This is a genomic window from Polaromonas sp. (assembly GCF_039932935.1).
GTDB lineage: Bacteria > Pseudomonadota > Gammaproteobacteria > Burkholderiales > Burkholderiaceae_C > Polaromonas.
The window spans coordinates 164897-216122 of record NZ_JBDTPB010000073.1; the positions used below are offsets into that span (position 1 = coordinate 164897).

The 51226-nt window shown below is 62.0% G+C and carries 58 protein-coding genes and 17 tRNA genes (1 of these 75 only partly in view); 50 read left to right on the top strand and 25 right to left on the bottom strand.

Features of this window, described 5'->3' with window-relative positions:
• The 3 genes in view from ABI546_RS13330 to ABI546_RS13340 are tightly spaced (at most 42 nt apart) and all read right to left on the bottom strand, a layout consistent with a single transcriptional unit that may run on beyond the window.
• Nucleotides 1–264, bottom strand: partial view of an efflux RND transporter permease subunit gene (locus tag ABI546_RS13330; protein WP_348047066.1) — the 5' end (the start) only. The gene continues 2982 nt to the left of window position 1, outside the view; the window shows 264 of its 3246 coding nt (coding positions 1–264); the start codon lies at nt 262–264; its stop codon lies beyond the left edge, outside the window.
• 42 nt (nt 265–306) lie between these two features.
• Nucleotides 307–1539, bottom strand: a complete 1233-nt coding sequence (locus tag ABI546_RS13335; RefSeq protein WP_348047067.1) for an efflux RND transporter periplasmic adaptor subunit — start codon at nt 1537–1539, stop codon at nt 307–309.
• Between the two features lie 41 nt (nt 1540–1580).
• Entirely contained in the window at nt 1581–2396 is an 816-nt protein-coding gene (locus tag ABI546_RS13340; protein WP_348047068.1) for an alpha/beta hydrolase, read from the bottom strand.
• Between the two features lie 515 nt (nt 2397–2911).
• On the opposite strand from ABI546_RS13340, the gene ABI546_RS13345 reads away from it, so the two are divergent.
• Complete coding sequence (locus ABI546_RS13345) at nt 2912–3838, top strand: LysR family transcriptional regulator (protein WP_348047069.1); 927 nt, start codon at nt 2912–2914, stop codon at nt 3836–3838.
• A 161-nt stretch (nt 3839–3999) separates the two neighbouring features.
• Nucleotides 4000–4203: a hypothetical protein gene (locus ABI546_RS13350; protein WP_348047070.1), complete on the top strand. Its 204-nt coding sequence runs from the start codon at nt 4000–4002 to the stop codon at nt 4201–4203.
• Between the two features lie 12 nt (nt 4204–4215).
• On the opposite strand, the gene ABI546_RS13355 is transcribed toward ABI546_RS13350, so the two are convergent.
• Together ABI546_RS13355 and ABI546_RS13360 are read right to left on the bottom strand one after the other, a co-directional pair.
• Entirely contained in the window at nt 4216–5169 is a 954-nt protein-coding gene (locus ABI546_RS13355; protein WP_348047071.1) for a DUF808 domain-containing protein, read from the bottom strand.
• Between the two features lie 196 nt (nt 5170–5365).
• Entirely contained in the window at nt 5366–5713 is a 348-nt protein-coding gene (locus ABI546_RS13360) for a hypothetical protein (protein WP_348047072.1), read from the bottom strand.
• Between the two features lie 294 nt (nt 5714–6007).
• Between ABI546_RS13360 and ABI546_RS13365 the strand changes: the two genes are divergently transcribed.
• A complete protein-coding gene (locus ABI546_RS13365) occupies nt 6008–6187 on the top strand; it encodes a hypothetical protein (protein WP_348047073.1) in 180 nt (59 codons plus the stop codon).
• A gap of 73 nt (nt 6188–6260) precedes the next feature.
• On the opposite strand, the gene ABI546_RS13370 is transcribed toward ABI546_RS13365, so the two are convergent.
• Entirely contained in the window at nt 6261–6782 is a 522-nt protein-coding gene (locus ABI546_RS13370) for a GNAT family N-acetyltransferase (RefSeq protein ID WP_348047074.1), read from the bottom strand.
• A 183-nt stretch (nt 6783–6965) separates the two neighbouring features.
• On the opposite strand from ABI546_RS13370, the gene ABI546_RS13375 reads away from it, so the two are divergent.
• Nucleotides 6966–7562 (top strand): hypothetical protein, encoded by a 597-nt coding sequence (locus ABI546_RS13375; RefSeq protein ID WP_348047075.1) that lies wholly within the window; start codon nt 6966–6968, stop codon nt 7560–7562.
• 43 nt (nt 7563–7605) lie between these two features.
• Nucleotides 7606–7920: a 2Fe-2S iron-sulfur cluster-binding protein gene (locus ABI546_RS13380; RefSeq protein ID WP_348047076.1), complete on the top strand. Its 315-nt coding sequence runs from the start codon at nt 7606–7608 to the stop codon at nt 7918–7920.
• Here the strand turns inward: ABI546_RS13380 and ABI546_RS13385 are convergent.
• Nucleotides 7905–8525, bottom strand: coding sequence for an N-acetyltransferase family protein (locus ABI546_RS13385; protein WP_348047077.1), 621 nt, complete (start codon nt 8523–8525; stop codon nt 7905–7907). The two genes, ABI546_RS13380 and ABI546_RS13385, sit on opposite strands and share 16 nt — an antisense overlap.
• 73 nt (nt 8526–8598) lie before the next feature.
• Between ABI546_RS13385 and ABI546_RS13390 the strand changes: the two genes are divergently transcribed.
• From ABI546_RS13390 to ABI546_RS13435, 10 genes are all read left to right on the top strand, one after another.
• A complete protein-coding gene (locus tag ABI546_RS13390; protein ID WP_348047078.1) occupies nt 8599–9495 on the top strand; it encodes a LysR family transcriptional regulator in 897 nt (298 codons plus the stop codon).
• Nucleotides 9496–9779: 284 nt separating this feature from the next.
• Complete coding sequence (locus tag ABI546_RS13395; RefSeq protein ID WP_348047079.1) at nt 9780–10877, top strand: M14 family zinc carboxypeptidase; 1098 nt, start codon at nt 9780–9782, stop codon at nt 10875–10877.
• Between the two features lies 1 nt (nt 10878).
• On the top strand, nt 10879–11637 hold the full coding sequence (locus tag ABI546_RS13400) for an alpha/beta hydrolase (RefSeq protein WP_348047080.1): 759 nt from the start codon (nt 10879–10881) through the stop codon (nt 11635–11637).
• Nucleotides 11638–11892: 255 nt separating this feature from the next.
• The gene (locus tag ABI546_RS13405; RefSeq protein WP_348047081.1) at nt 11893–12978 is read left to right on the top strand and encodes a hypothetical protein; all 1086 of its coding nucleotides are present in this window, start codon (nt 11893–11895) and stop codon (nt 12976–12978) included.
• A gap of 148 nt (nt 12979–13126) precedes the next feature.
• Complete coding sequence (locus tag ABI546_RS13410) at nt 13127–13546, top strand: hypothetical protein (RefSeq protein WP_348047082.1); 420 nt, start codon at nt 13127–13129, stop codon at nt 13544–13546.
• Between the two features lie 164 nt (nt 13547–13710).
• Nucleotides 13711–14508 carry a c-type cytochrome gene (locus ABI546_RS13415; RefSeq protein WP_348047083.1) on the top strand — a complete coding sequence of 266 codons (798 nt, stop codon included), beginning with the start codon at nt 13711–13713 and terminating at the stop codon, nt 14506–14508.
• Complete coding sequence (locus tag ABI546_RS13420; protein WP_348047084.1) at nt 14505–15791, top strand: cytochrome c; 1287 nt, start codon at nt 14505–14507, stop codon at nt 15789–15791. The genes ABI546_RS13415 and ABI546_RS13420 overlap by 4 nt, the downstream gene beginning before the upstream one ends.
• 324 nt (nt 15792–16115) lie before the next feature.
• Nucleotides 16116–16469: a DUF4275 family protein gene (locus ABI546_RS13425; RefSeq protein WP_348047085.1), complete on the top strand. Its 354-nt coding sequence runs from the start codon at nt 16116–16118 to the stop codon at nt 16467–16469.
• Between the two features lie 94 nt (nt 16470–16563).
• Entirely contained in the window at nt 16564–16995 is a 432-nt protein-coding gene (locus ABI546_RS13430; RefSeq protein ID WP_348047086.1) for a DUF4826 family protein, read from the top strand.
• A gap of 140 nt (nt 16996–17135) precedes the next feature.
• Nucleotides 17136–17519: a hypothetical protein gene (locus tag ABI546_RS13435; RefSeq protein ID WP_348047087.1), complete on the top strand. Its 384-nt coding sequence runs from the start codon at nt 17136–17138 to the stop codon at nt 17517–17519.
• 21 nt (nt 17520–17540) lie between these two features.
• Here ABI546_RS13435 and ABI546_RS13440 read toward each other — a convergent pair whose 3' ends face one another.
• Entirely contained in the window at nt 17541–18788 is a 1248-nt protein-coding gene (locus tag ABI546_RS13440) for an MFS transporter (protein WP_348047088.1), read from the bottom strand.
• A gap of 136 nt (nt 18789–18924) precedes the next feature.
• Between ABI546_RS13440 and ABI546_RS13445 the strand changes: the two genes are divergently transcribed.
• The 3 genes from ABI546_RS13445 to ABI546_RS13455 all read left to right on the top strand — a co-directional run bounded on the left by ABI546_RS13445 (nt 18925) and on the right by ABI546_RS13455 (nt 20887).
• Nucleotides 18925–20235: an NAD(P)/FAD-dependent oxidoreductase gene (locus ABI546_RS13445; protein WP_348047089.1), complete on the top strand. Its 1311-nt coding sequence runs from the start codon at nt 18925–18927 to the stop codon at nt 20233–20235.
• A 56-nt stretch (nt 20236–20291) separates the two neighbouring features.
• A complete protein-coding gene (locus ABI546_RS13450) occupies nt 20292–20435 on the top strand; it encodes a hypothetical protein (RefSeq protein WP_348047090.1) in 144 nt (47 codons plus the stop codon).
• Between the two features lie 167 nt (nt 20436–20602).
• Nucleotides 20603–20887, top strand: a complete 285-nt coding sequence (locus tag ABI546_RS13455) for a VF530 family protein (RefSeq protein WP_348047091.1) — start codon at nt 20603–20605, stop codon at nt 20885–20887.
• Here the strand turns inward: ABI546_RS13455 and atpE are convergent.
• Complete coding sequence (atpE, locus tag ABI546_RS13460; RefSeq protein WP_348047092.1) at nt 20884–21126, bottom strand: F0F1 ATP synthase subunit C; 243 nt, start codon at nt 21124–21126, stop codon at nt 20884–20886. The two genes, ABI546_RS13455 and atpE, sit on opposite strands and share 4 nt — an antisense overlap.
• Nucleotides 21127–21165: 39 nt before the next feature.
• Between atpE and ABI546_RS13465 the strand changes: the two genes are divergently transcribed.
• Both ABI546_RS13465 and ABI546_RS13470 read left to right on the top strand, forming a co-directional pair.
• Nucleotides 21166–21861, top strand: coding sequence for a pseudouridine synthase (locus tag ABI546_RS13465; RefSeq protein WP_348047093.1), 696 nt, complete (start codon nt 21166–21168; stop codon nt 21859–21861).
• Nucleotides 21862–21901: 40 nt separating this feature from the next.
• A complete protein-coding gene (locus tag ABI546_RS13470; RefSeq protein ID WP_348047094.1) occupies nt 21902–22666 on the top strand; it encodes an SDR family NAD(P)-dependent oxidoreductase in 765 nt (254 codons plus the stop codon).
• A 211-nt stretch (nt 22667–22877) separates the two neighbouring features.
• Here the strand turns inward: ABI546_RS13470 and ppk2 are convergent, their stop codons facing one another.
• The 8 genes from ppk2 to ABI546_RS13510 all read right to left on the bottom strand — a co-directional run bounded on the left by ppk2 (nt 22878) and on the right by ABI546_RS13510 (nt 29129).
• Entirely contained in the window at nt 22878–23783 is a 906-nt protein-coding gene (gene ppk2 / locus ABI546_RS13475; RefSeq protein ID WP_348047158.1) for a polyphosphate kinase 2, read from the bottom strand.
• A gap of 241 nt (nt 23784–24024) precedes the next feature.
• Nucleotides 24025–24264: a DUF465 domain-containing protein gene (locus ABI546_RS13480; protein ID WP_348047095.1), complete on the bottom strand. Its 240-nt coding sequence runs from the start codon at nt 24262–24264 to the stop codon at nt 24025–24027.
• A gap of 40 nt (nt 24265–24304) precedes the next feature.
• Nucleotides 24305–24742 (bottom strand): universal stress protein, encoded by a 438-nt coding sequence (locus ABI546_RS13485; RefSeq protein WP_348047096.1) that lies wholly within the window; start codon nt 24740–24742, stop codon nt 24305–24307.
• 185 nt (nt 24743–24927) lie between these two features.
• On the bottom strand, nt 24928–25209 hold the full coding sequence (locus ABI546_RS13490; RefSeq protein ID WP_348047097.1) for a DUF427 domain-containing protein: 282 nt from the start codon (nt 25207–25209) through the stop codon (nt 24928–24930).
• 334 nt (nt 25210–25543) lie between these two features.
• Nucleotides 25544–26224, bottom strand: coding sequence for a glycine zipper 2TM domain-containing protein (locus ABI546_RS13495; RefSeq protein ID WP_348047098.1), 681 nt, complete (start codon nt 26222–26224; stop codon nt 25544–25546).
• Nucleotides 26225–26392: 168 nt separating this feature from the next.
• Entirely contained in the window at nt 26393–26944 is a 552-nt protein-coding gene (locus tag ABI546_RS13500) for a cupin domain-containing protein (protein ID WP_348047099.1), read from the bottom strand.
• A gap of 95 nt (nt 26945–27039) precedes the next feature.
• Nucleotides 27040–28083: a methionine synthase gene (locus ABI546_RS13505; RefSeq protein ID WP_348047100.1), complete on the bottom strand. Its 1044-nt coding sequence runs from the start codon at nt 28081–28083 to the stop codon at nt 27040–27042.
• 47 nt (nt 28084–28130) lie between these two features.
• Nucleotides 28131–29129: an LLM class flavin-dependent oxidoreductase gene (locus tag ABI546_RS13510; protein WP_348047160.1), complete on the bottom strand. Its 999-nt coding sequence runs from the start codon at nt 29127–29129 to the stop codon at nt 28131–28133.
• Nucleotides 29130–29247: 118 nt separating this feature from the next.
• Here ABI546_RS13510 and ABI546_RS13515 point away from each other — a divergent pair, with 118 nt between their 5' ends.
• Nucleotides 29248–29805: a YaeQ family protein gene (locus ABI546_RS13515; RefSeq protein WP_348047101.1), complete on the top strand. Its 558-nt coding sequence runs from the start codon at nt 29248–29250 to the stop codon at nt 29803–29805.
• A 23-nt stretch (nt 29806–29828) separates the two neighbouring features.
• Here ABI546_RS13515 and ABI546_RS13520 read toward each other — a convergent pair whose 3' ends face one another.
• From ABI546_RS13520 to ABI546_RS13530, 3 genes are all read right to left on the bottom strand, one after another.
• Nucleotides 29829–30776, bottom strand: a complete 948-nt coding sequence (locus ABI546_RS13520) for an ion transporter (RefSeq protein ID WP_348047102.1) — start codon at nt 30774–30776, stop codon at nt 29829–29831.
• A 207-nt stretch (nt 30777–30983) separates the two neighbouring features.
• Nucleotides 30984–32096 carry a mandelate racemase/muconate lactonizing enzyme family protein gene (locus ABI546_RS13525; RefSeq protein ID WP_348047104.1) on the bottom strand — a complete coding sequence of 371 codons (1113 nt, stop codon included), beginning with the start codon at nt 32094–32096 and terminating at the stop codon, nt 30984–30986.
• 49 nt (nt 32097–32145) lie between these two features.
• A complete protein-coding gene (locus ABI546_RS13530) occupies nt 32146–33870 on the bottom strand; it encodes a long-chain fatty acid--CoA ligase (RefSeq protein WP_348047162.1) in 1725 nt (574 codons plus the stop codon).
• Between the two features lie 314 nt (nt 33871–34184).
• Between ABI546_RS13530 and ABI546_RS13535 the strand changes: the two genes are divergently transcribed.
• Both ABI546_RS13535 and ABI546_RS13540 read left to right on the top strand, forming a co-directional pair.
• Nucleotides 34185–35174: a tripartite tricarboxylate transporter substrate binding protein gene (locus tag ABI546_RS13535; protein ID WP_348047106.1), complete on the top strand. Its 990-nt coding sequence runs from the start codon at nt 34185–34187 to the stop codon at nt 35172–35174.
• A 356-nt stretch (nt 35175–35530) separates the two neighbouring features.
• Complete coding sequence (locus ABI546_RS13540; protein WP_348047108.1) at nt 35531–36322, top strand: transporter substrate-binding domain-containing protein; 792 nt, start codon at nt 35531–35533, stop codon at nt 36320–36322.
• A 122-nt stretch (nt 36323–36444) separates the two neighbouring features.
• Here ABI546_RS13540 and ABI546_RS13545 read toward each other — a convergent pair whose 3' ends face one another.
• Genes ABI546_RS13545 through ABI546_RS13560 form a run of 4 tightly spaced genes read right to left on the bottom strand, consistent with a single transcriptional unit; the run spans nt 36445 to nt 40397 of the window.
• Nucleotides 36445–37422: a tripartite tricarboxylate transporter substrate binding protein gene (locus ABI546_RS13545; RefSeq protein WP_348047110.1), complete on the bottom strand. Its 978-nt coding sequence runs from the start codon at nt 37420–37422 to the stop codon at nt 36445–36447.
• Nucleotides 37423–37462: 40 nt separating this feature from the next.
• Nucleotides 37463–37666, bottom strand: a complete 204-nt coding sequence (locus ABI546_RS13550) for a DUF2783 domain-containing protein (protein WP_348047112.1) — start codon at nt 37664–37666, stop codon at nt 37463–37465.
• A gap of 11 nt (nt 37667–37677) precedes the next feature.
• A complete protein-coding gene (locus ABI546_RS13555; RefSeq protein ID WP_348047114.1) occupies nt 37678–39408 on the bottom strand; it encodes an FAD-dependent oxidoreductase in 1731 nt (576 codons plus the stop codon).
• Nucleotides 39409–39437: 29 nt separating this feature from the next.
• Entirely contained in the window at nt 39438–40397 is a 960-nt protein-coding gene (locus ABI546_RS13560) for an MBL fold metallo-hydrolase (RefSeq protein ID WP_348047116.1), read from the bottom strand.
• Nucleotides 40398–40560: 163 nt separating this feature from the next.
• Here ABI546_RS13560 and ABI546_RS13565 point away from each other — a divergent pair, with 163 nt between their 5' ends.
• The gene (locus ABI546_RS13565; protein ID WP_348047118.1) at nt 40561–41403 is read left to right on the top strand and encodes an IclR family transcriptional regulator; all 843 of its coding nucleotides are present in this window, start codon (nt 40561–40563) and stop codon (nt 41401–41403) included.
• Between the two features lie 249 nt (nt 41404–41652).
• Here ABI546_RS13565 and ABI546_RS13570 read toward each other — a convergent pair whose 3' ends face one another.
• On the bottom strand, nt 41653–42039 hold the full coding sequence (locus ABI546_RS13570) for a hypothetical protein (protein ID WP_348047120.1): 387 nt from the start codon (nt 42037–42039) through the stop codon (nt 41653–41655).
• A gap of 474 nt (nt 42040–42513) precedes the next feature.
• On the opposite strand from ABI546_RS13570, the gene ABI546_RS13575 reads away from it, so the two are divergent.
• The 26 genes from ABI546_RS13575 to ABI546_RS13700 form a co-directional block, all read left to right on the top strand.
• A tRNA-Gly gene (locus tag ABI546_RS13575) sits at nt 42514–42589 on the top strand.
• Nucleotides 42590–42761: 172 nt separating this feature from the next.
• Nucleotides 42762–42838 (top strand) — tRNA-Thr (locus ABI546_RS13580).
• 8 nt (nt 42839–42846) lie between these two features.
• A tRNA-Glu gene (locus ABI546_RS13585) sits at nt 42847–42924 on the top strand.
• A gap of 130 nt (nt 42925–43054) precedes the next feature.
• Nucleotides 43055–43145 (top strand) — tRNA-Ser (locus tag ABI546_RS13590).
• 23 nt (nt 43146–43168) lie between these two features.
• A tRNA-Gln gene (locus tag ABI546_RS13595) sits at nt 43169–43247 on the top strand.
• 11 nt (nt 43248–43258) lie between these two features.
• Nucleotides 43259–43333 (top strand) — tRNA-Ile (locus ABI546_RS13600).
• Nucleotides 43334–43445: 112 nt separating this feature from the next.
• Nucleotides 43446–43525: transfer RNA gene (locus tag ABI546_RS13605), tRNA-Arg, on the top strand.
• Between the two features lie 17 nt (nt 43526–43542).
• Nucleotides 43543–43618: transfer RNA gene (locus tag ABI546_RS13610), tRNA-Pro, on the top strand.
• A 36-nt stretch (nt 43619–43654) separates the two neighbouring features.
• A tRNA-Asp gene (locus ABI546_RS13615) sits at nt 43655–43730 on the top strand.
• A gap of 77 nt (nt 43731–43807) precedes the next feature.
• Nucleotides 43808–43884: transfer RNA gene (locus tag ABI546_RS13620), tRNA-Trp, on the top strand.
• A gap of 9 nt (nt 43885–43893) precedes the next feature.
• Nucleotides 43894–43979 (top strand) — tRNA-Cys (locus ABI546_RS13625).
• A gap of 14 nt (nt 43980–43993) precedes the next feature.
• Nucleotides 43994–44069, top strand: a tRNA-OTHER gene (locus ABI546_RS13630).
• A 36-nt stretch (nt 44070–44105) separates the two neighbouring features.
• The gene (locus ABI546_RS13635) at nt 44106–44291 is read left to right on the top strand and encodes a hypothetical protein (RefSeq protein ID WP_348047122.1); all 186 of its coding nucleotides are present in this window, start codon (nt 44106–44108) and stop codon (nt 44289–44291) included.
• 18 nt (nt 44292–44309) lie between these two features.
• Nucleotides 44310–44385: transfer RNA gene (locus ABI546_RS13640), tRNA-Asn, on the top strand.
• Between the two features lie 10 nt (nt 44386–44395).
• Nucleotides 44396–44470, top strand: a tRNA-Ile gene (locus ABI546_RS13645).
• Nucleotides 44471–44487: 17 nt separating this feature from the next.
• A tRNA-His gene (locus ABI546_RS13650) sits at nt 44488–44563 on the top strand.
• 7 nt (nt 44564–44570) lie between these two features.
• Nucleotides 44571–44645 (top strand) — tRNA-Lys (locus tag ABI546_RS13655).
• A gap of 9 nt (nt 44646–44654) precedes the next feature.
• Nucleotides 44655–44730: transfer RNA gene (locus ABI546_RS13660), tRNA-Val, on the top strand.
• 31 nt (nt 44731–44761) lie between these two features.
• Nucleotides 44762–45322 (top strand): HNH endonuclease, encoded by a 561-nt coding sequence (locus ABI546_RS13665; RefSeq protein ID WP_348047124.1) that lies wholly within the window; start codon nt 44762–44764, stop codon nt 45320–45322.
• Nucleotides 45323–45579: 257 nt separating this feature from the next.
• Nucleotides 45580–46368, top strand: coding sequence for a GntR family transcriptional regulator (locus ABI546_RS13670; RefSeq protein ID WP_348047126.1), 789 nt, complete (start codon nt 45580–45582; stop codon nt 46366–46368).
• Entirely contained in the window at nt 46365–47153 is a 789-nt protein-coding gene (locus ABI546_RS13675) for a transporter substrate-binding domain-containing protein (protein WP_348047128.1), read from the top strand. Before ABI546_RS13670 ends, ABI546_RS13675 begins: the two co-directional genes overlap by 4 nt.
• 137 nt (nt 47154–47290) lie before the next feature.
• Nucleotides 47291–47953 carry an amino acid ABC transporter permease gene (locus ABI546_RS13680; protein WP_348047130.1) on the top strand — a complete coding sequence of 221 codons (663 nt, stop codon included), beginning with the start codon at nt 47291–47293 and terminating at the stop codon, nt 47951–47953.
• 240 nt (nt 47954–48193) lie between these two features.
• Nucleotides 48194–48874, top strand: coding sequence for an amino acid ABC transporter permease (locus ABI546_RS13685; RefSeq protein ID WP_348047132.1), 681 nt, complete (start codon nt 48194–48196; stop codon nt 48872–48874).
• Nucleotides 48864–49658, top strand: coding sequence for an amino acid ABC transporter ATP-binding protein (locus ABI546_RS13690; RefSeq protein ID WP_348047134.1), 795 nt, complete (start codon nt 48864–48866; stop codon nt 49656–49658). The genes ABI546_RS13685 and ABI546_RS13690 overlap by 11 nt, the downstream gene beginning before the upstream one ends.
• 7 nt (nt 49659–49665) lie before the next feature.
• Complete coding sequence (locus ABI546_RS13695; protein ID WP_348047136.1) at nt 49666–50334, top strand: urea carboxylase-associated family protein; 669 nt, start codon at nt 49666–49668, stop codon at nt 50332–50334.
• A gap of 206 nt (nt 50335–50540) precedes the next feature.
• Nucleotides 50541–51226 (top strand): MFS transporter (locus ABI546_RS13700; RefSeq protein ID WP_348047138.1); only part of this gene is annotated, 686 nt, incomplete at its 3' end.

The window sequence follows — 51226 nt, forward strand, 5'->3', positions numbered from 1 at the left end:
GCCGTCGGTGGTGGCCTGGCTGCTCATGTAGAGCATGCCGTCCACGCCGTTGATGGCTTCCTCAAGCGGTGTCGCCACCGTTTCAGCAATCACCTTCGGGTTGGCGCCGGGGTAATTGGCGCGCACCACCACGGTGGGCGGCACCACGTCAGGGTACTCGGCGATCGGCAGCGAGCGCAGTGCGATCAGGCCGCTGATGAACATCAGCAGTGACAGCACGCCGGCAAAGATGGGCCGGTCAATAAAAAACTTGGATAGATTCATGGCGATTCTTCTTGTTCAGGTGTCGGTGTCCGTTAAGGGGGCTCAGGACTTGGCCGCAACCTTCACGGCTTTTTCGGTGAGTTCGGCCTTGGCCGACATTTCCACGGATTGCGGCGCGACCAAAGCGCCCGGGCGGATGCGTTGCAGGCCGTTGACCACGATGCGCTCGTTCGCCTGCAGGCCGCTCTTCACAATGCGCAAGCCGTTGACGTTGGCGCCCAGCGTGACTTCGCGGTAGACCGCCTTGTTGTCGGCGCCCACCACCAGCACGAACTTTTTGCTTTGGTCGGTGCCGACGGCGCGCTCGTTGATCAGCAGCGCGCTGCCCTTGGTAGCCTGCCCCATGCGCACACGGGCAAACTGCCCGGGCATGAGCTGGCCATCCTTGTTGTCGAAGACGGCGCGGGCGCGCACGGTTCCGCTGCGGGCATCCACCTGGTTGTCAAGCAGCTGCAGCTTGCCTTCAAACGGCGTGTCAGTGCTGGCAGAGGTACCCATTTGCACGGGAATGCGGTCGAGATTGCGGCCAGCGTTGGCAGCGCCCGCGCCCTGCGCATCTTTCAGCGCCTTGGACACCACCTGCTCGTCGGCATCAAAGCTCGCGTAAATCGGGCTCACTGAGACGAGTGTGGTCAGCACCGGCGCGCCAGGGCCTGCGGCCACCAGATTGCCGACGGTGACTTCCAGCTTGCCGACACGGCCCGACACCGGCGCGCGCACCTGGGTGTAACCCAGGCTCAGCTGCGCCGTTTGCAGCGCCGCCTGCGCTGCGCGCAGGTTGGCATCGGCCTCGCCCTTGCCGTTGGTACGCTCGTCAAATTCGCGCTTGGAAATTGCCTGCTCGTTCCACAGGCGCTGCGAGCGCTCCTGCTCGCTGTGCGCTTGCGTCAGGCGTGCCTTGGCGGCGGCCACCTGGGCGTCGGCGCGCTCAACTTCGGCGGCATAAGGCGCCGGGTCGATCGTCAGCAGCAGGTCGCCCTTCTTGACCAGCGAGCCCTCGCGGAAATGCACGGCCTGGATGGTGCCCGCCACGCGCGAACGAATGTCCACGCGCTCAACCGCTTCAAGCCGGCCCGAGAACTCGTCCCACGCCGACACATCGCTCTGCACGACGGTGGCCACCGAAACCGGTGTAGCTTGCGGAGCGGGCGCTCCTGATTGGGCTCGCGTGCCCGACACGCCGAAGATCGCGGCGGTAACGCCTGTCAGCGCCAGCACGGCGACGACGGTTGCCAGCAGGCGGCGTTTGTTGTTTTGCAAATGAATCGATGCCATGGTGAACTCCCTCAAAAAAAAAGAAAAAAGAACTGTGAAAATCAGGAATGGGTGGCGTGCGTGGCGTAGGAGACCAGCGCCTCCGCAAAAAAGCGGGTGTACTGCTCGTGCAGGACGGGCGCCCAGGCAGCCTTGCCATTGCAGGGCTCCAGATAACTGCAGGGCCAACCCGTGGGCACCGGCAGCACGGTCTCGTGCGCTACCAGGCCCGCAGCGCGCAAGCGCGCCGCATACGCCAGGGTTTCGTCGCGCAACGGGTCATCCTGCGCGGTAATCAGCAACGTGGGCGCCAGCCCGGCCAGGCGAAATGCCGCACCAGGTGCCGCATAAGGGTGGCTCGCATCTTCGGCCCGGGGCAGGTATTTGTGCCAGCCATCAGCCCAGGTGCAACCCACCGGCCCGGCCTCAGCGTCGCGCAGCGAAGCGGTTGCCAGGCAAGGGTCCAGCATGGGCGACATCAAAATCTGCCCGGCCAGCGCAGGCTCATGCTGGTCGCGAGCCATCAGTGCCACCGCGGCGGCAATGTTGCCGCCCGCTTCTTCGCCGGCCACAAACACCGGTGCGCCGGCGCCCACCAGCTTGTGGCGCGCCTTGGCAGCCCACACCAATGCGGCGTAGCCCATTTCGACGGCGTTCGGAAAAGGATGCTCAGGCGCCAGCGGATAGTCGAGCGACATCACGACGGCGCCAGCCTGGGCCAGCAGCCCGGCAATGCAGGAGCCCCCTTGCAGGGAGCCACCGACAAATGCGCCGGCATGAAAATGCACCACTAGAGGGGACACGCCCGTACCACTGCGACGGCCGTAAAAACGCACATCCAGCGGCTTTTTCAGCGCCAGCTGGATCTGCTTTTCCACCCAAAGAGGAGTAGTTTTATCGGCTCCCGCGGGTTGGGACTGTAGGCTGTTCATCATGGCGAGCCGCGCACGGCTCCTGTTTGTTGCAATGCAGCAGAAGATACGCGTAACAGACCGCTTAATAAATAGCCGTTTTATTTATACTTTATTTCACCAGTGCAACAATGAGGGGTGGCAAACCTGCTTTCCCTCTGAAAATCACACCCCTTCATGAAATCTCCCATGTCCATACGAGCGCGGAGTTTCATCCTTGCCGGTGGGGCAAGGTCGACCCGGAGCGGGCATATCCCGGGGAATTTCAGGGTTATTTCACGCGGCACACCTGAAACGGCGGGGCTCGCCACAATCGCCGCTCGCTGTGGGTCAATGACGCCTTCGCTGGCAGAGGCCCTTTACCTTTACCCGGCAGCCGCCTTGATTGCCGCCCGGTTTTCCCTTCCCGATGTCGCCCGGCCGGCTACCCAGCCCACCGGACCGGGTACGCGTTGACAGCCCTCACCAGAACAGGATTTTTCATGGACAAATTTTCCGCAATGCAGGCCTTTGTACGGGTCGTGGAGGCCGGCACATTTACCAAGGCGGCAGACTCCATGGGCATGCCCAAACCCACGGTGACGCGATTGATCCAGACGCTGGAACAGTCGCTCGACACCAAGCTGCTCAACCGCACCACCCGAAAGGTCACCGTGACGGCCGACGGCGCTGCGTATTACGAACGCGCCGGCCGGCTGCTGGGCGAAATGGAAGAGCTGGAGTCGAGCATGTCCCGCGCCAAGGCCAGCCCGCGCGGCCGGCTCAAGGTCGATATTCCTTCGTCGCTCGGCCTGGCCGTCGTGATTCCCGCCCTGCCGGACTTTTACGCGCGCTATCCAGACATCCAGCTGGAACTTGGCGTGAGTGACCGGCCCATCGACATCCTTGCCGAAAATGTGGACTGCGTGATCCGCGGCGGCCAGATCACCGACCAGTCACTGGTGGCGCGCCGCATCGGCGAGTTCTATTTGATGTCGTGCGCTTCACCGGCCTATCTCAAGCGCCATGGCGTGCCGCAACATCCGCGTGAGCTCGAGGCCCACAAACTAATCCGCTATTTTTCGCCACGCGACGGCAAGCTCTACAACATCAACCTGATCAAGGATGGCGAAGTCGTGGAAATTGGCGGCTACCACCAGCTGTCGGTCAATGACTCCAATGCCGGTGTGGCGGCAGCACTCGCCGGCCTGGGTATTCTGCAGACGCTCACTTTTCTGGTTCAGCACCATATCAGCAGCGGCGCACTGGAACCTCTCTTCAACGGCTGGTGCTCCGAGGCCAAGCCCATTCATGTGGTGTACCCCCCGAATCGACACCTGAGCAACAAGGTCCGCGTGTTTGTCGACTGGATCGCCGATCTGTTCGCCAAGCACGACCTGATACAGCGCAAGAGCTCTCTGCCTGGGTAACACAGGGCAAAGCGGCACAGCGACCCGGCTTTCCTACAGGGTACGTCATCGCCAGCCTACATTGGATGGGGTTCGCAAAGACTAAGGTCTGTGTCTGGCGTTTCGCGCCGCATCCACCTCATTTGATGCACTGAGTCCCCTTCACTGCGAAAGACCCCCAAATGCCAAGACTTAAAGTTGCCGCACCCGATGCCGAAAACCGCAAGGCATTGCAGCAGCGCGCGCGCGAGGCAGCCATGCCTGCGCAACCGCGCGAAAAAGGCCGCTGGCCCTTCCCTGTTTCTGACGACCAACCTTCTGGTGAAGCGCAAAGCAGCGATCAAGACTCGGCAAAGCCACGCCGTCCCGAAAAGTCCGGCGACTGAACTGCTACCTTTTCAGGGCTTATGCGACGGGCGCGGCAAAACGCGCTTCATCAGCAAGACAACCAATAGCGCCAGTGCCCCGGCGACCAGGCCTGTGAGGGCATCCATCAACAATGGCATGCCCGCGGCTACAACAGCACCCGCCCCGCCGGCCTCCGCCACTTTTTGCGTGAGTGCTTCAATCGCATGATGCAGCGGCGCAAAGCCATGCGTCAGAATGCCGCCGCCCACCAGAAACATCGCGATGGTTCCCGCGACGGACAAGCCCTTCATGAGCCACGGCGCTGCCAGCAGAATGGCCCGCCCAAAAGCGCGCATCAAACGGTGGAGTGCGCCATCGCCGGTACGCTGACTGAGATACAGCCCGCCGTCGTCCAGCTTGACGATGCCTGCCACCAGCCCATAAACCCCCACGGTCATCAGAATAGCAATGCCCCCCAGAACCACCACCTGCGTCACGAAGGGACTGGCCTGTACGGTGCCCAGCGTGATGGCGATGATTTCCGCGGACAGAATGAAATCCGTACGCACAGCGCCCTTGATCTTGTCTTTTTCCAGCGCCACCACGTCGACCGCCGGGTTGGTCAGGGCGGCGGTCAGCGCCTCGTGTTCTGCCGCCTGCTCGTCTGCGCTGTGCATGAACTTGTGGGCGAGTTTTTCGAACCCTTCATAGCAAAGGAATGCACCGCCCACCATCAGGAGTGGCGTGACGGCCCAAGGGGCCAGGGCGCTGATCGCCAAAGCCGCCGGCACCAAAATGGCTTTGTTGATGAACGAACCCTTGGCCACGGCCCACACCACCGGCAATTCACGGTCAGCCTTGACGCCCGAGACCTGCTGGGCATTGAGTGCCAGGTCATCACCCAGCACCCCGGCGGTTTTTTTGGCCGCCACCTTGGACAGCAGCGCCACGTCGTCCAGGATGGTGGCGATATCGTCGATCAATGCAAGGAGGCTACTGGCCATACGCTGGAATTCCATGAGTCGGCGTTCGCCGAAAGGGTAAAAATACGCAAGGCCGCCCCAGGAGTGATGCGGTAGCCACACGTCAGAAAAGAAGTGCCGATGCGACACAAGGAAGGCCGAGGAAGCCTACTGTATCCAATTTGCACAGCAAAAAGCCGCCTCGGAGGCGGCCTTGGCCGATGGCGCGCGGCCGGGCTTAGCGCGCCGTCAGGCGTCCGAGGATAAAGCCCAGGGCCAATGCGGCACCAATGGCTTCAAGCGGCTTTTCCTGTACCCAGGACCTCGACCCTTCCAGGACGCGCTCAGTGGTTTCAGTCACCCGGCGGGTCTTGTCGGCAAAGCGGTCAGCGACATGGGTGGCGCCGCCAGCCAGCTTGTCAACACTGTCATGCGCGGCCGACGACGCACGGTCCACCGCGCTGCGGGCCGGATCGGCCACCTTATCGATGCCGCTGTGAAGCGCCGCTCCAGCCGACTCGACGCCGCGTTGAATAGGGTTGCTGGTACCGGAAGCGGTATCCGAGGAGGCTGTGGTTTTGTCCATGGTGCTTCTTTCAAAAATATTCCGCAAAATATCCCCGTCCGGGGCGTGCAATGACCTTAAGCGCGTGCGCGCATACGGGCTGTGCGCGCCCGGATACGCCGCATGTAGGACAAGAGAGTGTTGTATGAGCTACAGGGCTGTCGGCCCGCACTGACAGGAAAAGAGCCGCTTGGCTTGGCGGCCTCCGAAGCGAATGCGCCCATGATTCCTCTTCAAGCCACGCAATCAGTATCCAGGCTCCATCTTTTTTGCCGAATGCCCTTCACCGTTTTTTTGAACCCAAGGAGAAGCACGATGCCCATGACCGGACGACCCGCCCTCAAAACCGGCGCAGCCGACAACGGCCAACCGCGTAACGGTCCACCCGAGGAAGGTCTGGACGAAGATGATGCGCTGGAACTGCCGGTGGAGCCCGACGAAGGAATGCCGCTGATCCCGGATGACGATGAGCGCGTGGTGAACGTGCCGTCTTGAGTCGGCGGGGCGCCTCCGGCTTGAGGGCCTGTTAATGCTATTGATGCAGATGCATCAATAGCGTTAACAGGCCTTAGTCCACCGTCCGCTTGAGACGAATTTCTTCGAGCTTGGTGCTGCCAAACGCCACGGTCTTGAGCGAAGGCATTTCCCGCTTGAAGCCTGCGGCGTGCTCATAAAACCGCAGCGCCCGTTCGTTGCGCAACAGCACCCACAGCGTGACCTGCGTGCAGCCCTCTTCTTTGAGGCCTTCGCGCGCGCCGTCCCACAGGGCAACGCCTACGCCTTTGCCCCAATGCGCGGGCATGACGTACAAGGCCCAGATTTCTCCGACAGTGGACTTGGTGCCGGCGTCGCGCGAGCGGTCGAACCCGACAAAGCCGACGATCTCATCACCGTCAGTGGCGACCAGCAATTGCGGCTCGCTGAACTCAATCGCCTCGCGCCAGTACGGCAGCCGCTTTTCCACCGTGATCTTGCTGAGGTAATCCTCCGGCATCAAATCTTTGTAAGTGGCTTGCCAGGTGGCGACATGGATCTCCGCAATGGCTTTGGCATCACGGGAGGTGGCGGGGCGAACGGAATAGCTGGACATGAAAAATCGTGGTTTTATTCGGGAGGTCGGAAAAATCCGGCGGAGCGGAATTGTCGCCCAAATCGCAGTGCGGCAGGCAACCCGTCCGCCCCAGCGCCTGCCACCCGGCGGGCAGACGCCCGGCGGCGGCGCGGCTGTGGGGTACATTCTGCGCACCCTAACACCCAGAAGCGCCTGCACACCATGGCCCAACGCCTTCAGTTTCCCCTGCAAATTTCCTTCAAGCTCGTCGCTTTTGCGCCGCAGTTTCTCGTCAGCGACGCCCGCAATCAGCCGGTAGCCTATGTCAGGCAAAAACTTTTCAAACTCAAGGAGGCCGTCACGGTCTTCGCCAATGACAAGCAGGACCAGCCGCTCTACCAGATCAAGGCCGACCGCGTCATTGATTTTTCGCCGCTGTACCACTTCACTGACCCCCAGGGTACGGCGCTGGGAGGCATCAAGCGCCACGGCATGCGCTCCATGTGGAAGGCCGGCTTTGATATTCTGGACCATGGCGCCACCCAGTTCAGCATCAACGAAAAAAGCGTGATGACCCGTTTTCTGGATGGCCTTTTCAGCCAGATTCCGGTGTTGGGGATCTTGTCGGGTTACCTGTTTCATCCTGCCTACCAAGTCACCAGACCGGACGGCACGCTGGTGGCCGAACTCACCAAACAGCCCGCGCTGTTTGAGGGAAAATTCAGCGTCGAGCAGTTAGCCCCTCTCGGCGAACGCGAGGAGCAGCAACTGCTGCTGGGCCTGATGACCGTCGTCCTGCTGGAACGCCTGCGCGGCTAACGTAGGCACCCGCGCAGCAACAGCCCCAAACCCAGGACGGCAAATGGCGACGGACCCGACCCACCCCGACAGCCCCGCGGACGCGGTCCTGTTCAGCGTCCAGCTGGACCCGGAGGGGACGCGTTTCAGTGCCTCGCCGTCACTGCCGATCCTGCAGTCGGCCCTGTCGGCCGGGGTGATGCTGGCCAGCTCTTGTCGCAACGGCACCTGCCGCACCTGTATTTGCCAGCTTGTCAGCGGCCAGGTGAGTTACCGCATCGAATGGCCGGGGCTGAGCGCCGACGAAAAGCGCGAGGGATACATCCTGCCGTGCGTGGCGTACCCGGCCTCGGACCTGGTGATTCAGCCGGCCGAGTGAGCCGGCCCGGCCACAGGCGCCACTGCCGGCGTCGAATCCCCCTCGCCCAGCGCCCGCTGCATCAGCACCGTGTCGACCCACTGACCGAACTTGTGGCCGACAGAGGCCAGCGTGCCGACGCGCGAGAAACCCAGCGCCTCGTGCACGCGCAGCGAGCCGGTGTTGGCGCTGTTACCGACAACACCCACCATCTGCCGAAAGCCCCGCTGCGCGCATTGCGCGATCAATTCACGCAGCAAGGCGTTGCCTATGCCTGCCTGGCGATGACCGGGGGCGACGTAGATCGAGTCTTCCACCGTGTGGCGGTAAGCCGGCCGCGACCGGTAGGCGCTGCCGTAGGCATAACCCACCACCTCCCCGCCCAGGCGCGCCACCAGATAGGGATAACCGCCGCCCAGAATGTCGGCGCGGCGCGACAACATCTGCTGTGCGGTGGGCGGCTCCAGCTCAAAGGTCGCTAGGTTGGTCGCCACATAGTGGGCGTAGATGGCCTGGATCGCCTCGATGTCGCCCTCTGAACATGGATGAATCGAGACCGCGCCGACGGCGGAAATGCGAGGGGAATGAGAAGAATGAGAGGCAAAGAGGGTGTGTGAAGACTGCATACCCTCATCGTTGCTCAAGACTACCCATAAGTAAATATGTCAAATCTTATGGTTTTCATTAGAATTTCTTTGCATGCTCAACCTCAGCCTTAACCTCGACCACCTGCGTACCTACGCGCTCATCCTCGAAACCGGCAGCTTCTCGGGCGCAGCCGAGAGACTGGGCTTGTCACAACCTGCGGTAAGCCTGCAGATCCGCCAGCTGGAGCAGCGCCTCGGCGTCCGGCTGATCGAACGCATTGCGCGCCGTGCCGCGCCGACGCCGGCAGGCATCGACCTGCTCGAGCAGATCCGGCATGTGGATTCAGCGGTTGAAGGCGTGATGACGGCCATGGCCGCGCACTCTGCCAATGTCGCCGGCCGGGTCACACTGGGCACCGGCGCCACGGCGTGTCTGTATTTGCTGCCGCACATCCTGCGCTCCTTGCGGGTGCGCTTTCCCAACCTGAGCGTGCTGGTCAGCACCGGCAACACGGCCGACTTCGTCAAGGCGGTGGAAGGCAATACGCTGGACATGGCATTGGTGACCATGCCCGTTCAACGCCGCGCTTTGGTGACCACACCCATGCTCAACGACGAGTTTGTGGCGGTGATTCCCAAACGCGAAACGGGCTTGCCCGCCCGCATCACACCAGCCTTCCTGGCCAAACGCGAGCTTGTGCTGTTCGAGCCTGCGGCCAATACCCGCGTGATCATCGACCAGTGGTTTCGTGATGCGGGCCACGCGCCCAAGCCGGTGATGGAGTTGGGCAGCGTGGAAGCCATCAAGGAAATGGTGGCTGCCGGGCTGGGCTGCAGCATCTTGCCGGCCATGGCCGTCACCGGCCCCGGGCAACATCCCGAGCTGGCCGTGCACCCCGTTTATCCGCGGCTGCAAAGAACGCTGGCACTCATCATGCGCAGCGACAAACCGGTGAACAAGGCCATGCGCCAGGTAATTTCAGCGATGGAGCAGCGAACGGGGAACTGAACTTTCGCGTGGTCACCGGCGCCTCCATCGCGGTCGACGGTGGCGCGAATGCGTAGCGCCAGGCGCAAAGCCGCCCGCGGGGCCCAGTAGTGCAGATTCAAGGTGTTTTAAAGCCAAATCGCCCAGTAGCCCAATCGTGCCGTGCGCCAGAAGCTATATTTTTTATAGCAACTACCTGGACGGATAGCGCTTCCTCAGCCCGCCCGGCGCCTTCGCGAAACACAGGCGCCGGCTGCGGCCGGTCCTGTAGCACGCCTGTCAAACAAATATGCAAGGATGGGCGGATGCACGACCTGCCCCCGACCACCGCCGCGCAAAGCCCCCGCAGCCTGCACAGCCCCTACAGCCTCACCCCGGCGCGGGATGCGGCCGCAAGTTTTGCGGAGATGGAAGAGCTCAAAACCATTTTGCGGGCAGGCAACGCCCACTTTGACGTGGCCGTTGTAGCCGAGGCGCACACTGCCGCGCCCTCTTTTCCGCTTTACACAGCCAGCATCGGCTCGGCCGACCCGAAGGCCCCTGCTGTCGGCTTCTTCGGCGGCATCCATGGGCTGGAGCGCATCGGCACGCAGCTCATCCTGCACTACATGCGCGCCCTGCTGCATCGCCTGGAGTGGGACGAGTTGCTGCACCGCCAGCTTGAAAAAACACGCCTGGTGTTCATGCCCATCGTCAACCCCGGCGGCATGTGGGCGCACAAGCGCGCCAACCCCCAGGGCGTGGACCTGATGCGCAACGCGCCGCACAGGGCCGACGCCCGCGTGCCGTTTCTGGCCGGCGGGCAAACGGTAAGCCCGCAGCTTCCCTGGTACTGCGGACGGCCCGGCACGCCCATGGAAGTTGAAAGCGCGGCCGTTTTGCACGTGGTGCGGGAGCAACTGGCCAGCCGGCCTTTCAGCCTGGCACTGGACTGCCATTCGGGCTACGGCTTTGACGACAGCCTCTGGTTTCCGTATGCCCGCACGCGCCGCCTGATGCCGCACCTGCCGGAGATGTTTGCGCTCAGAACCATGCTGGAGCGGTCGCACCCGCACCATGCTTACAGCTTTGAGCCGCAAAGCAACCAGTACCTCTTGCACGGAGACCTTTGGGACCACGCATACGACCACGCGCCGGCGGAAAACATTTTTCTGCCGATGACGCTGGAGCTGGGCTCGTGGCTATGGATACGCAAGAACCCGCGGCAGCTGTTTTCGCGCCACGGCATTTTCAACCCCATCAAGGCTCACCGTACGCGGCGTGTGTTGCGCCGCCATGCGGACCTGCTGGACTTCCTGACACGTGCCGCATACTCAGCGCCGCGCTGGCTGCCTTTGGGCGACCAGCGTGTGCAGCTCGCGCGGCTTGCCGCGGCGCACTGGCGGCCGCGCAGGGTGCTGTGACATGACCTGGGTGTTGCTCAGAGGCCTGACTCGCGAGGCCCGGCACTGGGGAGATTTCCCGCTGCAGTTGCAGGAGGCCACAGGCCACAGCCCCGGCGAGGCCATCACGCTGGACCTGCCCGGTAATGGCAAATGGTGCGGGCAGCGCTCCCCACTTTCCGTGGAGGAAATGGTCGAGGCGGTGCGCCGGCAGCTGGCGGCGCAGTGCGTACGGCCGCCCTACGCAGTGCTTGCGATGTCCCTGGGCGGCATGGCGGCGGCCAGCTGGGCACAACGCTACCCGGAGGAAATTTCGCGGCTGGTGCTTGTCAACACCAGCATTCGGCCCCACGCACATTTTGCGCAGCGCCTGCGGCCCCGCAGTTGGCTACCACTGCTGGCGATGGCCGCGCACTGGCGGAACACTGATGCCGTGGAACAAAAAGTCCATGAACTCACCTGCAGGCGCCAGGAGCAACGGCAGCAGGATCTCACGCAGTGGCGCTTCATCCGCCAAAGCGCACCTGTGAGCGCAGCCAACGCAGCGCGGCAATTATGGGCAGCCACACGGTTCACCTGCGCACCTCTTGCGCCGCGTTGCCCGGTGCTGGTCCTGTCTTCAGCCGGCGATGCCCTTGTCAGCCCGGCCTGTTCCGCGCAGCTTGCCCGTGCCTGGCAAACATCGCACCGGGAGCACCCCTGGGCAGGGCATGACCTGCCGCACGACGACCCGCGCTGGGTGTGCCAGCACGTGGCGCTATGGGACGACGCCTGCACATGAATGGTTCCAGCCCTGCGGGCTGGGGGCCAGCGGGGTGGGACAAATAAAACCCGGCACGGGACAAAAACATCCCACCCCGTCAGGCAATGCGGCGGCTGGGCCGGGGAGATATTCCTCTTCGAACGCAAGGGACAAATTGGTCCCGCAGTTCCTGTTTTCTGCGCCAAATACCTTTTGGATTCATGCACTTGCACGCGCTGCTCACCTGGCACAGGGTTTGCGAACCTTTGGGGCAAAAGGAGCGCAGCCCACACCATGGCAGACCAAAGGATCAAACGGCACGTTTATCTTCCCGGCCTGGCGGCCTTCGACACCGGCCACCGCAAGGCAGCGGTGATGGAAATGGGACACACCGGTGCCAACAACGAGTTCAAACCAGGCACAGTTTTTGTAGACAACATGGAAGCCCAGCGCGCGGTGCGTGCGCACTACGAGGAACGCCATGCCAGCGTGATGGACAAGCTGCTTGCCGGAAACCTGACGATCCAGCAAAAACAGCACCTGCAGCGCGAATACCGCGGTTTGAGCTCAGCGATGCGCAACGTCAAGGTCGTGCGGCCTGATATGGCGCCGTACAACAACCGGGAAAACGGCCCAGCCGATGTTCTGTTCGTCAAGGGCCACGGCAGTCCGCGCAATCCCAACTCCATGACCACCGTGGCAACGCCCGTGGACGAAGACGAACACCATCCACCGGGCCTGTTCGAGCAGGCTACAAAGGTCAACATTAAGCGCGGCTACAAGATGTCGCACACGGCACAGGACATCGGAAGCGCCGTGCACCATATCGCCAATTCCGTGAACAGCCCGGGCCTGGATGTCCGGCTGACATCCTGTGGCAGCGCCGGTACGGTGTCGCGCGACCACGTGGCCATCGGGCCGCGCAATTTGGCCCAAACCTTTGCCGGGCAGGTTTCTGCCACGCTGGATGCCCAGCACGCCGATCCGCGTGTACGCGTCAGCGGGTTCCAGGGCGACAGCAACTCCACATTGCCGAGCCGGCAGGGCGCCGACGATGGCTTCGTCACGAAGATCAAGGAAAAACCCGAAAACCCCAACAATCTGCACCACTTTGTCGATGCCATGGAACGGCAGACAGCCAAGCTCGGGCCCTTGCATGAAGCGCTTGAACCCATCAAGCAACCCCTGCGTGAAGCGGCGGTGGCGACCAGGCTGAAAGCAAACCTGCCGATGCCCCCGATAGCGTCCCTTGGTGTCGCACCTGCAATGCATGCAAATATGCGGCCTTTCACCAAAATTGTGACCACCGACAACGTCAACACCCAGCGCGTGGCGACCGGAACCCGGACGGCCGCGCTGACACCGATTGACAGGCATTAGGGCAGCACCCACGTCCTGCGGGCCCTGCACCCTCTTGTAGCTCAAAGGTAGCCAGCAACTGAAGTTTGACAAGGCAGGGGGCTTTTATGCGCCACTGGATACCTTCATTACGGCCCTGGTGCAAAATCGGCTGTCTCCCGCCGACACCATGAACAAGCCCACCCCACCTGCTGCCAGCACAGAGCTACACGACACTGCGACGGCCGAGCCGCTTGCAGTTGCCACCACTCGCCGTAACCGGCGCATCTGGGCGTTGGCACTGGGCACCACCGCCGCCATCTGGCAACTGGACCCCGCGCTCACTGAAATGGCGGAAATGATCGGCCTGATTGCCTGTGCCAGCAACAAGACACTGGCCCGGGACGCCATCATGCAGATGCGGGCGAAAGCCGATGCGCTGCGCGCGCAGATTCCTCCCTTGCCGGGCAGCGCATTGACCAAGGTGGTCCGGCGCGCTGAAGCAGCCTGCGGTGCGGTGCTGGACAAAGGCGTGCGTGTGAAGGAAGTGCAAACCAGCTGGGACCATTTTCTGGCCTGCATCCGTGCGCTGCACGACACCCGCAAGTAGGGCCGCAAGCTCCCGGCGACGCCAGCAGAGCGGCCCGTAACAGGACGTTGCCACTAGACCGGCGCCCCCTGTGCCCCGGAATTCACCCGTTTTTTATTTGATGCGGTTTTTTTGGAAGGCAACTGATGCTGACACGAGCTACCCATGTGCGGCATGATGGTCCCATGGACCAAAGATTTTTTCCGCGCTTTTGCGGGCGCATTGTGGCTGCGCGGGTGTTGTGGGCGGGCCTGGCATTTGCCGTGGTGGGCCCGGCCCAAGCGGCCACGCCGCCATTTGAAGACACCATCGCACAACGCGCCATGGCCTGCACGGCCTGCCACGGACCCCAGGGCCGGGCGGCACCCGACGGCTACTACCCGCGCCTGGCGGGCAAACCGGCGGGCTATCTCTACAACCAGCTGCTTAACTTTCGCGACGGGCGCCGCCACTATGGCCTCATGACACAGCTGATCGAGCCGCTCAGCGATACCTACCTGATGGAAATCGCCCAATATTTCTCGCAGCTGGAAATCCCCTACCCAGCGCCCCTGCCCGCGGCCGCCCCGCCTGAGGTCCTGCGCCATGGCCGGCAACTCGTTCTGGAAGGCGACGCTGCACGCCGGCTGCCGGCCTGCGTGCAGTGCCACGGCCAGGCCATGACCGGCGTGGCCCCCGGCATCCCGGGCCTGCTGGGCCTGCCGCGCGACTACCTCAATGCACAGCTGGGCGCCTGGAAGGCCGCCCAGCGCCGCGCACATGCGCCGGACTGCATGAAAAATGTGGTGGAAAACCTCACCGTGGAAGACATCAACGCCGTGGCGAGCTGGCTGTCGGCGCAGCCACTGCCGACGAACACCAGGCCTGCCACCACACTGCCCGCACTCGTACCCGGCGCCGTGGCCATCACCTGCGGCAGCGCAATAAACCTGCCCGCCGTGCCGGCTGAGCCCGTTGTGCCAACCCGGAAAACGCAAAAATGAAGACCCTCCTCAAATGGGCGGTGGGCCTTGCCATCCTGGCGGCCATCGCAGTTGCGTTGGTATGGGCACTGAATGTGCGCGACGAAGTCGACGTGAAGGCGCCCGTGGCTACTGCGGCCCCCAGCGATAGCCTGATTGCCCGGGGTGCCTACCTGGCACGCGCCGGCAACTGCCAGACCTGCCACACCGCTCAGGGCGGTCAGGCGTATGCGGGCGGGCGCGGCATCGCCACTCCGTTTGGCACGGTGTTCACCTCCAACCTCACACCCGACGACAAAACCGGCATCGGCAGCTGGTCATCCGCCCATTTCTGGCGCGCCATGCACAACGGCCGCTCCAAAAATGGCCGCCTGCTCTACCCGGCCTTCCCCTACACCAGCTATACGCAGGTTACGCGTGAAGACTCTGATGCGCTGTTCGCCTACCTGCGCAGCCTGCCGCCCGTGGCGCAAGCCAACCAGCCGCATGCGCTGCGCTTTCCCTACCAGTCGCAGGCAGCGCTTGCGGTGTGGCGCGCCCTGTACTTCAGCCCCGGCGTGTACCAGCCGGACACCGCGCGCAGCGCCGACTGGAATCGCGGCGCCTACCTCGTCAAGGGCTTGGGACACTGCGCCGCCTGCCACACCGCGCGCAACGCGCTGGGTGCCAGCGACGCCGGGCTGGGCCTGGCGGGCGGACTGATTCCGATGCAAAACTGGTATGCCCCATCACTGACCTCGCCGCACGAGGCGGGCGTCAGCGACTGGGACAAACAGCACATCGTGAGTCTTTTGAAAAACGGCGTCTCACCGCGCGCCTCGGTGACCGGCCCCATGGCCGAGGTCGTGCAGCGCAGCACCCAGTATTTGAGCGATGCCGACCTGGGTGCAATGGCCCAGTTTTTAAAAGAGCTGCCGCCATCGCCTGCAGCACCCGCCGAGCCGGCCGTCATCAAAACGCAAGGCGAGTCGGTAGAGCGCGCCGCCAAGCTCTATGAACAGCACTGCGCACAATGCCACGGCGCCAAGGGTGAAGGCATTGCGAATGCTTACCCGGCGCTGGCAGGCAACCGCGCCGTCACCATGGGCCAGGCCGTGAACCTGGTGCAAATCGTGCTCAACGGCGGCTACGCCCCGGCCACCCAGGGCAACCCGCGCCCCTTCGGCATGCCGCCTTTTGCGTTGGTGCTGAACGATGCCGACATGGCGCTGGTACTGACGCATATTCGGCAGTCATGGGGCAACAAGGCCAGCGAAATCACGCCGATCGAGATAAACCGGATGCGGGCGAATTCTGGGCGGTAGGGGATACAACGGAGACAGTTGATTTACCATTGTTCGTTCTTTTTTGGGGGCAGACTGCCTTAAGTTGCGTGCGTACCGCATTCGCCTGCCGGCTCCTGGCTCCTGAAAGTTATGAACACCGCCATCCTCAAATCACTGTTCGGCAACGAAGCTTTTCGGGTGATGCCGCTGGTTTTTCGGCATCCATTCGGTTAGGTGGCTCAAGTGACAAGAAAGACCCTGCCACTGGTTCAGCCTGGGAGCGTTCTGCGGCACTACACGCTGGACGAAACGGCCTCTCTCGTAGCGCAGTGGCTCGAAGCGTTCGGCGCCAGGCGACACGGTGTGAATGCCAAGGACTATCTCTGGCACATTTTCAGCGGTGGCCGATATCCGAGCCTGTCGGGAGCCCAAGCCATGGCTGCGTATGAAAAGCAGGTTGCTGCCGAGTACGTCGTGCTGTCAAATGACCGGGAGACTGCCTTCGCCACCAATGCCTTGCCGCAAAGTTCTTCTCTGACCGACTACTGCGTGTTTCCGGTCAATCTCGCGTGGACGATGGCATTCACGCACGAGGATGGCTGGCTTGGCCCCTACTTTGCCCGCCACGGCAACTTCGCTGCATTGAATGAATTCAATCTCGGAAAGGTTCGCAAACTCCGTCAAGCTGAGGCGGCTCGCCTGAAGGGCTGGCGATGAGGCCATCACCTGACTCTTTCTTGAAATGAATCCGCCTGCTTCAAATGAATTCCCCTGCGGCGGTCCCGCTTGAATCAACCGTTAGAAATCATCCATGCCAGACTACGACGATCCTGAAATAGAAGCTCAATGGTTTTCCGAGCGCCGCGAAGAAATATCCGGGTACCTGAAACGTGAAGGCGTCATGCACGGCGACATTGAGGCAGAGCCTGCCTGGTATGTCGCACCCTATGTCTCCGTGTGGGCTGTTAAAGGTCTTGCCAGCCCCGCCTCGGTTGAATGGTGGGCCATCTCTGGCGATATGCCAAACGACTACGTGTCGGCAAGCAAGGCTCAGAGCCCGCGAGAGGCCGTGCAGCTCATTGCATCACTTTGGCAAGAAGCCGCCCGCTATATGTCACGCGGGGAGCGGCATCCGACATTTGTCATTGGTTCAGGAGACCGTAACGAAGAGCTGGGCCCGCTGCTCGCATCGCGGGCGGGCCTATTGCTTGACTGGGCCAACGATCCTGAGGCGTGGGAATAGGATGAGTTTCAGCGCTTCCTTGAAACGACACCGCCGCAGCTGAGGCGACTTCCGCCCATATCACTGCTTACCCTCATCGCCACCCTGCTCGCCATCACCATCCGGTTAGTAGTCCACGCCGCTCGTCTAAAACATTAACCATGTCCCTCCAGCGCAATGTCCAACAGCAGAATGCCGTTACCAAGGCTGAGATCGAACGCGCGGCCGCGCTCCAGCCTTCGTCGCTGGCATGGCTCGGCACGGTCCTGCTTTCGCACAAGCTCGAGCCTGCGTCTGGCATCTTGGTACGGCTCTGTGAAGTTCCCGAGCAGGAAGGTAATCTGATGTCAAGCGTCTGGCTGACGGATACGGTGGAGTTCTGGGAATTCGAAGCCATGATCTCTCGCACCAACGGAGCGTTGATCGGTGTCGAGGGATTCAAGAATGCCACTCCATCGTTTCCACTGGAGGCAGGCGTGCCTGGAACCGGTGCCTCCTTCGGCAATCTCGCTCGCCAGGTACTGCGTGAAACGCGTAACGCGTGAGCTTCCAGCATCGGGAAGTCCTCAGAAGCCTGAAGACGGCGTCACCATCCGGTCACGCCTTGAAAGCGAGGGAAACAGCCTGAACCACGCCGCAGCCACCAGCAGCGTGCCCACACCCCCCGCCACCACTGAGCCCACCGGCCCCATTAGCGCAGCCGTGGCGCCGGACTCGAATTCTCCAAGCTGGTTGGAAGCGCCTATGAACACCGAATTCACGGCGCTGACACGGCCGCGCATCTCGTTGGGCGTCTCGATCTGCACCAGGGTCTGGCGCACGACCACGCTCACCATGTCGGCCCCGCCAGACACGGCCAGCACCAGCAGCGACAGCACAAAGCTGGTGGAAAGACCAAACACCATCATGCACACGCCATACAGGGCAACGGCCGACAGCATGGTCGGGCCGACGCGGCGCTCCAGCGGCCAGCGGGTGAGCACCGCCGACATCAGCAAGGCACCTGCCGCAGGCGCGCCGCGCAGCAGGCCCAGACCCCAGGGCCCGACGTGCAGGATGTCTTTGGCGAACATGGGCAGCAGCGCCGTGGCACCGCCCAGCAACACGGCAAAAAGATCCAGCGACACAGCGCCCAGCAGGGCCTTGCGCTGCCACACGAATTCGACGCCGGCCAGCAGCGTGCGCAGCGTGACCGGCTCACGCGGCGGCGGCGCGTGGTCATAGCGCAGCACCGCAATCAGCAGGCAGCCGACGACAAAGAGGCAAGCGCAGGTGCCATACACCGCCGTGGCGCCGGCCACAAAAATCACACCGCCCAGCGCCGGGCCGCCTATGACCGCCGTCTGCATGCCGGCTGAGCTGAAAGCCATGGCGCGCGGCAGCATGGCGGGTGGCACCAGCACCGGGGTGAGCGCCTGCTGTGCAGGCATCTGGAAGGCGCGTGCCACGCCCAGCAAGACCGACACCGCAAGCAGCAATTCGCGCGAGGCCCAGCTGTGGTGAGCACCCCAGCCCTCTGTGGCGGAAACGAGAATCATCGCCACCGTGGCCTGCGTGACCAGGCAGCCGGCAATGATGCGGCCGCGATGTACGCGGTCAGCCACGTGCCCGGCCACCAGCGTGAGCAGCAGCGCCGGCGCGAACTGGTAGAGGCCGACCAGGCCCAGGTCCCAGGCGCTACCAGTCAACTCGTACATCTGCCAGCCGACGGCCACCATCAGCATCTGGTTGCCTGTGGTGCCGAAAATCCGGGCAAACCACATGCGCATGAATGCGCGCTGGCGAGTCAATTCCTTGAAAGTGTGTGTCGGCATGCGGGCGTGAAGCTTAACAGCGCCAGGTCAATGGGGCGCCCCCCGGGGGTATTGGCGTGGAGACGGACAGGGGCGAGAACCTCCGTTCGGCAGTTAACATATCGGCATAACTACAGCAACACCCCAAGAGGTTCTTATGCATCGCATCGTCATCGTTGGCGGAGGCGCCGGAGGGCTGGCTCTGGCCACACAACTGGGCAAACGCCTGGGGAAAAAAGGCCTGGCCGAGATCACCCTGGTGGACGCCGCCCGCACCCACGTCTGGAAGCCGCTGCTGCACCAGCTGGCCGCCGGCAGCTTTGACACGCACGCCGAGGAAATCGAATACCTCGCGCAGGCCCGCTGGAACCACTTCAAGTTCCGCCTGGGCAGCCTCACCGGCGTGGACCGCCAGAACAAAACCCTGCAACTGGCCGCCAGCCACGATGAAGCCGGCCGCGAGATTACGCCGGCGCAGCAACTGGCCTACGACACCCTAGTAATTGCCGTGGGCAGCCAGACCAATGACTTCGGCACGTCCGGCGCGGCCGAGCACACCATCAAGCTCGACAGCCCGCAGGCGGCCAAGCGTTTTAACGACCGACTGATCAACGCGTGCATACGCGCGCAGACCGTGCCGCGCGTGGCCGGCAGCGGGCGCCTGACCGTCGCCATCGTGGGCGGCGGCGCCACCGGCGTGGAGCTGGCCGCCGAGCTGCATGCCGCGGCGCGCGTGCTGGCCAACTACGGTTTTGACTACATTCACCCCGAAAAAGACTTGCAGATCGTGCTGGTAGAGGCATCGCCGCGCTTGCTGGCACAGTTGCCCGAGCGCCTCAGCGAATCGGCCATGCGCGAGCTGCGCAAGCTGGCGATTGAAGTGCATACCAATGAGAAAGTGGTTGAAGTCACCGCCGACAGCCTGAAGATGGCCAGCGGCAAGGTCATTTCGTCGAGCATCACGGTGTGGGCCGCCGGCGTGAAAGCTTCCGACTTCCTGCAGACCCTGGGCGATGGCAACCCGCTCGAAACCAACAGGCTTAACCAGCTGATGGTGAACGGAAACCTTCAGAGCACACGCGACGCAAGCATCTACGCCTTTGGCGACTGCGCGGCATGCCAGCAACCCGACGGCACCTGGGTGCCGCCGCGCGCCCAGGCCGCCTACCAGCAGGCGATGTATCTAACGCGCTCGCTCTCGGACCTGATCGCCGGCAAGACGGTCGCGCCCTTTGTCTTCAAGGACCAGGGTTCGCTGGTGTCGTTGTCGGAGTATTCGTCGGTCGGCAGCCTGATGGGCAGCCTCACCAAAGGCAGCTTTTTCATCGAAGGCCAACTGGCCAAGTTCATGTACTGGGGCCTGCACAAGCAGCACCAGCTGGCGCTGGGCGGTTTCAAGAAGACGGCGCTCATCACCCTGTCTGAAATGCTGGACCGCACCTATCGCCCGCGCATCAAGTTGCATTGATAATCACGGCAGCACCTTCTTTTCTTATCAACCTACTTAACCCAACGGAGAAAACCATGGCAAAAGGACAGCAAAACAACAACAAGATGGTCAAGAAGCCCAAGAAGGACACCTCGCCGCCCAAGACGGTGTCTCCTGACGCGGTGCGCCCGACCGTCGTTACGCAGGTTCCCCTGCGCGGCAAGCTCAAGAACAAGTAAAAGTGACAGCCTCTGTCCCGCCGCAATTTTCCGCCGGGCCGCCCCAAGGAAAATTAGCCCCCTCGGGGGGCAGCGAACCGCACGCAGTGGGCGAGCGTGGGGGCCATGCCTCCGCCGGGCCGCCCCAAGGAAAATCGGCCCCCTCGGGGGGCAGCGAGGACACGTCAGTGCCGAGCGTGGGGGCCATACAGCCGGCTAATCCACTGCATGGCGTCAAACTGGAGACCATTGTGACGGCGCTCTCCGACCACTACGGCTGGCAAGAGCTGGGGCAGCGCATCAACATCCGCTGCTTCACCAGCGAACCCAGCGTAGCGTCCAGCCTGAAGTTCTTGCGCAAGACGCCCTGGGCGCGCGAGAAGGTTGAAAGCCTTTACCTCTTCATGCTGCGCGAGGTGAAACGCAGCAGTCCGCCGGTTCATAACTTCCCGCCGCCCAAGCCCCGGGCCTAAGCCCTCAGCGGGTTGGCGAACATCAGCATCATGGCCACGCCCACCCCAATCAGGAAATTGGCATCAATGAGGCCGGCCAGCAGGAACATCTTGACCTGCAGCGGCTCCATCAACTCGGGCTGGCGCACGGCCCCCTCCAGGTAACGCCCGCCCATCACACCGATGCCCATGCAGGCACCAATGGCGCCCAGCCCGATCATCAGACCACATGCAATCGAAATGGCACCTGCATCACTCATGATTTTCTCCTTGGTTAAAAAAGCTTTGTTGCCGTCATCATGACTTTTGCCGTGCCTCAAACCAATTACGTGGCAGGTAATGCTGCAGACACAGGTTTTGAGGCCGTGTACGTCGACGAGCACTTGCTGGTGCTGAACAAGCCCGCCGGACTGTTGTCGGTGCCGGGTCGCGGAGCAGACAAGCAGGATTGCCTGAGCGCACGCGTACACGCGGCCTACGCCGACGCGTGCGTGGTGCACCGGCTGGACATGGCCACCTCGGGACTGATGCTGATGGCACGCGGCGCAGACATGCAACGCGTGCTGAGCCGCGCCTTTGAAAATCGCGACATCGGCAAACGCTATGTGGCCGTGGTGGCGGGTTGCATGCCGGCGCCGCAAAGCCCCGACGGCTGGGGCCTGATTGATCTTCCCATCGTCGTGGACTGGCCGCGCCGCCCGCTGCGCATCATTGACGCGGAACGCGGCAAACCCAGCCGAACGCGCTGGCAGGTGCTGGCATTTGATGCGCACGCAAACACCACACGCGTGGAACTGGAGCCGGTGACCGGCCGCTCGCACCAGCTGCGCGTGCATCTGCAGGCGCTAGGCCATCCCATCCTGGGCGATGCCCTGTACGCCCCTGCCGCCGTGCAAGCCATGGCGCCGCGGCTGCTGCTGCACGCCAGCTCGCTGCAGTTCATGCACCCGGTCAGCAGCCTCGCGATGTCTTTCGAAAGCACTCCAGGCTTTTAGGGCACAAGCAATCTCGCCGCACCGGCGCTACGATGCAGCCATGAACCCATCTACTCACCTCACTCTGATCACAGGCGCCTCGCGCGGTATGGGCTTTTCCATGGCACGCCAGTTGCTCACCGCCGGCCACACGGTGCTTGGCATTTCCCGCACGGCGATGCCAGAGCTGGAAGAGCACGCGCGCCACATTGGCGCGACCGTGCTGCAGTGGGAGCATGACCTGGCGGACAGCGGCTCGCTCAAGGGCAAACTCGAAAGCTGGCTCAAGGATTCGCAGGCCGAACAGGCCTGGGCCAGCGTCACGCTGATCAACAACGCGGGCGTGATCCCGCAGATCGGCTCGCTGGACCAGATTGGCGAAGGCGACCTGGCGCGGGCGCTGCGCGTGGGACTGGAGGCGCCGATGCAAATCACCGCCGCCTTCCTGCGTGCCACCGATGGCTGGAAAGCGCCGCGCAAGGTGCTCAATATTTCGTCCGGCCTGGGACGACGCGCCATGGCCTCGCAAGCGGCATACTGCGCGGCCAAGGCCGGCATGGACCATTTCACCCGTTGCCTGGTGCTGGAGGAAGCACTGAAGCCCCACGGCGCCAAAGCCTGCTCACTGGCACCCGGCGTAATCGACACCGGGATGCAGGAGCAGCTGCGCGCAGCCGACCCTAAAGCCTTTCCGGACCGTGAATCGTTTGTGGGCTTGAAAACTGGCGGGTCGCTGACGTCGCCAGAGGATGCAGCAGCGCGCATCATTGCCTTTCTGGCCCGGCCCGACTTCGGAACGAACCCGGTCGCCGACGTCAGGGACTAGCCCCCACGGTCGCTCACTGCGTGTAGCTCCCTGCCCCCCGAGGGGGCCGCTGCGCCTGCGGTCTGGCTAAGCCAGCCCCGCGGCCCCTGCTTGGTTGAAAAATCCCGTGCGCACAACCCAGTGGGGGCCGCGGGGCTGGCTTCGCCAGACCGCAGGCGCCTGCCCCCTTGAGGGGGAACAAGCTACACGCAGTGAGCTTGGACGGGGGTGGTCAATAGACCTCAGGCACCACAATGTTTTGCGGAACCGGATTGCGCACATAGTCCTTGTGGCGCTCGCGCTCGGGCAGCACGATGGGAGGGTGCGTGGTGTCCTGGTAGGGCATCTGCTGCAGCAAATGGTGAATGCAGTTCAGGCGGGCCTTTTTCTTGTCGTCTGCCTGAACCACCCACCACGGCGCCTCGGCGACATGGGTGCGCTCCAGCATGATTTCCTTGGCTTTGGTGTATTCCTCCCAGCGGCGGCGCGACTCCAGGTCCATGGGGCTGAGCTTCCACTGCTTGAGCGGGTCATGGATACGGCCCAGGAAGCGCAGGTGCTGCTCTTCGTCGGAAATCGAAAACCAGTATTTGATGAGCTGTATGCCCGACCGGACCAGCATCTTTTCAAATTCCGGCACGGTTCGGAAAAACTCTTCGTACTGGTCATCGGTGCAGAAGCCCATGACGCGTTCCACGCCGGCCCGGTTGTACCAGCTGCGGTCAAACAACACGATTTCGCCCGCGGCGGGCAAGTGGGACACATAGCGCTGGAAGTACCACTGCGTGCGTTCGCGGTCGTTCGGCGCCGGCAGCGCCGCCACACGGCACACACGCGGGTTCAGCCGCTGTGTGATGCGCTTGATGACGCCGCCTTTGCCGGCTGCGTCACGCCCTTCAAACAAAATCACCACCTTGTGGCCGGTGCTGACGACCCAGTCCTGCAGCTTCACCAGCTCGGCCTGCAGGCGAAAGAGCTCGCGAAAATACTGGCGGCGGTATTCTTTTTCCCTGACGGCGTCTTGCGGGCTGCGGGCCGGGGCCTCTTCGCCGATGAGCTGATCCACGCTGCGGTCTTCGATCTCCATCTCCAGCTCTTCGTCGTAGCTGTCGATCAGGTCATTGCGGATTCGCCGCATCAATTCTTCGTCGCTTGAAGTCACGTTTGCCTCCTGCATCACCGGAAATCGGTTAGCACCCCAGCGTACCGGGGGCACATGGCAGTTTGATGAAACAGCCGTACAACCTGCATTGCCCCATCCTGTCAGCTTTCACCGTTTCCGCTGTCGTGATGGTGCGTCTCTGCTTCCTTTTTGATAGCTGCTGGCGCTCACCCACATTGGTCTACAGTGCTATTTGTCTTAAAAACCACCGGAATGGTCAGTCCTTTTTCAGGATCTGGTAAATCTCGTCCTTGGTCTTGAGCCGCCGTTTTTTGAGGTCTTCCAGCGCTTCATCGGTGATGACGCCCACGCCCTGCTCATACTTTGCAATGGTGTGGTTGTCGGCGTCGTACTGTGCAAAGAGCTCGGCGAAATGCGGGTTGGACACCTTGAGGCTACGCATCTTTTGAAGGTATTGCGGAAACTCGTGTGCGATGTCGTGGTTCAACAAGTCCATGAAAAAACTCCTTTCGGCGTGAATCGCCAGATGCAACAGATCAGTCGCGCACGACCAGCACGGGCAGGTGCGCGTGGGAAAGCACTTGGGCAGTGACGCTGCCCAGCACCAGTTTTTCCAGCCCGCGGCGCCCGTGCGAGCCCATCACCACCAGGTCGGCATTGATTGATTCGGCGGTGTCGAGGATGCCGCGATAGACGGCATGGCCCTCCACCACTGAGCCTGTAGCGGTGATGCCGGCCTCCTGGAAAACCTGTTTGGCCGCGCTGATGGCGTCGTTGGCCTCTGTGGTGGCAGCGCTAAGGTATTCGGCCTGGCCATAGGCAAAGTCTGTACCCACCCCGGTAAAAGCATAAGGGTCTATGACATAGACAACCGTCACCTGGCTGTTGAAAGCCTGGGCGACGGCCACTGCGTTGCCAATCGCCTTGCGCGCGGTGGAAGAGCCGTCTACGGGAACCAGAATGTGCTTGTACATGGTGGAATCTCCTTGAAAACAAGGGCTGGATTCTGCGGCACCCGCCGTGAATGGGGAATGCCAGCGTGTCTCAGTTATAGGCCATGAGAGGCGCGTGCGCCGTCAGACAAGACGCCGAACGGGGCAACTCCGGTGCGGCCGTGTATCCCAGCCGCTATAAGTGCTTGATGCTGACCGGTCAAGGATCAGGGCTCAATCTTCACGCCCTTCCAGAAGGCGATGTGTCCCTTGATGTTGTCGGCCTCTGGTTTGGGATCGGGGTAATACCACGCGGCGTCGGTATTCATTTCACCGTTGACCAGCAACGAGTAATAGCTGGCCTGCCCCTTCCAGGAACACATGGTGTGATGGTTGCTGAAGGTCACGTAGTCGCGGTTGAGCGCGCTTTCGGGAAAATAGTGGTTGCCTTCGACCACCACGGTGTCGTCGCTTTGCGCAATCACTGCGCCGTTCCAGATGGCTTTCATGGGTCTTTCTTTCTGCTCAATGCTAATGTGGAGGCTGCATGGACATGCAGACCGGTTGTTCGGGGTGTGCGATCAGGGACGAGGGATTTAGAAGAAACAGGGCTCCATGCTACCCTTCCCTGCACCGGACACGGCCGACCCAGGTTATGAAGTCCGCCAGCAAGAATGATCGCCGAAAAAAAAAAAGCGCCGATGACGAGCATCGGCGCTTTTTTGGTAAGTCCCCATGTTCACTTCAGCCGGGGCCGCGGGACTGGCTTCGCCAGACCGCAGGCGCAGCGCCCCCTCGGGGGGCAGAGAGCTACACGAAGTGAGCGAACGTGGGGGCCCGTGTTCAGGCCAGACGAAGGTTCTTGCCTTCGACAATCACCTTGGAGCCAACAGCCACCGAGCTGGACACCTCCATGGTGCGCACAGTTCCGTCGTCCATGCGCACACGCACTTCATAGACGGTGACCTTCTTCATGTTTTTCTCGATCTGGTTACCGGCGAACGCACCGCCCGCGGCGCCCAGCACCGTCATGGCCGTTTTGCCGTTGCCGCCACCCATCTGGTTGCCGACCAGGCCGCCGACGACGCCACCGGCCACGGTGCCAAGGCCAATGGTGGTGTTGCCCACGTCTACGCCGTTGACCTTGCCCTGGCGTTGAACTGGGGTCACGGCTTCGACCGTGCCGCAGCTTGCGCAGACATTGGCGCGGGGGGCGGCCTGCGCCACCACGGTGGGAGGATGGGAGATATGGGGCTTGGTGACAGGAGGACGCTGAGCCGTGTCAGCGGCCAGCTTGGAAGACGTGGAAGACGGCGCCGTGCTGCTGAGCTGCGCGTCGCTTCCGCCGGGTTGTGCATCGGAACGATTTACCACCAGTGCGGCCGCAAGGGCCATGACGGTGACGCCCAGTACCGCCACAATGGCGACGAGTGCCTTGCTGTGTTGCAGACGTTGGGAGAAGCCAGGCTGCGGCATCGCTTGGGGCTGATTGGCAGGCTGACTGGTTTGGTTGTTGGTGTCCATGATGGAACTCCTGTGTATGTGAGCTTCCGTTGTAACGACACTGCCTGATACATCCTGTAGGACGAAGTGACATTCGTAAGGAAAGATTTCCTAGAACTGCACGAAGCGTGCGGTTTTTCGCACTTCGGCACGCGTTCATGCCGCGCTCACCCAGGCTTGACAGGGCGTTTACACGCCACCGCTGGGATGCGTCGGGTCCACCCAGAGCACGGTGTCGGGCTTTTCAACGGGCTCGATGTCCAGGTTGATCGCCACGGCCTCGCCGTCGCTGCGGCACAGCACACACTCCAGCGCCTCGGTCGCGCTGGCGTTGATTTCCTGGTGCGGCACATAAGGTGGCACATAAATGAAGTCGCCCGGCCCCGCTTCAGCCGTGTACTCGAGGTGGTCGCCCCAGCGCATGCGGGCTTTTCCGCGAATCACATAAATCACGCTTTCCAGATGGCCGTGGTGGTGGGCACCGGTCTTGGCATCCGCATGGATGGTGACGGTGCCGGCCCACAGTTTTTGCGCACCCACGCGGGCAAAGTTGATGGCCGCGCGCCGGTCCATGCCTGGCGTCTGCGCGGTGTTGGTGTCAAGCTGGTTGCCCGCAACCACGCGCACGCCATCGTGCTTCCAGCGCGGGCCGGCTTCACCCCCTGCATGAGGATGTGTGTGGCCAGGGCCGTGTGAATGATCGTGGTCATGCGGATGCGAATGCGTGGGGTCGTTGCTCATGCGGGTGATCAGGTTAGTACGTCACACGACGTCATGGTTGCTAACTGCGTTCTGGCGGTACACACCGGGAGGCAGGACGAACTGACAGGCCACGCCTATTTATAGCGTTCGCGCGCCAGGGCCGCGCCGGCGCCCAGCGCCTGCAGTTTCTTCAGCGCCACTTCGCGGTCCATGGGCGCCAGGCCGCAGTTGGTGCAGGGAATCAAGTGGTTCTTGGGCACGTATTTGAGCGCCTTGCCGATGGTGTCGGCCACCTGCTCCGGCGTTTCGATCTCATCGCTGGCCACGTCGATCACGCCGACCATCACGTCCTTGCCCTCGAGCAGCGCCATCAGGTGCGGCGGCACATGCGAGTGGTAGCACTCCAGGCTGACCTGGCGGATGGTACTTTTGGCCAGCGCCGGAAACACGGTCTCGTACTGCCGCCATTCCTCGCCCAGGGTTTCCTTCCAGTCGGTATTGGCCTTGATGCCGTAGCCGTAGCAAATGTGCACGGCGGTTGTGCAGGTCAGGTCCCGCGCCGCACGCTCAAGCGCCTTCACGCCCCAATCGGCAGCGTCTTTCATGTAGACATTAAAAGCCGGCTCGTCAAACTGGATGATGTCCACGCCGTCGGCCTGAAGGGCCAGCGCTTCCTGGTTTAGCAGCTCGGCAAAAGCCATGGCCATCTTGACCTTGTCGCCATAGAACTGGTCGGCCACGGTGTCGACAATCGTCATCGGCCCGGGCAAGGTGAACTTGATTTTTTTAGTGGTGTGCGCACGCAGCAGCCGCGCTTCAGCGGCATGCACACGGCCCTTGAGCTTGAGCTGCGACACCACCTGCGGCACCATGGCGTCGTAGCGGTTGTCGCGTATGCCCATCTTGACCTTGTGCTCGAAGTCGATGCCTTCTACCTGCTCGAGAAAACCGTGCACAAAATGCTGGCGCGACTGTTCACCGTCGCCGATCACATCCAGGCCCGCGTCTTCCTGCGCCTTGATCCACAGCAGCGTGGCGTCTGCCTTGGCCTGCTTGAGTTCATTGCCTTCACTCCTCCATTGCGGCCAGAGTTTTTGGGTTTCAGACAACCAGGCGGGTTTGGGCAGGCTGCCGGCAATGGCGGCGCTGAAAAGAGGTGTCGTGGAAAGCGTTGTCATGTGCGTGTCCTTTTGTCTCAATGTTTTATCCGTCGCAGTTTTCAAACTCAGAAAAACTCGCGGGCCAGCAACTCGTAAGAGCGCCTGCGGGCGGCCGGGTCGTGCGTCCAGGTGATCACCACCAACTCGTCTACCCCGAGTGTATTGGCCAGCGCCCGGAGTTTGGCGGCAACCTGCGGGCCGCTACCGACCAGCGCGTTAGCCCTGAGCTTGTCCGCCTCCGCCTGCTCGGCCGGCGTGTAGGGGCGCAACGCCACTTCTTCTGGAGAAGGCAGGGCCGCCAGCGCGCCGCGGTTGCGGTCTATCTTCCAGCGCTCGCGGCCCGAAAAGTGGTGCCAGGCCTCCGCTTCGGTGTCAGCTGCCAGCGCCCAAACGCACAGCACGGCTTGTGGCGTGGGGTGGCGCGGGCTGGGGCGGTAGGTAGAGCGGTAAAGGTCCAGTGCCTGCTCGGCGCCCTGCCCATCGGTGATGAAGTAAGCAAACGCATACGGCAGGCCGTAATGGGCGGCCAGCTGCGCGCCGTAGTCAGAGCTGCCCAGCATCCACATCTCGGGCGTGGTCGGGCCCATGGGGTTGGCTGTGACGCCGCGCCCCGGATGGCCCTCAGGCAAATCAATGCCGGCCAGCCAGGCCTGCAGCTCGCGCACCTGAATCGGAAAGTTCTCGGCCGACTGGCGCGGGTCGCTGCTCAGCAAACGCGCCGTACGCATGTCCGAGCCCGGCGCGCGCCCCACGCCGAGGTCGATGCGGCCCGGTGCGATGGCTTCGAGCACGCGAAACTGCTCAGCCACCTTGAGCGCCGCGTAGTGCGGCAGCATGACGCCGGCGCTGCCCACGCGGATGCGGCTGGTGGTCGCGGCAATGGCGGCCATTAACACCTCGGGCGCAGATCCGACGATGCTGGGGTGGCTGTGGTGCTCGCTCACCCAGAAACGGCGGTAACCTAGCGCTTCGCAATGGCGCGCCAGTTGCAGGGTTTCTCGGATGGAGACGTCTTCCGTGCGGCCGGTGACGGCGACGGACTGGTCGAGGACGGAGAGGCTGATCATGTCGGGCCACTATAGCCAGACCGCTTAAAACCCGCTTGACCGGGGTTACCCCAAGCGGCTCTGTTCCAATAGAAGGTTCGCTCCCGTCCAGACCCGAGATAAAGAAGTACATCCTATGGCACTCAAAGCCACCATTTACAAAGCCCAGCTCGCCCTGTCCGACATGGACCGCAACATCTATGCCGACCACAGCGTGACGATTGCACGCCACCCGTCGGAGGCCGACGAACGCATGATGATCCGCCTGCTGGCGTTTGCCCTCAACGTACCGGCCGACGACAAGAAGGGCAACCTGGAATTCGCCAAGGACCTCTGGGACGTGGACGAAGCCGCCCTCTGGCACAAGGACTACACCGAGCAAATCCTGCACTGGATCGATGTGGGCCAGCCCGACGACAAACGTTTGATGAAAGCCGCAGGCCGGGCTGAACGCGTGAGCGTCTACAGCTTCGCCAGCAGCACGCCCGTCTGGTGGAAGAACATCGAAACCAAGCTCACACGCGCCGCCAACCTGGTGGTCTGGCAGATCGAGGCGGCTGAAAGCCAGGCGCTGGCCAAACTTGCTGAGCGCAGCATGCAGTTGCAGGTGACGGTGCAGGACGGCACGGTGTGGATGAGCACCGCGCTGGGGTCGGTGGAAATCACGCCGCGCCGGCTGACGGCAGGCGCGTAAGAAAGCTCGGGTTCCGGCAGCTTCTAGGAAGACGCGCTCTTTGCGTCCTTCTCGTCCTTCTCGCTTTTTTGATCCTTTGGGTCTTTTCGCGAATCCTGGTGCTGGTAGGCCGGTAGCTTCGCGCCGCAATGAAAACAATAGTCCGCCTCGGGCAGATGGCCTTCCGTCAGGCACTCATGGCAAGTGCGGGTGGTGGGCACGGGCAGGAGCTGCAGGCGCCGCTCAGCCGCCATTTCAGCAGTGACGATGCCGGTGGGCACAGCCAGAATGCCCCAGCCCAGCAACATCATGAACGACGAAATAAGCCGGCCCAGGTCAGTCTTGGGCGTGATGTCACCAAAGCCCACCGTGGTGACTGTGCTGATGGCCCAGTAGACCGAGGTCGGGATGCTGGTAAACCCGTTGGACGGCCCTTCGACCACATACATCACGGTCCCCATCACCAACACCATCATCACCACCGCCGACAGGAACACCAGGATCTTGCGGCCGCTGGCGGCCAGCGCCCGGCCCAGTGACTGGTATTCAGCTACATAGGCGGCCAGCTTGAAGATTCGGAACACACGCAGCAGGCGCAACACCCGCACGTCGATGAGCGCATGGAGCTCCGGAAAAAAGAGTGCCAGATAGGTCGGCAATACGGCGATCAAATCGATGATGCCGAAAAAGCTGGTCGCGTACTGCAGCGGTTTACGCACGCAGACCAGGCGCGCAATGTATTCGGCGGTAAACAGCAGCGTGAATATCCATTCGACCACTGCGAACGCGCGCCCGTGAGAGACATGGATGGCCTGCACGCTGTCCGCCATCACCACCGCAATGCTGACGAGAATGAGGACGATCAGCGCTTTGTCAAAGAGCCGGCCCGCGCGCGTGTCGGCCTCAAAGATGATGGTGTACAGGCGCAGCCGCCAGCCATCGAGCGGCTTGTCATCCAGGGGGTTGGGCAGGGGCGGAGCAGGTTTGTCCATATGCGGGTGGCGCCAGCAGGCGCGGCGGTTCTTTTGTTGAACTGATTATTGGCCAGCCAACACCATAACCGACGGCGGAGCGAGCGGGAGCACGCGCGCAACGAAAATGGTTCACTATCTATTTGATAGCTGCTTGCGCTCGTTCCATAAGGGCTTCAGGCACTTTTCTCTTAAAAATCAGTGCAAACACTCTCCCGACCCGGGCGTTCAGGACGCTGGCTGACGGAATTTCGCCCAAGCCGCTTCAGTCGGAGTGGTGCTGGCGCCCGGCTGCTGCGGCAGGCTGAAGTGCCCGTCTACCACCCTGGCCGGCTCCAGGAAGCAGTCCTTGATCCAGGGGATGTATTCGAGGACCGTGCAGGCCGGGTGGGCATGGTTGAGGTGCACATGCACCTGGCTCATGTCGCCCGCATGCGGTGCCACCGGCAGCCGGAAGGAGTGCGCGGTGTCGCACACCCGCAGCACTTCGGTGATGCCGCCCGTGCGCGTTACATCGGGCTGCACCCAATGAATGGCTTCCTGGTGGAAAAATTCGGCGAACGCATCGTGGGTATAGAGCTGCTCGCCCAGCGCCACCGGAATGCTGGTGCTGCGCGCCAGCTGGGCATGGCCTTTCACATCGTCATACCAGAGCGGCTCTTCAATCCAGTAAAGGTCAAACGCCTCAGCCGCACGGCAAAAGCGCTGGCAAGTGGGCAGGTCCCATTTGCCGTTGCCGTCGGTCGCCATGGTGATGGCGGGGCCGATGGCACGGCGCACCCGCTCCAGGCGCTTCAGGTCCCGATCGACGCTGGAGCCGATCTTGACCTTGATGCCGGTGAAGCCCTCATCCACCGCGCGCCTGGCACCGGCCACCAGTTCATCGTCGGGGATGCTGAGCCAGCCAATGTCAGTGTTGTAGGCGCGTACTTTCTCGCGCACCTGGCCGCCCAGCAGCTTCCACAGCGGCACGCCCGCAGCTTTTGCTTTGAGGTCCCACAGGGCGATGTCGATGGCGGCCTGTGACAGCGTGATGATGCCGGCGCGCCCCACCCATTGCAGTGCAGGGTTGCGCGCGAGCTTGAGCCAGAGCCGGTTGATGTCCATCGCGTCCTCGCCGATCAGCAGCGGCGCGTGGCAGGTTTCAATGCAGCGCGTGATCAGCTGGTCGCTGGGCAGGTGCGCATGGGTGCCGGTAAAACCATAGCCGGTAAGGCCGGTGTCGGTATCGATCTGCGCACCCACCACGCCCCAATGCGAAATGGTGTGGGTACTGTCGGCAATCTGCGAGCCCGTGACGGGCACATGCAGGATGAAAGGTTTGACCGAGGTGATTTTCAAAGGGATCTCCAGAAGGCTCTCATGACTTTATCGTGCCGGCAAACTGACCTCACGTTTGTTTTTTGCCCTGCTCCGCTTCCTGAAGCGCACGCCACATGACCTTGCCCGAGCCGCTCTTGGGCAGCGCATCCACAAACTGCACGACACGCGGGTACTTGTAGGCCGCCATGTTTTCCTTGCACCAGTTGATGATGTCGTCTTCCGTCGTCTGGCCTCTGGCGGCGGCGCGCAGCACCACCACGGCCTTCACGGTCTCGCCGCGATAGGCATCCTTGGTGCTGATGATGCAGGCTTCCTGGATGGCCGGATGCTTGAACATCAGCGCCTCGACCTCGGCCGGCCACACCTTGAAGCCCGATGCATTGATCATGCGTTTGAGCCGGTCGGTGATGAAGAAGTAGCCTTGCTCGTCCATGCGCCCCAGGTCGCCCGAGCGGAAGAAGCGCTTGCCGTCAAGCTCGATAAAGGCGTCGGCCGTCGCGTCCGGTCGCTTCCAGTAACCCTGGAACACCTGCGGCCCGCTCATGATGATTTCGCCTTGCTCGCCCTGCGGCACTTCCTTGAGCGTGATGGGGTCGATGATGCGCGAGTCGCAATTCATGAAGGGCACGCCCAGGCATTGCTGCTTGGTGGCGTCGTAGGGGTTGCTGTGTGAGGGCGCGGCGGTTTCCGTGAGGCCGTAGCCTTCGGCAAAGCGCAGGCCGTATTGCTCCCACAGGCGCTGGGCCACGGCCTGCGGCATGGCCGCGCCGCCACCGCCGATGTAGACCAGGCTGCTCAAATCAAACTTCGCAAAATTTGGACTGCCCAACAGGTCGATCACCATGGTGGGAATATTCGTCCAGTGCGTCACGCCCCAACGCGAAATCAGGCGCCCGGCTAGCTCGCGGTCCCAGCGCGGCATGATCACCAACGTGGCGCTGCCGTAGATGGACGCATGCATCACGGACACCATGCCGGTGATGTGGAACATCGGCACCACGGACAGCGTCACGTTTTCAAACGTGCTTCCGCCCCACAGGCAACTGGCCACCGCGTTGTGCATGAGGCTGGCGTGCGTGTGCATGCACCCCTTGGGCAGGCCGGTGGTACCGCTGGTGTAGGGCAGCACGGCCAGGTCTTGCGGTGTGGCGGTGTGTGGGGGCAGTTCGCCGCCATCCTGCGCTGTGCTCGCCACCGCATCGGTCCAGGCCATCACCGCGCCGCCTTCCAGCACGGGCAACGCATGGCGCGTGCCCAGCCATTCGCGCCAGGCTTCTGGCATCGCTGTATCGCCTGAGGCCTGCGCTTCTCCTTGTGGCTCCATGTCAAAAGCGTCGCTGTAATGCGTAACCACCACATGTGCCAGCCGTTCAGCGGGCGCCAGCTGCGCATTGGCCTTGGCCAGCTCGGGCGCCAGGTCGGCTGTGGTGATGGCGACCTTGGCGTCGGGGTCGGTGATGTAGTGCTTGAGCTCTTCGGCCCGGTTCATCGGGTTGACGGGCACCACCACGGCGTTGGCCCGCAAGATGGCAAAGTGCGCAATTACCCACTGCGGGCAGTTCTGCATATTGAGCAGCACGCGGTCGCCTTTACGCACGCCCATGCGGTGCAGCGTCGCAGCCAGGCGCTCGGCCTGCTGTAGCACTTCGGCGTAGCTGAGCACACGGTTGAAGAACACCAGCGCGGGCTTGTCCGGAAAACGCAGCGCACTGACCGCCAGGTTGTGCCACAGCGAGGTCGCAGGCGGCGTGATGCTGTGCGGCAGGCGCTTGGGCCAGACCTGGTGGTGCAGGTTGTGCGGTGTGGCGGTGGCAGAGGCGGCTGCATTCAGTGCGGCGTTGTCGGCGGGGGGAAGAAGTGACAAAAAAAACTCCAGGCAAAGGCGGGACTGCGGTACAGCCTACCCGGAGATCGCGCCGCTTACATCCGGGAAGCTCCTGATGAAACACTGTCACCTGAGCGACCAGCGCTCACTATGATGAACTGCACCCGCAAGGCGGCCCGCGTGAGAACACATGCTTTCCTCGTTCCTGGCGGCACGCATACCTGCTTGACCTTTACACGCAGAAACACGCGAAACAAAAACAGAAACATCCAGGAGACACGATGACCCGATTTTCCACCCTTCACCGCAAAGCCCTGATATCGGCGTGCACGCTTGCCTTCACCGTGCTGGCCTCTTCTGCGGCCCTGGCGGCGTTTCCCGAAAAACCCATCCGTGTAGTGATCGGCTTTCCGGCCGGCGGGCCGCTGGACCAGCATGCACGCCTGCTGACCGAGCGCCTGCAGGCCGTGCTGGGGCAACCCATCGTGATCGACTACAAATCCGGCGCCGGCGGTACCGTGGGCGCGCAAGATGTGATGAAAGCCGCGCCTGACGGCTACACCCTCATGCTGGCCAACACCGGCGTGATGGTGATCAACCCCGCGCTTTACAGCAAGCTGCCCTACAGCACGCTCAAAGACTTCACACCGATTGCCCGCACCGCGATGCAGCCTTTGGCGCTGCTGGTCAACCCCAAGCTGCCGGTGAACAACCTCCAGGAATTCATCGCCTACGCCAAGGCCAGGCCCGGCCAGGTCAATTACGGCTCGGCCGGCAACGGCGGCATCAGCCACCTGGTGCCCGAGATGTTCAAAAATGCCACCGGGCTTTTCATGGTGCACATCCCCTACCGCGGCAGCGCGCCGGCCTTCACCGACCTGATGGCCGGTCAGGTGCAGTTCATGGGCGAATCGATTCCACAGGCAGCCAACTACCACAAGCAAGGCAAGGTGCGCGCCCTGGCAGTGACCAGCAAAGAGCGCAACCCGGCACTGCCCGACATCCCGACCGTGATTGAATCAGGCATCAAGGGTTTTGAGGTGGTGGGCTTTTACGGCTTCCTCGCGCCTGCGGGCCTGCCCAAAGACGTGACCGCCAAACTCAGCGACGCTTTCAAGCAGGTGATGGCCAGCCCCGACATCCGAAACCGCATGGTGACGCAAGGAGCCGACCCCGCCTTCATGGGCAGCGACGAGTTCGCGCAGTTCCTGGCGTCCGAGATGCCGCGCTGGGCCGAGGCGGTAAAAGCTTCGGGCGCCAAGCTGGACTAGTCGACCGGGCGGTCGGGGTTGAAGGCGCAGAAGGCAACCCGCCGCCGGGTTTTGGTGCGGAACGGGCAGGAATGCACCATCAGCCTCAATCGAACGCGACTACGGTGCGCAAATCTTGTATGCCAGTTGCCGGAGAGATCACCGCTTTCGGCCCAGCAACTGCCTCATTGAAGTCGTGATCGCGCCAAGCTCACGCAGCCTCACCTTTGAGTGAACAGGTGCCGAAATCCGTTGACCTGAGCCACTCCAATCGTGTACCAGGAGCCACACAAGTGGCACACGACTTGCATACAAGATATGCATGAGCTGGCCGTTGAGCCGGTGACCAATCCAAATTTCGTAACCTAACGCCTGTCATGACATCCAGCAAGTTCCTGCCCTCCCTCGCCTTGGCCGCCCTTTCATTGCTACTGAGCACCGGTGCCCAGGCACAACACGCCCTCGACGCCATCCTGAAGAACAAGAAAATAACCATCGCAGTGCCGCCTGACTTTCCACCTTATGGCTCCATGGGGGCAGACTTCAAGATGCAGGGCCTGGACATCGACGTGGCCAACTACATTGGCGCCAAGCTGGGCGTGACTGTCGACCTCATTCCAGTCACCAGCGTCAACCGCATTCCCTATCTACAGACAAAAAAAGCATCTCTTGTGATCGCCACCTTGGGCAAAAACCCAGACCGCGAAAAACAGATTGATTTCGCCGGTGCCTATTCACCGTTTTTTCAAGCCGTCTTTGGCGCCCGGACACTCAACATCAAGAGCTATGCAGACCTGGCAGGGAAAACCATTGGCGTGACGCGCGGCTCGGTCGAGGACCAGGAACTCAACAACCTGGCCCCCGCGGGCACCGATATCCGGCGCTTTGAAGACAACTTCAAGACCGTGAACGCCTTCACCGCGGGTCAGGTTCAGCTGATTGCCACGGGTGCGTCCGTTGCCGGCAACCTCATGGCCAAGAGCCCGCAATTGCGTACCGAGTACAAGCTGTTGCTCAAGGAAAGCCCCAACTTTATTGGCCTGCCCAAAGGGGAGGACACGCTTCGCATGACCGTCAATGGCATTCTTGCAGAGGCCAGGAAAAATGGCGATCTGGACAAAATTTCGATCAAGTGGCTGGGGCGCCCCGTGGGCGACCTGCCGCAATAAGTCCCCTTGCCAGCGCGAAGCACCATGGGGGCTTCGCGAAAGTCCTGGAAGCCGAAATGCCGCGTTTGCTCACGGCCTTTTTTGACTCGCAACGCATCTTGCAAAAATAGCGTTCACAGACCCTAGTCGACCTTGATGCCGTTGTCGCGGATCAAGCGGCCCCAGCGCTCGCGTTCGCCCTTGACGTAACTGGCCATCTGCGCCGGCGTGCCGGGCAGGCCTTCGACACCAAGCGCCTGAAAGCGCGCCTTGACCGTGGTCGAGTTCAATGTGTCAACCAGCGCCTTGTTGAGCCTGGCGACGATCTCGGGCGGCGTACCGGCGGGCACAGAAACTCCCTGCCATGCATAGGCTTCGAACCCGGTCAGCCCCTGCTCGGCGAGCGTAGGCACGTCGGGCAGCGTGGCGATCCGCTGGGCGCTTGCCACGCCGATGGCCTTGACCTTGCCGGCCAGCACAAACTGGTTGCCGCTCGCGGTATCCACCAGCATGCAAGGAACAACACCGCCCAGGATGTCCTGCATCGCCGGCGCCGCGCCGCGGTAAGGCACATGCGTCATCTTCAGTCCGGTTTTCTCGCGCAGCAGTTCGGTCGCCAGGTGGTGCGGACTGCCGGCGCCGGCCGAGGCGTAGTTGACGCCGTTGGGCTGCGCCTTGGCCCAGGCCAAGAACTCCTTGAGATTGTTCGCCGGGACGTTCGTGCCGACCACCAGCACCAGGGGAAAGCGTGCCAGCATGCCGACGGGTGCGAGGTCTTTTTCGGCGTTGTAGCTGAGCCTGGAAAACAAAAAGGGATTGGCCGCGAGGGTGGCGAAGTCGGCCGTCAGCATGACGTGGCCGTAGTCCTTGGCGCGCGCCACATAGTCGGCCGCGATGTTGGTCGCCGCGCCGGGCTTGTTGTTGATGAGGATGATCTGGCCGAGGGTCTTCGACATGGTTTCGGCGGTAGCACGTGCCACCGCGTCCGAGCCACCGCCGGTCGCATAGCCGACCACCCATTCGATGGGTTTGGCGTCTTGCGCCTGCGCCGCCAGCGGCAGCAGGGCCAGTGCGAAACCAGCTGGGCAAAGTATTCGGCGAAAGAGGCTATTCAAAATCATGGCGAGTCTCCAGTTGTTGTAAAAATGAGCGGGGGAAATTTCAGACCGGCGCCAGGTCGGCCCGCGCAGCGGTCAGCGCCTGGCGCAGCACAGTCAGCGAACCGATGTGGTTGGCCAGCAGCAGCACGAGGCGTGCGTTGAACGCGTGGCTTTCGGCGCTGGGCAGGCCTTGGTGGGCGTCGATCAGCGCTTCGTAAAAATCGTCGGCGGCGTCAAAGTTCGGCGTGGTGATGAGTTCTGGCATGGCGGGCTCCTTCAGGCCTTGGCAAGTGCACGCTCGATGGCGGCGCAGATGGTGCGGAGTGAGGCCTGACGCCAGCGTGCGCAAACGTGCTGATCCGGCCTCAGCAGGTAAACGGTGCCGGGCTTTGCGTCGTAGCGCTGCAAGGCGAGCGCGTGGGCGCTGTTAGCGGCAATGCCGACAATGTGCAGTTGCGCATGGCTGTCGCGCAGGGCATGCGCCAGCGCTTCGTCACCGAATACGAGCGCGGTGAACCGCGTCGGGCTCAACTCGCGCAACAGCCAGCGAGCCTTGCCGTCGGCGTGGACGAGGGGCGCATCGGCCGCTGCGGCACCCGGCACCATGCGGCCTTCAAAATGATCCACGTCGGCAGTGCTGAGCGGCGAGCCTCGCAGCGTGGCCGGAACCGACAGGCGCCCGCTGTTGACCAGCGTGCGGGCAAAAGCCTGCTTTTTGGCCAGCACCAGCACCGCGTCGCGAAACAGCCGGCTGATCTCGCTCTTGGGCGTGATGAAGTCGGTGGCGCGCGTGGAGTTCAGGATGTTCTCATCGGCCGCATATTCGCGTTCGCTCGCATAGCTGTCAAGCAAGGCATCGGGGGCATCGCCGCGCAGCACGGCGGCAAGCTTCCAGGCCATGTTCTCGGCATCCTGCACACCTGAATTCGCGCCGCGCGCGCCAAACGGCGACACACCGTGGGCAGAATCACCTGCAAACAGCACCCGGCCATAGCGAAAGCGGTCCATGCGCAGGCAGGCGAAGGTATAGACGCTGGCCCATTCAAGCTCGAACCGGGCACCTTCGCCGAGCAACGCCTTCACGCGCGGGATGATGTTCTCCGGCTTCTTCTCTTCCTCGGGATCGCACTCCCAGCCGAGCTGGAAATCGATGCGCCAGACGTTGTCGGGCTGCACGTGCAACAGCACGCTCTGATTCGGGTGAAATTCCGGGTCAAACCAGAACCAGCGCTCGGCAAAACCTTCGGCTCCCAGGCTCAGCACTGCGTGTCCTTGCTGCCCGCCGAGGGAGCGCTCGCCCGGCGTGGGACGGCCCGGCGCAGGCGAATCCAGCGTCATTTTCACGTCGGCGATCAGGAAGCGATCACGGAAGGTGCGGCCAAGGCTCTCCTGACCGATCAACTGGCGAACGCTGGAGCGTGAGCCGTCGCACGCAGCGACGTAGCTGGCTTCGATCTGGTAATTGCCATCGGGCGTTTGCACCGTCAGCAACGCGTGGCCGGCATGCTGCTCAACGCCAATCACCTTGTTGTTCCAGCGCAGGTCGATCAGCGGCAACTGGGCCGCTCGCTCGGCCAGATAGCCCTCGACGTAATACTGCTGCAGGTTGATGAAGGCGGGCCGCTCATGGCCCTTCTCCGGCAGCAGGTTGAAGCTGTAAATCTCTTCGCGCTTGAAAAATACCCGTCCGACGTTCCACGACACGCCCTTGTCCACCATGCGCGAGCCGCAGCCCAGGCGGTCGAACACCTCGAGCGTGCGCTTGGCAAAGCAGATGGCACGCGAACCGGTGGACAGGGTGCAGTCGTTGTCGAGCAGCAGCACGGGCACATTCTGCTGCGCCAGGTCGATGGCCAATGCCAGCCCGACTGGGCCGGCGCCGACCACGACCACCGGGTGGCGTACCGGGTGGGCGCTGTCCTGGTCGGCATGGCGTTCATAGTCGAACGTCAACTTCTGGTAATTGACCTCGTGGCCCTGCCGGTCTTGAAGTTCCTGTAATTTCATTTTTTTGTCTCCTCTGGCCCCAGCGCGTCTCAACCCTCCAGGGTTTGCCACATTTGCGCGTCGCGCTCCGCCGTCCAGATGCGCGGGTCGGGGTAGCCGGTCACTTCGTCATAGCAGCGCGTCACGTCAAACGGCATGCAGTGGTCGAAGATGACCCACTGGCCGTACTTGGGCTTGAGCCTGGCGTATGTCTCTTTGTAGACGGCATTGAGGTCTTTTCCGGCTTTCACGCCCTCCTGCACGCTGGCATGCACGTCGGCGATGAAGCCGCGCGTACCGGCAAGACCCTGTGCAACCTGCTCAGGCGTGGTGAGCGCGGCGCCGCGGCCCGGCACCAGTGCGGCCGGCTTCAGCGCGGCGAGCCGGTCCAGCGTCTGCGGCCAGTCCTTGAAGTACGCGTCACCGGCATAGGGCGTGGCATCGAACTCGACCAGGTCACCGGACAGCAAGGTACGTTCTTGCGGTAGCCACACGACCGTGTCGCCCTTGGTGTGACCGCGGCCGAGCTGCAGCAGTTGCACCTCAAGCTTGCCAAGCCATAGCGTCATCTTGCCGCTGAAGGTCATCGTGGGCCAGGTCATGCCGGGCGGCACGGTCTCGACGTTCTGAAACAGGCGTGGAAAGCGGCCGATCTCGCTGGCCTTGTCTTGCTCGCCGCGCTCGACGATGAGCTCATAGGTGTCCTGGCTCGCCAGGATCTGCTCGGGCTTGTACGCCGCCGCGCCCAGCACGCGCACTGCGTGGTAATGGGTCAGCACCACGTACTTGATCGGTTTGTCGGTCACTTCGCGTATGCGGCGCACGACGTCGGCCGCCATGGCCGGGGTGGCTTGGGTATCGGCTACCAGCACACAGTCATCGCCAATCACGATGCCGGTGTTGGGGTCGCCTTCTGCGGTGTAGGCCCAGGCATGCGCGGAGATCTGGCTGAAGGTGATTTTTTTTTCTTCGAGGTCGGCTTGGGAAGCGAATTTCTTGGGGGTACTCATAGGGGCTCCAGTTGAGATGCAAACTAGCAATTTGTCTATTGCAAATTAGTTTGCATATTCTTAAGTGAAAATTTGTCATTGTCAAACGTATTTGTAGGAAAATTGCCGTTGAGGCCTCCAGTTGTGGCCCAGCCACCTTGCCACTTCTGCGGAGAGCCCCAGCATGCACAACGACGAAAACGATTCAGCGCACGAGCCCAAAGAACAGCGGTCGGTGCAGTCGATTGAGATCGGCGGACGGTTGCTGCTGGCGCTGGCAGAGCACCCAGGACCCATGACGCTCAAGGACCTGGCAGCCCATGCCGGCCTGCCGGCATCCCGGGCACACCCCTATCTGGTGAGTTTTGGCCGACTGCGGCTCATCGAGCAAGACGCCGTCACCGGCCGTTATGCGCTGGGCGCGGCCGCGCTGCAGGTGGGGCTGAGCTGCCTGCACCAGCTCGACCCGTTAAAAGTTGCCACGCCGGTGGCCGAAGCACTGGCGCTTGGCATCGACCAGACCGTGGCCATCGCCGTGTGGGCCAACTTCGGGCCGACCATCGTGCGCTACATCGAGGCCAGCCAGCCTCTGCACGTGAGCATGCGCATGGGCACCGTGATGTCCATTTTGGGCACGGCAACCGGACGGGCTTTTGCCGCGACCCTGCCCCGCCAGCAACTGGAACAGATCATGGAAGGCGCACTGGGTGATGCTCCACGGCGGCTCGATCGCAGCGCCGTCAAAGACATAGACCAGGAAATCCGCGAAATTCAGGCCGAACTGCGCCGGCATGGCGTGGTGCGCGCCACCGGCCGGCCGATTCCCAGTGTCAACGCTTTCAGCGCGCCCGCCTTTGACCACGAGGGCAAAGCCGTACTGGTGATCACGGCGTTGGGCCATGAGGATAATTTTCCGGCGGACTGGAACTCCGACGTTGCACACGCCGTGCGCCAGGCAGCGATGGATGTGTCGCTGCGACTGGGTTACCGGATGCAGGCCGCCAAGGATTCCGCAAGCGCAGGCTGATGCCCGCTTGACCGCCTTCGTCCGAAAGCGGTTTACCTCAATTTCCAGGCGGACAAACGCGGGGCAAACAGCAGCAGCCGAGGCACAAGGGGTACGCAGAAATAAGGTCTTAAACGAAAACTCAGAGGCTGCCTTTTGACGAATAAGCCAGGCAAATTGGCGGTCCCAGAGCTATCGCCTTCGTACGCCGCCATTGGAAATTTGTCATTTCTCAACGGACCTGGTTTTGTAGAGAAGATCATCTCCAGGCTATGAACCAAAACCACGCTTCGCAAGTTGCATCAGTAAGCGCCGACCTTTGGCATCCGTCGTCCGCCAGGCAGTGCGGGCGAGTTCAATGAAAGCGTTTTCCGCGGGGTTGATGGCGTCCCCGCCGTGACCCGCATCCATCCAGCCTTTTGGCTTCCCGGACTTGCTCTCGATTTGCGCTGCTGCTGCATCACCAATGTTCCGCGCGGTACCTTTTGCGTCGCCCTTGAACTGGCTCAGTCCCCCGGCGCTTAAGCCGAGTTGTTTGGCGATGCGGCCCAGCATGCCGACTGGTGATTCGCCGGCGGCCAACTCCCTCTCGCTGAACTCTCGAATGATGATCAGCAGGTTATTGCGCCTGTTTCGATTGACGTTCTCGAAGTCCATGTGACGTGATTGCAACGATTCAGATTATTTTGCATCGACCCGTTGACGATGGCGTAAAAAGATTTTACATTACCTTTCATCGCTACTTTGACATCAACTCTTTCCACGCATCCATCATGAAACCGATAGCCACCTTCGCAAGAAACAACACCCCCGTTTGGGGCGGTGTTGCAGTGCGTCGCCTTGACGTTCATATGGGCCAATGTCGTGGACAGAGTTCATTTGTGCCGTCCATTTTGCGGACAGCCATGCCCAAACAGAACCACGAGGATTCCACACAACCGGGAGAAGGAGACGCCTAAGCGTACCTTCTAAATCTCTGACACCCAGAGGCCCGGTTTCCGCAAGGAACCGGGCCTTTTTGTTTTCCCCTGACGGTGATCGCGCCGTCGATGCGCCTGCAGCGCGGGAGTCTTTAAAAATTTGCAGCGGGACAGCAGCCAACACTGGATGGCTGCGAGTCCCGCAAAAATTGCGGACATAGCTCAGTAGGTAGAGCGTGAGCCTTCCAAGCTCAATGTCGTCGGTTCGAAGCCGACTGTCCGCTCCATTTCGGGTGTGCCTGTTTCACGTCACCTGCGCGAGGTTGAGGAGACGATCTGGCGACGTGTGTGCTGGCGGCCGGGGTTCATGGCCCCGGAAATGCAGTGCAGTGGGAGATCCCGGTCGGCTTCATGCCGGCCGCCCGCATGCAGGTACAGCCGAAATGGATTCAATATTTAGCCCGCGTAGCTCAGCCGGTAGAGCAGCCGCCTTGTAAGCGGCAGGTCGTCCGTTCAAATCGCGACCGTGGGCACCAGAGTAATTGTCACGTTCGTCTAGCTGGCTCAGGACACAAGGTTTTCATCTTTGTAGACAGGGGTTCGAATCCCCTACGTGACGCCAATTCCAGCGCTGGCAGCCAAGTAGTTGGCTTCCGGCTGTTCAGTAAAGGAGCGCAGTGCTCGCAAGAGCGTAGTGCGGAAACCGGCCTCAAAAATTGGGGGGCACCGGAACTCGTAACCGGAGATTTTTTGGAAGATTGGCCGAGAGGTTCAAGGCACTCGCTTGCTAAGCGAGAGCCCATGAAAGTGGGCTCATGGGTTCGAACCCCTTATCTTCCGCCATTTATTTTGACCATCTGTTAGATGGGCCGTTCGCCAAGCTGGTCCAAGGCATCGGGTTTTGATCCCGACATTTCGGTGGTTCGAATCCATCACGGCCTGCCATTTTTTTTTAAGGTTGCATAGCTCAGTGGTAGAGCAGCGGGCTCATAACCCGCCGGTCGTTGGCTCGGTCCCAACTGCAACCACCACCGCATCACCAAGTCATTTGCGCGTATAGCTCAGCCGAAGTCAGAGTGCAATGCTCCGAAGGTCGAGGCCGGCAGTTCGATCCTGCCTCTTGCAACAAGCGCAACCATTTTTCTCGCGTTAGCTCAGTCCGGAATCAGAGCATCTGCCTACGAAGCAGAGGGTCGGAAGTTCAAATCTTTCACGCGAGGCCATTCAATTTTCAGTCAATCCGTGTGTGGCGCAGTTGGTAGCGTGCGTGCTTTGGGAGCATGAGGTCGCAGGTTCGAGACCTGCTGCACGGACCATTTTCATTCTGGTCTTCTTGTCCTTTTTCTACTTTTGGTCTGTTAGCTCAGCTGGTAGAGCACTTCCCTGTCCAGGATGTGGTCACGGGTTCGATTCCCGTACAGGCCGCCACTATTTATGCCGTGATACCTGTGGTCGAAAGCTACCGGTTTCAAACCGTCCTGCGGCTTCAGATTCATGTTTTCCACGGGTGTGTAGCTCAACCAGGCAGAGCAGCGGTCTCCAAAACCGAAGGCTGGAAGTTCGACTCTTCCCGCGCCCGCCAGCGATTTCAGGCGGTGTACCCCAGTGGCCGAAGGGAGCGGATTGCAAATCCACCTGCGTCAGCACGCGTCAGTTCGAATCTGACCACCGCCTCCATCTCATCGCTTTCAGCGCCTGTAGCTGAGCAGGACAGAGTGCTGGGCTTCTACCCAGTTGTCGGCCGTTCGAATCGGCCCGGGCGCGCCACGTTCCTTATTTCAACCAAGCTCAAGGAGCGTTGCCATGACAGCCAAAAACACAGCGGACTCCAAGAGGGCGGCCAAACCCGGCAACCGTATTGTTCGCGCTCTGCTGAGCGGCGTCATCGCCGCCGGCAGCGTGCGGCATCGTCACGCACTGCAAAAGCGAGAGCAGGTACCCGATAACCGCGACCTGGATCAGCGTGTCCGCGAATGCGGCGAGTGGTGAGCTCACCCGATTCTTCATTCCACGATAGCTCATCTGGTAGAGCGCGCGACTGTTAATCGCGTCGTCCCTGGTTCGACCCCAGGTCGTGGAGCCATTTTTTTTACAGCCGTATAGCTCAGAGGTAGAGCAGTGCCTTGATAAGGCACAGGTCGTTGGTTCAAAGCCAGCTGCGGCTACCAATTTTTTCCTTTTTCTGGTGCAAGTGGCGCAGTTGGCAGCGCAGCGGGATGTGACCCCGCGGGTCACCGGTTCGAGTCCGGTCTTGCACCCCATTACTACGCGGGCATAGCTCAGAGGCAGAGCAACCGGCTTTTAACCGGTAGGCCGAGATTTCGAAATTCTCTGCCCGCACCATCCTCATTTAGCTCTTTAGCTCAGCAGGTAGAGCAGCACCCTTACAAGGCGATTGTCGGGAGTTCGACTCTCTCAAGAGCTACCAAATCGATTTTTTAACTGTACGGGAGATCACGGTGTATCACGTTCTGCAGCTCGATATCCAGGGCACGCCCCAAGCCTGGATCACGGCTGAAGATGCGGCGTTGCACTATGCCACCGGTACTGTGGCGTGGGAGGATGGCGATAGCGCCCTCATAACGCTCCGTGGCGGGTGGAACGCGGCCCGTGGTCAGCAATCGATGATGGTCATCCAGCCCATCATCGCCCTGCGCGGCTCGCCGCGGCGCAATCTGTTTGAGGTCACGCCGGCCGTGTCGAAACCGAAACTATTGCGTCGAGACCGCTTCACGTGCGCCTACTGTGCTCAGGTCTTCCTCGAAAAAGATCTCGAGGCTGAGCACATCATCCCCGACAGCAAGGGTGGCGCCTACAGCTGGACCAACCTGGTCAGCGCATGCCGGTCGTGCAACGCCCGCAAAGGCGCCAGAACCCCCGACCAGGCGGGTATGCCGCTGGTCTACCTGCCGTACGTTCCTTCACTGTGGGAGGACTTCCTTCTGCGCGGCCGCAATATACGGGCCGACGTCCATGAGTGGCTGTCCGCCAGACTGCCCAAGGGATCCAGGCTGAATTGAGTTCAGTGGTCGAAGCGGCGCATTGCGAAAGTAGTGCGCCGCTTTTTCTTTACGCGCCAAGAGACTCTGCTTTCCGCCAGGTCTGGCCTCGCCGCTGCGGGATCGCGGGCCTGGGGGCCGTATCGCGGCACCACCCCAACTCTGTGCATAACTCACTAAGGCAGTGCAGCAAGCCGCGCCCGACTCCGGGAAAATACCGTATTTGGTGCATCAATCTTGTATACCAGTGGCATGGTAACTGCTATACATTGGTCAGCATGACCATTGCAGCCTCCCAAATCAGCGACCGCATCATTGAAGCCGTCATGGCGCAGAAACTTGCGCCAGGTTCACGACTGGGCGAGCAACAACTGGCCATGCTGTTTGACTGCAGCCGCACCATCGTGCGCGAAGCCCTCACCCGGCTGGCGGTGCGCGGCATTGTCACCGTGAGCAGCCGGCGCGGCTGGTATGTGATTGAGCCCTCGCAGGAAGAGGCGCGCGAAGCCTTCGAGGCGCGCCGCGTGATCGAGATGGGACTGATCCGCTGCACGGGTGACGTCAGCAAGGCCGCCATCAAACAGCTCAAAAGCCACCTCACCCGCGAGAAGGCCGCCATCAAGGGGGACGACGTGGGCCTGCGCAGTTTTTTGCTGGGCGACTTTCATGTGTGCCTGGCCGAATGCCTGGGCAACAGCCTGCTGGCCGACACGCTGCGCGATTTCACTGCGCGCACCACCCTCATTGCCATGCTCTACCAGTCGTCGCACGATGCGGCGCAGTCTTGCGAAGAGCATGTGCAGATCGTGCAGGCGCTTGAAAAAGGCGACCTGGCGAAAGCCGAAAAACTCATGCAAACCCACATCGGCAGCGTGCAAGCCGCGCTCAAGCTGCAGACCGGCGGCGGCGATCCGTTGTCGCACCTGCGCAGCGCGCTCAGCCCGCTGGACGCGAAGGCGCTCAACAGCGTGCCGTCCAAAGATCTGCCCACCCGTGTTCGCAAAGCCGGCCGTGCTTCGGCCAAACCATCAGAAGATTCCTCAACTTACCTTGGAGCCCTGCTATGACCCCCAGCAAACGTGTCTTTTCCCTTGCCCTTGCCGCAGCCGCTGTGCTGGGCGCCACCGGCGTTCATGCGCAAACCGCACTGGACGACATCATGAAGGCGAAAGAAATCAAGATCGCCATTCCCACCGACTTTCCGCCTTACGGCATGGTCGGCACCGACCTGAAGCCCCAAGGCCTGGACGTCGAAATGGCCGGCTACATCGCGCAAAAGCTGGGTGTGAAAATTGAACTGGTGCCCGTCACCAGCGCCAACCGCATTGCCTACCTGCAGACCAAGAAAGCCGATCTGGTGATCTCCACGCTGGGCAAAAACCCAGACCGCGAAAAAGTCATCGACTTCACCGCCGCCTACTCGCCCTTCTTCCAGGCCGTGTTCGGCCCCAAGAGCCTGAGCGTCAAGTCGTTTGCCGACCTCACCGGCAAAACCATCAGCGTGACGCGCGCCGCCCTGGAAGACCAGGAGCTGACCAAGGTCGCACCCGCCGGCGTCGACATCAAACGCTTTGAAGACAACAACACCACGGTGTCGGCTTACACCGCAGGCCAGGTGCAGCTCATTGCCACCGGCGCTTCGGTAGCGGGCAACATGATGGCCAAGAACCCGCAGCTGAACACCGAATACAAGCTGCTGCTCAGCGACAGCCCCAACTTCATCGGTGTGGCCAAGGGTGAAGACAAGCTGCGCCTGAAAGTCAACGAAATCATCGCCGAAGCCAAAAAGAACGGCGACCTCGACAAGATCGCAGTGAAGTGGCTCGGCCGCCCCGCAGGAAACCTTCCCTGACCCCCGTTGCGGTTCGCTGCGCGTAACCGCCTCCCCCCTTGCAGGGGGCGCCGCTGGTGGCCCGGCAAAGCCGGTTCCACTGCGGCTGCTGGCATGACAGAAGTAAGTAGCGCCGTTATCAACAGGAAGTGAACCAAATGCGTGTCGAGCTTGATTTCATGGCTGTGCTGTCGCAATGGCCGCTGCTGGCCACCGGCGTCGTGTGGACGGTGGGGTTGACTGCCATCTCGTCGGTCCTCGGCGTGTTCATGGGCATGGGCTTTGCCTGGGCGCGGGCCAGCGGGCCGACGTGGCTGCGCTGGGTGGTGGGCACCTATGTGGAATTGATCCGCAACACGCCCTTCATCGTGCAACTCTTCTTTATCTTCTTTGGACTGCCGGCGGCGGGATTCAAGCTCTCACCCGAGACGGCCTCGGTGCTGGCGATGGTGATCAATCTCTCCGCCTACGCCACTGAAATCATTCGCGCGGGGGTTGAAGCTACGCCGCGCGGGCAGATTGAAGCCGCTGAAAGCCTGGCACTGAATCGCGTGCAAATTTACACCCGCGTGGTGTTGCCACCGGCGCTCAAGAAAGTATGGCCCGCGATGGTCAGCCAGATCATCATCGTGATGCTGGGCTCTGCAGTCTGCGGGCAGATTTCGACGCAGGAACTCTCATACGCCGCCAATCTGATCCAGGGCCGCAACTTCCGGGCGTTTGAGGCTTTCATCATTGCCACGGTGATTTACCTGGTGCTGTCGATCGCCGTGCGAAAACTGTTGAACTGGGCCGGCCCGAAATTTCTCTTCGGCCGATGAATATGCCCCCACGATCGCTCACTGCGCGTAGCTCCCGAGGCCTTGCAGGCCGCGGCTCGCGAGACGCTTTGCCTCTGTCGCCCGTCCAAAGCTGCGCAGGCAGCTTTGGAGCCGCGGGCTCCAGCCCCTCGGGAGCCGCTGCGCCTGCGGTCTGGCTAAGCCAGTCCCGCGGCCCCTGCTGGCTTGGGGATGAATCCTCACTGTCGCTCAGTACGTATTGCCCCATTCATAGGAATCGTCATGATTGAATTTTCAATCTGGGACATCTTCCGTAACCTGCTGCTCGCAGCGCGCTGGACCATCGTGCTGTCGCTCGTCGCCTTCATAGGCGGCGGCATTGTCGGCATGCTGCTGCTGGTGGGGCGGCTGTCGGCAACGCGCGCTGTGCCTGGCGCGCAGAAGGCGGCGCGCATCTCGCGCCATGCACTCGACGGCTATGTCCTGCTGTTTCAGGGAACGCCGCTGCTGATGCAGCTTTTCCTCGCCTACTTCGGCCTGGCGCTCTTCGGCATCAATGTGCCGGCCTGGGTGGCGGCCGCAGTGGCGTTGACGCTCTACACCAGCGCCTATCTGGCCGAGATATGGCGCGGCTGCGTCGACGCGATTCCCAAAGGCCAATGGGAGGCCGCGCAAAGCCTGGCGCTCAACTTTGGCGAGCAGCTCCGGTACATCGTGCTGCCGCAAGCCGTGCGCATTGCCGTGCCGCCCACCGTGGGCTTCCTGGTGCAGGTTATCAAAGGCACGGCGCTGGCATCGGTGATTGGTTTTATCGAACTCACCAAGGCCGGCACCATGATCACCAACGCCACCTTTAAACCTTTTTTGGTCTACAGCTGCGTCGCGCTGATGTACTTCGCCCTGTGTTTCCCCGTCTCCCTGTATGCCCGCAAGCTTGAGAGGAAAGCCCGAAATGGACGTTAACGTCGCACCACCGCCCGCAACCGCAAACTCAACCGCACCGACAGGGTCCGAACGGACACTGGTTGAGATCAACCAGTTGCGCAAAAGCTTCGGCAGCAACGAGGTGTTGAAAGGCATTGACCTCGAAGTCAAGGCCGGTGAAGTGATCGCCATCATCGGCAAAAGCGGCTCGGGCAAAAGCACGCTGCTGCGCTGCATCAATGGGCTGGAAGTTTTTCAAAGCGGCACCTTGCGCGTGGACGGAAAACACCTGCTGCACGACAACCCACAGGTCATGCGCGAGCTGCGCCAGCGCGTCGGCATGATCTTTCAGAGCTTTAACCTGTTTCCGCACCTGACCGTCGGCAAGAACATCATGCTGGCGCCTACGCTGGTCAAAAAGACGGCCGGCGCGCCCGCCGCCGAGCATGCCCGCGCGCTGCTACAGCATGTCGGCCTGGCTGAAAAATTCGATTCCTGGCCCGACCAGCTTTCGGGCGGGCAACAGCAGCGCGTAGCGATCGCCCGCGCGCTGGCGATGGAGCCCTCCGTGCTGCTGTGCGACGAAATCACCTCGGCACTGGACCCTGAACTGGTAGGCGAAGTGCTGCAGGTGGTGGAAAGCCTGGCGGCCGAAGGCATGACGCTGCTGATGGTGACGCACGAGATGAACTTCGCGCGCAAGGTGTGCGACCGCGTGGTCTTCATGCACCAGGGCCGCGTGCATGAGATCGGGCCGCCTGACGAGGTGTTTTCCAACCCGCAAACCGCTGAGCTGAAACAGTTCCTCGGCATGATCCAGTAACCCATTCATGACGTTGCCCGTGACGCCCAGCACACTGCATATTCCCGCCGGCCACGGCAAGGCGTTGCGCCTGAAATCCGGGCAAGCCGTCAAGGTGATCAACACGCATGGCACGCAGGTGGTGGACTGCTGGGCCTTCAACGCCTACGACCTGAACGAATTCATGTGCATGGAAACCACCCGTGTGTGGAACCAGCGATTGAACCCCATCGTGGGCGACTCCTTCGTCACCAATCAGCGCCACGCCATCCTCACCGTGGTCGAAGACACCTCACCCGGCGTGCACGACACCTTCATGGCAGCCTGCGACCGCCGGCGCTATGAGTTGCTGGGCGTAAAGGGCTATCACCGCAACTGCTGCGACAACATGTTTGAGGGAATGTTTGAACTCGGTCTGACGCCGCCGCGCGCCATCCTCGCGTCGTTCAATATCTTCATGAATATCCAGGTTCAGCCCGACGGCATCTCGCTCAAGACCTTGCCTACGGTCACGAAAGCCGGGGACTCGATCACGCTGCGCGCCGAGATGGACTGCTTTGTCGCCTTTTCCGCCTGCCCGCAGGACATCGTGAAAATCCAGGGCGCGGGCGACAACACGCCCAAGCCAGCAGACCTGGAAGTGCTGCAGAGCGCATCCACCCTGCCCGCCAGCGGACCCTGGGTCCCGCAAACCTGACGCGCCGCGTCAGCCCGCCCATCCCCCCTGTCCGTGCAGGATTGGGTGAGTTCCCGCACAATAGCGGGACCGTCCTCTTCTTGCTCTCAATTTGATAGCTGCTTGCGCTGGTTGCTGTTGGGCTGGAGGCCGATTTGTTGCTCAATTCCTGCCAAAACAGTGCTTTGGCCCTGCCACCCTGACGTGCCCATCGGATTCCTGCTGCCATGACCGCCATGCCGCCCATTCTGTATTTCTTTGCCCTCTGCAACCTCGTGATCGGCAGCGGCGCGTTTGTGTTGGGCGGCATATTGCAACCCATGAGCGCTTCGCTGGGCATCAGCGTGGCGGCCGCCGGCCAGGCCATGACGGCTTATGCCATTGCCACCGCGGTGTTGGCGCCCCTGCTGATCATCCTCACGGCCCGATGGCCGCGCAAGCGCGCCGTGCAGCTGGCGCTCAGCCTCTTTACCGCCGGCTGCCTGGTCTGCGCCATCGCGCCAAACTTTTCACAGCTGCTGCTGGGCCGCGTGTTGATGGGCGCAGGAGCCATGTTTACCGCGGCGGCCTCTGCCCTGGCGGTCGGCATGGTGGCCCCCTCCCTGCGCGGCCGGGCACTGTCCATCACTTTTCTGGGCATGAGCATTAGCTACGCCATAGGTCTTCCGGTGGGCGCCTGGCTCGGCTTTGAGTTTGGCTGGCGGGTGCCGGTGTGGGTGTCAGCAGGCGCCAGCCTGGCGGCGCTGGTGGCGGCAAGCTGGCTGATACCGGCGGACATGGCCAGTGCAGGCAACAGTTTTTCGGGTTTCCGCGCCGCGGCGCGCCAGCCCGCGGTGCTGCGCGTGTGGGGACGCACCTTGCTGTACTTCATCGCCATCTTCAGCGTGTTCGCCTATGTGGGCCCGGTGCTGCA

Bases quoted from the DNA above. Each gene is read 5' to 3' on its own strand.
- ABI546_RS13360 (WP_348047072.1), bottom strand. From the start codon at position 5,713: ATGGACAAAACCACAGCCTCCTCGGATACCGCTTCCGGTACCAGCAAC.
- ABI546_RS13690 (WP_348047134.1), top strand. From the start codon at position 48,864: ATGGACGTTAACGTCGCACCACCGCCCGCAACCGCAAACTCAACCGCA.
- ABI546_RS13540 (WP_348047108.1), top strand. From the start codon at position 35,531: ATGACATCCAGCAAGTTCCTGCCCTCCCTCGCCTTGGCCGCCCTTTCA.
- ABI546_RS13345 (WP_348047069.1), top strand. From the start codon at position 2,912: ATGGACAAATTTTCCGCAATGCAGGCCTTTGTACGGGTCGTGGAGGCC.
- ABI546_RS13550 (WP_348047112.1), bottom strand. From the start codon at position 37,666: ATGCCAGAACTCATCACCACGCCGAACTTTGACGCCGCCGACGATTTT.
- ABI546_RS13635 (WP_348047122.1), top strand. From the start codon at position 44,106: ATGACAGCCAAAAACACAGCGGACTCCAAGAGGGCGGCCAAACCCGGC.
- ABI546_RS13675 (WP_348047128.1), top strand. From the start codon at position 46,365: ATGACCCCCAGCAAACGTGTCTTTTCCCTTGCCCTTGCCGCAGCCGCT.
- ABI546_RS13555 (WP_348047114.1), bottom strand. From the start codon at position 39,408: ATGAAATTACAGGAACTTCAAGACCGGCAGGGCCACGAGGTCAATTAC.
- ABI546_RS13415 (WP_348047083.1), top strand. From the start codon at position 13,711: ATGGACCAAAGATTTTTTCCGCGCTTTTGCGGGCGCATTGTGGCTGCG.
- ABI546_RS13440 (WP_348047088.1), bottom strand. From the start codon at position 18,788: ATGCCGACACACACTTTCAAGGAATTGACTCGCCAGCGCGCATTCATG.
- ABI546_RS13435 (WP_348047087.1), top strand. From the start codon at position 17,136: ATGTCCCTCCAGCGCAATGTCCAACAGCAGAATGCCGTTACCAAGGCT.
- ABI546_RS13520 (WP_348047102.1), bottom strand. From the start codon at position 30,776: ATGGACAAACCTGCTCCGCCCCTGCCCAACCCCCTGGATGACAAGCCG.
- ABI546_RS13395 (WP_348047079.1), top strand. From the start codon at position 9,780: ATGCACGACCTGCCCCCGACCACCGCCGCGCAAAGCCCCCGCAGCCTG.
- ABI546_RS13365 (WP_348047073.1), top strand. From the start codon at position 6,008: ATGCCCATGACCGGACGACCCGCCCTCAAAACCGGCGCAGCCGACAAC.
- ABI546_RS13335 (WP_348047067.1), bottom strand. From the start codon at position 1,539: ATGGCATCGATTCATTTGCAAAACAACAAACGCCGCCTGCTGGCAACC.
- ABI546_RS13400 (WP_348047080.1), top strand. From the start codon at position 10,879: ATGACCTGGGTGTTGCTCAGAGGCCTGACTCGCGAGGCCCGGCACTGG.
- ppk2 (WP_348047158.1), bottom strand. From the start codon at position 23,783: ATGCGGCGAATCCGCAATGACCTGATCGACAGCTACGACGAAGAGCTG.
- ABI546_RS13695 (WP_348047136.1), top strand. From the start codon at position 49,666: ATGACGTTGCCCGTGACGCCCAGCACACTGCATATTCCCGCCGGCCAC.
- ABI546_RS13355 (WP_348047071.1), bottom strand. From the start codon at position 5,169: ATGGCCAGTAGCCTCCTTGCATTGATCGACGATATCGCCACCATCCTG.
- ABI546_RS13445 (WP_348047089.1), top strand. From the start codon at position 18,925: ATGCATCGCATCGTCATCGTTGGCGGAGGCGCCGGAGGGCTGGCTCTG.
- ABI546_RS13535 (WP_348047106.1), top strand. From the start codon at position 34,185: ATGACCCGATTTTCCACCCTTCACCGCAAAGCCCTGATATCGGCGTGC.
- ABI546_RS13485 (WP_348047096.1), bottom strand. From the start codon at position 24,742: ATGTACAAGCACATTCTGGTTCCCGTAGACGGCTCTTCCACCGCGCGC.
- ABI546_RS13670 (WP_348047126.1), top strand. From the start codon at position 45,580: ATGACCATTGCAGCCTCCCAAATCAGCGACCGCATCATTGAAGCCGTC.
- ABI546_RS13480 (WP_348047095.1), bottom strand. From the start codon at position 24,264: ATGGACTTGTTGAACCACGACATCGCACACGAGTTTCCGCAATACCTT.
- ABI546_RS13380 (WP_348047076.1), top strand. From the start codon at position 7,606: ATGGCGACGGACCCGACCCACCCCGACAGCCCCGCGGACGCGGTCCTG.
- atpE (WP_348047092.1), bottom strand. From the start codon at position 21,126: ATGAGTGATGCAGGTGCCATTTCGATTGCATGTGGTCTGATGATCGGG.
- ABI546_RS13505 (WP_348047100.1), bottom strand. From the start codon at position 28,083: ATGACAACGCTTTCCACGACACCTCTTTTCAGCGCCGCCATTGCCGGC.
- ABI546_RS13680 (WP_348047130.1), top strand. From the start codon at position 47,291: ATGCGTGTCGAGCTTGATTTCATGGCTGTGCTGTCGCAATGGCCGCTG.
- ABI546_RS13410 (WP_348047082.1), top strand. From the start codon at position 13,127: ATGAACAAGCCCACCCCACCTGCTGCCAGCACAGAGCTACACGACACT.
- ABI546_RS13390 (WP_348047078.1), top strand. From the start codon at position 8,599: ATGCTCAACCTCAGCCTTAACCTCGACCACCTGCGTACCTACGCGCTC.
- ABI546_RS13490 (WP_348047097.1), bottom strand. From the start codon at position 25,209: ATGAAAGCCATCTGGAACGGCGCAGTGATTGCGCAAAGCGACGACACC.
- ABI546_RS13465 (WP_348047093.1), top strand. From the start codon at position 21,166: ATGACTTTTGCCGTGCCTCAAACCAATTACGTGGCAGGTAATGCTGCA.
- ABI546_RS13685 (WP_348047132.1), top strand. From the start codon at position 48,194: ATGATTGAATTTTCAATCTGGGACATCTTCCGTAACCTGCTGCTCGCA.
- ABI546_RS13560 (WP_348047116.1), bottom strand. From the start codon at position 40,397: ATGAGTACCCCCAAGAAATTCGCTTCCCAAGCCGACCTCGAAGAAAAA.
- ABI546_RS13470 (WP_348047094.1), top strand. From the start codon at position 21,902: ATGAACCCATCTACTCACCTCACTCTGATCACAGGCGCCTCGCGCGGT.
- ABI546_RS13565 (WP_348047118.1), top strand. From the start codon at position 40,561: ATGCACAACGACGAAAACGATTCAGCGCACGAGCCCAAAGAACAGCGG.
- ABI546_RS13430 (WP_348047086.1), top strand. From the start codon at position 16,564: ATGCCAGACTACGACGATCCTGAAATAGAAGCTCAATGGTTTTCCGAG.
- ABI546_RS13350 (WP_348047070.1), top strand. From the start codon at position 4,000: ATGCCAAGACTTAAAGTTGCCGCACCCGATGCCGAAAACCGCAAGGCA.
- ABI546_RS13420 (WP_348047084.1), top strand. From the start codon at position 14,505: ATGAAGACCCTCCTCAAATGGGCGGTGGGCCTTGCCATCCTGGCGGCC.
- ABI546_RS13450 (WP_348047090.1), top strand. From the start codon at position 20,292: ATGGCAAAAGGACAGCAAAACAACAACAAGATGGTCAAGAAGCCCAAG.
- ABI546_RS13405 (WP_348047081.1), top strand. From the start codon at position 11,893: ATGGCAGACCAAAGGATCAAACGGCACGTTTATCTTCCCGGCCTGGCG.
- ABI546_RS13370 (WP_348047074.1), bottom strand. From the start codon at position 6,782: ATGTCCAGCTATTCCGTTCGCCCCGCCACCTCCCGTGATGCCAAAGCC.
- ABI546_RS13570 (WP_348047120.1), bottom strand. From the start codon at position 42,039: ATGGACTTCGAGAACGTCAATCGAAACAGGCGCAATAACCTGCTGATC.
- ABI546_RS13500 (WP_348047099.1), bottom strand. From the start codon at position 26,944: ATGAGCAACGACCCCACGCATTCGCATCCGCATGACCACGATCATTCA.
- ABI546_RS13545 (WP_348047110.1), bottom strand. From the start codon at position 37,422: ATGATTTTGAATAGCCTCTTTCGCCGAATACTTTGCCCAGCTGGTTTC.
- ABI546_RS13495 (WP_348047098.1), bottom strand. From the start codon at position 26,224: ATGGACACCAACAACCAAACCAGTCAGCCTGCCAATCAGCCCCAAGCG.
- ABI546_RS13375 (WP_348047075.1), top strand. From the start codon at position 6,966: ATGGCCCAACGCCTTCAGTTTCCCCTGCAAATTTCCTTCAAGCTCGTC.
- ABI546_RS13385 (WP_348047077.1), bottom strand. From the start codon at position 8,525: ATGCAGTCTTCACACACCCTCTTTGCCTCTCATTCTTCTCATTCCCCT.
- ABI546_RS13515 (WP_348047101.1), top strand. From the start codon at position 29,248: ATGGCACTCAAAGCCACCATTTACAAAGCCCAGCTCGCCCTGTCCGAC.